This window comes from Streptomyces scopuliridis (assembly GCF_042790125.1).
Classification (GTDB): domain Bacteria; phylum Actinomycetota; class Actinomycetes; order Streptomycetales; family Streptomycetaceae; genus Streptomyces; species Streptomyces scopuliridis_A.
Genome location: NZ_JBHTZS010000026.1, coordinates 1 through 57,671, shown reverse-complemented (window position 1 = coordinate 57,671; position 57,671 = coordinate 1). Strand labels below are relative to the sequence as shown.

General features: G+C 70.1%; 44 protein-coding genes and 1 pseudogene (1 of these 45 running past the window's edge). 20 read left to right on the top strand and 25 right to left on the bottom strand.

Translation table 11 applies throughout. The features are described 5' to 3' along the window. Both ACFRKB_RS29935 and ACFRKB_RS29930 read right to left on the bottom strand, forming a co-directional pair. Nucleotides 1-363, bottom strand: partial view of a hypothetical protein gene (locus ACFRKB_RS29935; protein WP_383109699.1) — the 5' portion only. The gene continues 192 nt to the left of window position 1, outside the view; 363 of the gene's 555 nt are visible here — the first part of the coding sequence; its start codon is at nucleotides 361-363; its stop codon lies off the left edge, out of view. Nucleotides 364-498: 135 nt separating this feature from the next. Further along, on the bottom strand, nucleotides 499-9,258 hold the full coding sequence (locus tag ACFRKB_RS29930) for a golvesin C-terminal-like domain-containing protein (RefSeq protein ID WP_463291766.1): 8,760 nt from the start codon (nucleotides 9,256-9,258) through the stop codon (nucleotides 499-501). 292 nt (nucleotides 9,259-9,550) lie between these two features. Here ACFRKB_RS29930 and ACFRKB_RS29925 point away from each other — a divergent pair, with 292 nt between their 5' ends. The 6 genes from ACFRKB_RS29925 (at nucleotide 9,551) to ACFRKB_RS29900 (ending at nucleotide 17,204) form a co-directional block, all read left to right on the top strand. Beyond that, entirely contained in the window at nucleotides 9,551-10,129 is a 579-nt protein-coding gene (locus tag ACFRKB_RS29925) for an MmpS family transport accessory protein (protein ID WP_383109697.1), read from the top strand. Between the two features lie 125 nt (nucleotides 10,130-10,254). Then, nucleotides 10,255-10,497, top strand: coding sequence for a DUF6296 family protein (locus ACFRKB_RS29920; protein ID WP_383109696.1), 243 nt, complete (start codon nucleotides 10,255-10,257; stop codon nucleotides 10,495-10,497). Between the two features lie 63 nt (nucleotides 10,498-10,560). Further along, complete coding sequence (locus tag ACFRKB_RS29915; RefSeq protein ID WP_383109695.1) at nucleotides 10,561-10,956, top strand: DUF2267 domain-containing protein; 396 nt, start codon at nucleotides 10,561-10,563, stop codon at nucleotides 10,954-10,956. A 245-nt stretch (nucleotides 10,957-11,201) separates the two neighbouring features. Then, nucleotides 11,202-15,311: a Pls/PosA family non-ribosomal peptide synthetase gene (locus ACFRKB_RS29910; RefSeq protein ID WP_383109693.1), complete on the top strand. Its 4,110-nt coding sequence runs from the start codon at nucleotides 11,202-11,204 to the stop codon at nucleotides 15,309-15,311. Then, nucleotides 15,308-15,979, top strand: a complete 672-nt coding sequence (locus tag ACFRKB_RS29905) for a hypothetical protein (protein ID WP_383109692.1) — start codon at nucleotides 15,308-15,310, stop codon at nucleotides 15,977-15,979. The genes ACFRKB_RS29910 and ACFRKB_RS29905 overlap by 4 nt, the downstream gene beginning before the upstream one ends. 166 nt (nucleotides 15,980-16,145) lie before the next feature. Further along, a complete protein-coding gene (locus tag ACFRKB_RS29900) occupies nucleotides 16,146-17,204 on the top strand; it encodes a chitinase (protein ID WP_383109691.1) in 1,059 nt (352 codons plus the stop codon). 27 nt (nucleotides 17,205-17,231) lie between these two features. Here the strand turns inward: ACFRKB_RS29900 and ACFRKB_RS29895 are convergent, their stop codons facing one another. The 7 genes from ACFRKB_RS29895 to ACFRKB_RS29865 all read right to left on the bottom strand — a co-directional run bounded on the left by ACFRKB_RS29895 (nucleotide 17,232) and on the right by ACFRKB_RS29865 (nucleotide 26,209). Then, a complete protein-coding gene (locus ACFRKB_RS29895) occupies nucleotides 17,232-17,849 on the bottom strand; it encodes a DedA family protein (protein WP_383109690.1) in 618 nt (205 codons plus the stop codon). 276 nt (nucleotides 17,850-18,125) lie between these two features. Beyond that, nucleotides 18,126-18,959 carry an ABC transporter ATP-binding protein gene (locus tag ACFRKB_RS29890; RefSeq protein WP_383109688.1) on the bottom strand — a complete coding sequence of 278 codons (834 nt, stop codon included), beginning with the start codon at nucleotides 18,957-18,959 and terminating at the stop codon, nucleotides 18,126-18,128. Further along, complete coding sequence (locus ACFRKB_RS29885; RefSeq protein ID WP_383109687.1) at nucleotides 18,956-20,032, bottom strand: ABC transporter ATP-binding protein; 1,077 nt, start codon at nucleotides 20,030-20,032, stop codon at nucleotides 18,956-18,958. The genes ACFRKB_RS29890 and ACFRKB_RS29885 overlap by 4 nt, the downstream gene beginning before the upstream one ends. Continuing rightward, nucleotides 20,029-21,840, bottom strand: a complete 1,812-nt coding sequence (locus ACFRKB_RS29880; protein WP_383109686.1) for an ABC transporter permease subunit — start codon at nucleotides 21,838-21,840, stop codon at nucleotides 20,029-20,031. The genes ACFRKB_RS29885 and ACFRKB_RS29880 overlap by 4 nt, the downstream gene beginning before the upstream one ends. Continuing rightward, on the bottom strand, nucleotides 21,837-23,339 hold the full coding sequence (locus ACFRKB_RS29875; protein ID WP_383109684.1) for an ABC transporter substrate-binding protein: 1,503 nt from the start codon (nucleotides 23,337-23,339) through the stop codon (nucleotides 21,837-21,839). The genes ACFRKB_RS29880 and ACFRKB_RS29875 overlap by 4 nt, the downstream gene beginning before the upstream one ends. 180 nt (nucleotides 23,340-23,519) lie before the next feature. Then, entirely contained in the window at nucleotides 23,520-24,329 is an 810-nt protein-coding gene (locus ACFRKB_RS29870; protein ID WP_383109683.1) for a pectate lyase, read from the bottom strand. Between the two features lie 44 nt (nucleotides 24,330-24,373). Next, nucleotides 24,374-26,209 (bottom strand): rhamnogalacturonan lyase, encoded by a 1,836-nt coding sequence (locus ACFRKB_RS29865; protein WP_383109682.1) that lies wholly within the window; start codon nucleotides 26,207-26,209, stop codon nucleotides 24,374-24,376. Nucleotides 26,210-26,528: 319 nt separating this feature from the next. Here ACFRKB_RS29865 and ACFRKB_RS29860 point away from each other — a divergent pair, with 319 nt between their 5' ends. Further along, nucleotides 26,529-26,999: an Lrp/AsnC family transcriptional regulator gene (locus tag ACFRKB_RS29860; protein WP_365973359.1), complete on the top strand. Its 471-nt coding sequence runs from the start codon at nucleotides 26,529-26,531 to the stop codon at nucleotides 26,997-26,999. On the opposite strand, the gene ACFRKB_RS29855 is transcribed toward ACFRKB_RS29860, so the two are convergent. Further along, the gene (locus ACFRKB_RS29855) at nucleotides 26,986-27,471 is read right to left on the bottom strand and encodes an Lrp/AsnC family transcriptional regulator (protein WP_206300588.1); all 486 of its coding nucleotides are present in this window, start codon (nucleotides 27,469-27,471) and stop codon (nucleotides 26,986-26,988) included. The two genes, ACFRKB_RS29860 and ACFRKB_RS29855, sit on opposite strands and share 14 nt — an antisense overlap. 283 nt (nucleotides 27,472-27,754) lie before the next feature. On the opposite strand from ACFRKB_RS29855, the gene ACFRKB_RS29850 reads away from it, so the two are divergent. The 9 genes from ACFRKB_RS29850 (at nucleotide 27,755) to ACFRKB_RS29810 (ending at nucleotide 35,883) form a co-directional block, all read left to right on the top strand. Continuing rightward, the gene (locus tag ACFRKB_RS29850) at nucleotides 27,755-28,633 is read left to right on the top strand and encodes an ABC transporter permease (protein WP_383109680.1); all 879 of its coding nucleotides are present in this window, start codon (nucleotides 27,755-27,757) and stop codon (nucleotides 28,631-28,633) included. After that, nucleotides 28,630-29,433: an ABC transporter permease gene (locus tag ACFRKB_RS29845; protein WP_383109679.1), complete on the top strand. Its 804-nt coding sequence runs from the start codon at nucleotides 28,630-28,632 to the stop codon at nucleotides 29,431-29,433. The genes ACFRKB_RS29850 and ACFRKB_RS29845 overlap by 4 nt, the downstream gene beginning before the upstream one ends. 101 nt (nucleotides 29,434-29,534) lie before the next feature. After that, complete coding sequence (locus ACFRKB_RS29840) at nucleotides 29,535-30,638, top strand: ABC transporter substrate-binding protein (RefSeq protein ID WP_383109678.1); 1,104 nt, start codon at nucleotides 29,535-29,537, stop codon at nucleotides 30,636-30,638. 1 nt (nucleotide 30,639) lies between these two features. Then, a complete protein-coding gene (locus ACFRKB_RS29835; RefSeq protein ID WP_383109676.1) occupies nucleotides 30,640-31,752 on the top strand; it encodes an ABC transporter ATP-binding protein in 1,113 nt (370 codons plus the stop codon). A gap of 133 nt (nucleotides 31,753-31,885) precedes the next feature. Beyond that, nucleotides 31,886-32,674: a nitrilase-related carbon-nitrogen hydrolase gene (locus tag ACFRKB_RS29830; protein ID WP_383109675.1), complete on the top strand. Its 789-nt coding sequence runs from the start codon at nucleotides 31,886-31,888 to the stop codon at nucleotides 32,672-32,674. A 7-nt stretch (nucleotides 32,675-32,681) separates the two neighbouring features. Continuing rightward, the gene (locus tag ACFRKB_RS29825) at nucleotides 32,682-33,353 is read left to right on the top strand and encodes an RraA family protein (protein ID WP_383109674.1); all 672 of its coding nucleotides are present in this window, start codon (nucleotides 32,682-32,684) and stop codon (nucleotides 33,351-33,353) included. Nucleotides 33,354-33,446: 93 nt separating this feature from the next. After that, nucleotides 33,447-34,190 carry a 3-keto-5-aminohexanoate cleavage protein gene (locus ACFRKB_RS29820; RefSeq protein ID WP_383109672.1) on the top strand — a complete coding sequence of 248 codons (744 nt, stop codon included), beginning with the start codon at nucleotides 33,447-33,449 and terminating at the stop codon, nucleotides 34,188-34,190. Nucleotides 34,191-34,399: 209 nt separating this feature from the next. Then, complete coding sequence (locus tag ACFRKB_RS29815; RefSeq protein WP_030349781.1) at nucleotides 34,400-34,621, top strand: hypothetical protein; 222 nt, start codon at nucleotides 34,400-34,402, stop codon at nucleotides 34,619-34,621. Nucleotides 34,622-34,668: 47 nt separating this feature from the next. Further along, on the top strand, nucleotides 34,669-35,883 hold the full coding sequence (locus ACFRKB_RS29810) for an SPFH domain-containing protein (RefSeq protein WP_383109671.1): 1,215 nt from the start codon (nucleotides 34,669-34,671) through the stop codon (nucleotides 35,881-35,883). A 63-nt stretch (nucleotides 35,884-35,946) separates the two neighbouring features. Here ACFRKB_RS29810 and ACFRKB_RS29805 read toward each other — a convergent pair whose 3' ends face one another. The 7 genes from ACFRKB_RS29805 to ACFRKB_RS29775 form a co-directional block, all read right to left on the bottom strand. Next, complete coding sequence (locus ACFRKB_RS29805; RefSeq protein ID WP_383109670.1) at nucleotides 35,947-36,324, bottom strand: ArsR/SmtB family transcription factor; 378 nt, start codon at nucleotides 36,322-36,324, stop codon at nucleotides 35,947-35,949. After that, on the bottom strand, nucleotides 36,321-36,782 hold the full coding sequence (locus ACFRKB_RS29800; RefSeq protein ID WP_383109668.1) for an SRPBCC family protein: 462 nt from the start codon (nucleotides 36,780-36,782) through the stop codon (nucleotides 36,321-36,323). The genes ACFRKB_RS29805 and ACFRKB_RS29800 overlap by 4 nt, the downstream gene beginning before the upstream one ends. Before the next feature lie 121 nt (nucleotides 36,783-36,903). Then, nucleotides 36,904-37,062, bottom strand: coding sequence for a hypothetical protein (locus tag ACFRKB_RS29795; RefSeq protein ID WP_030349777.1), 159 nt, complete (start codon nucleotides 37,060-37,062; stop codon nucleotides 36,904-36,906). Between the two features lie 61 nt (nucleotides 37,063-37,123). Further along, nucleotides 37,124-38,074 (bottom strand): cytochrome c oxidase assembly protein, encoded by a 951-nt coding sequence (locus tag ACFRKB_RS29790; RefSeq protein WP_383109667.1) that lies wholly within the window; start codon nucleotides 38,072-38,074, stop codon nucleotides 37,124-37,126. A gap of 109 nt (nucleotides 38,075-38,183) precedes the next feature. Further along, on the bottom strand, nucleotides 38,184-39,209 hold the full coding sequence (locus ACFRKB_RS29785; protein WP_030349775.1) for a 6-phosphofructokinase: 1,026 nt from the start codon (nucleotides 39,207-39,209) through the stop codon (nucleotides 38,184-38,186). Nucleotides 39,210-39,377: 168 nt separating this feature from the next. Further along, nucleotides 39,378-40,106, bottom strand: a complete 729-nt coding sequence (locus tag ACFRKB_RS29780) for a type 1 glutamine amidotransferase (protein WP_365973346.1) — start codon at nucleotides 40,104-40,106, stop codon at nucleotides 39,378-39,380. 49 nt (nucleotides 40,107-40,155) lie between these two features. Then, nucleotides 40,156-41,394 (bottom strand): Mur ligase family protein, encoded by a 1,239-nt coding sequence (locus ACFRKB_RS29775; RefSeq protein ID WP_365973345.1) that lies wholly within the window; start codon nucleotides 41,392-41,394, stop codon nucleotides 40,156-40,158. A 115-nt stretch (nucleotides 41,395-41,509) separates the two neighbouring features. Between ACFRKB_RS29775 and def the strand changes: the two genes are divergently transcribed. Beyond that, nucleotides 41,510-42,055, top strand: a complete 546-nt coding sequence (gene def, locus ACFRKB_RS29770) for a peptide deformylase (protein ID WP_383109666.1) — start codon at nucleotides 41,510-41,512, stop codon at nucleotides 42,053-42,055. A gap of 70 nt (nucleotides 42,056-42,125) precedes the next feature. Here the strand turns inward: def and ACFRKB_RS29765 are convergent, their stop codons facing one another. Beyond that, nucleotides 42,126-42,770 carry a TetR/AcrR family transcriptional regulator gene (locus ACFRKB_RS29765; RefSeq protein WP_383109665.1) on the bottom strand — a complete coding sequence of 215 codons (645 nt, stop codon included), beginning with the start codon at nucleotides 42,768-42,770 and terminating at the stop codon, nucleotides 42,126-42,128. A gap of 176 nt (nucleotides 42,771-42,946) precedes the next feature. Here ACFRKB_RS29765 and ACFRKB_RS29760 point away from each other — a divergent pair, with 176 nt between their 5' ends. Continuing rightward, on the top strand, nucleotides 42,947-44,176 hold the full coding sequence (locus ACFRKB_RS29760) for an acyl-CoA dehydrogenase family protein (RefSeq protein WP_383109664.1): 1,230 nt from the start codon (nucleotides 42,947-42,949) through the stop codon (nucleotides 44,174-44,176). A gap of 103 nt (nucleotides 44,177-44,279) precedes the next feature. Here ACFRKB_RS29760 and ACFRKB_RS29755 read toward each other — a convergent pair whose 3' ends face one another. Both ACFRKB_RS29755 and ACFRKB_RS29750 read right to left on the bottom strand, forming a co-directional pair. Next, nucleotides 44,280-45,143 carry a DUF4352 domain-containing protein gene (locus ACFRKB_RS29755; RefSeq protein ID WP_383109662.1) on the bottom strand — a complete coding sequence of 288 codons (864 nt, stop codon included), beginning with the start codon at nucleotides 45,141-45,143 and terminating at the stop codon, nucleotides 44,280-44,282. Between the two features lie 99 nt (nucleotides 45,144-45,242). Continuing rightward, nucleotides 45,243-45,731: a glutathione peroxidase gene (locus ACFRKB_RS29750; protein WP_365973340.1), complete on the bottom strand. Its 489-nt coding sequence runs from the start codon at nucleotides 45,729-45,731 to the stop codon at nucleotides 45,243-45,245. A gap of 129 nt (nucleotides 45,732-45,860) precedes the next feature. Between ACFRKB_RS29750 and ACFRKB_RS29745 the strand changes: the two genes are divergently transcribed. Together ACFRKB_RS29745 and ACFRKB_RS29740 are read left to right on the top strand one after the other, a co-directional pair. Beyond that, nucleotides 45,861-46,052, top strand: a complete 192-nt coding sequence (locus ACFRKB_RS29745) for a DUF6011 domain-containing protein (protein WP_383109775.1) — start codon at nucleotides 45,861-45,863, stop codon at nucleotides 46,050-46,052. A 175-nt stretch (nucleotides 46,053-46,227) separates the two neighbouring features. Then, on the top strand, nucleotides 46,228-47,271 hold the full coding sequence (locus ACFRKB_RS29740; protein WP_383109661.1) for a beta family protein: 1,044 nt from the start codon (nucleotides 46,228-46,230) through the stop codon (nucleotides 47,269-47,271). Nucleotides 47,272-47,313: 42 nt separating this feature from the next. On the opposite strand, the gene ACFRKB_RS29735 is transcribed toward ACFRKB_RS29740, so the two are convergent. The 5 genes and pseudogenes from ACFRKB_RS29735 to ACFRKB_RS29715 form a co-directional block, all read right to left on the bottom strand. After that, the gene (locus ACFRKB_RS29735) at nucleotides 47,314-49,482 is read right to left on the bottom strand and encodes a DEAD/DEAH box helicase (protein WP_383109659.1); all 2,169 of its coding nucleotides are present in this window, start codon (nucleotides 49,480-49,482) and stop codon (nucleotides 47,314-47,316) included. Further along, nucleotides 49,482-50,807 carry a BREX system ATP-binding protein BrxD gene (brxD, locus tag ACFRKB_RS29730; RefSeq protein ID WP_383109658.1) on the bottom strand — a complete coding sequence of 442 codons (1,326 nt, stop codon included), beginning with the start codon at nucleotides 50,805-50,807 and terminating at the stop codon, nucleotides 49,482-49,484. The genes ACFRKB_RS29735 and brxD overlap by 1 nt, the downstream gene beginning before the upstream one ends. Nucleotides 50,808-50,859: 52 nt before the next feature. Next, entirely contained in the window at nucleotides 50,860-52,608 is a 1,749-nt protein-coding gene (locus ACFRKB_RS29725) for an AIPR family protein (protein ID WP_383109657.1), read from the bottom strand. A 39-nt stretch (nucleotides 52,609-52,647) separates the two neighbouring features. Beyond that, entirely contained in the window at nucleotides 52,648-55,551 is a 2,904-nt protein-coding gene (pglZ, locus tag ACFRKB_RS29720) for a BREX-2 system phosphatase PglZ (RefSeq protein WP_383109656.1), read from the bottom strand. Beyond that, nucleotides 55,548-57,671: pseudogene (locus ACFRKB_RS29715) on the bottom strand (BREX-2 system ATPase PglY); the annotation flags it as partial. The pseudogene ACFRKB_RS29715 and the gene pglZ, both read right to left, overlap by 4 nt.

Here is a 57,671-nt window from a genome sequence, read left to right as displayed (position 1 = left end):
CGCCCGCTCGGCGAGGAACTCCGGCGACCCGTCATCCTCGATCAGCGTTTCCAGGGTCCGCTCAAGGGTGTACAGCTGATCGTGGAATTCCCCGCCGACGAGACGCGAACCGGTGAAGAACGCGCCCACGGTCAGCACATGCTGCTCGGGCTCGGTCGTGGGATCGGACAGATCCAGGGTGACCAGAAGTTCCGTACGGTTCTCGAAGACCGCGAACGTCGCATAGGTGTCGTCGGGCTCGCAGCGCCATCCGCCGGACTCCGCCCGCTCCCGCAGCGTGGCGAGAAACCGCAGACCGTCCTCGGTGGGCTCCAGCTCCGGATCGGCGTCGAACCAGCCGCCGGACGTGTCGTACTCGCTCATCACGTTTCTCTGCCTCGCAGGGCCCGGGAAAAGGCCCGAATCGTTGTGACCGGACGAAGGGCCTGGCCCCCGTGGTCACAGTGCACCGCGGGGGCCAGGATATCGGGGGTGAGTTACCGGAGACTCAGGGGTGAGTCACCAGAGACTGTTGAGGAAATCACCCGCCTTTCTGCCGGCATAGCTCCCGGCGATACCGCCGGCGATACCGCCGGCGATACCGCCGACCACGCCTCCGACGACTCCACCGGCGGCTGTTCCGGCGCCGGGGATGATGGATCCGATTGCCGCGCCGGCCGCTGCGCCGACCTTGGCACCCGCCCAGGCGCCGGCCAGGCCGCCGGCCAGGGTGGAGCCGGCCGACACGGCCGCCTCGCCCTTCTGGCCGTCCGGCGCGGACCAGACCTCGTAGGCGGCGACGCCGACGCCGAGTCCGAGCAGGCCGCGGCCGCCCCACTTGGCCGCCGTGCTCAGCTTGCTCGCGAAACTGGAGCCGCTGGAGGCCGCGCCCGCGGAGGACGTCCGCGCCTCGGCCGCCGCGGCGGCCTGCGTCGACCGGACCGCCACCAGCTCGGTGCTCGCCCGGCTCGGGATGGCCAGCTCACCGGGCGAGGTGTGGATCGCCCGGCCGCTGTCGAACCGGCCGCCCGGCTTCCACTTGGCATCCGCCGGGTACTGGCTGCGCGCCGAGTCGTTCTGGCAGTTCTCGCAGACGCCGATGATGGGCTGCTTGGACGGCCGCTGGTAGGAGATGGCGTTGCCGAACCGCACCTGGTCCATCGGCAGACCGAGCTTCCGCGCGCAGTCCCGCTCGGCACAGCCGAACGGGTTCGACGACATGCCCGCCGCGTAGCGGCCGGTCGCCGGGTCGTAGGCGCCCACGTACGTGCGGCCCTTGACCTTCGTCGTCCGGATGTAGTGGTCGCGGATGGTGTTCATCATCTCGTCGACCAGGTCGGTGACCGTGCCCGCGCTGTCGACGGCGAACGACGGCCGGCCGTTGGAGCTCAGCCAGCTGTGGCCGTCCAGCTCCACGTTCGACAGCGGGTTGCCGCCGGCGAACGCGTACCGGTTGCCGGTGACCGGGTCGGACGCCAGCCGCATGTCGGACAGGGCCCCGTTGTACATGTCACGGGAGAGGAACCGGTTCATCCCCGTGGAGTAGGTCCGGAAACCCATGTTGTAGTTGCCGGAGGCGGTGTCGACCCGGGCGCTGTTGAACCGGTACGCGTTGTACGGCTCGGCGCCCGCGCCGCCGCCCGCGCCCGGCTTGTCGGCGCCGGACATCTGGGTGTCGTCCTGGGCGCCGTACGCGGTGTAGCCGTACGTCGCCTTGGTGTTGCCACGGTCGTCGGTGAGCGCCGCGACGTCCGAGTGCGGGTTGTAGGTGTAGTAGGTGTAGTCCTTGGTGCCGCCCGTGCCGTGCACGATCTGGCTGAGCCGCTCGCCCATCGGCGAGTACTGGTAGGACTTCTTCAGGATGCCGTCGACGGTCTCGCTGACGACCGCGCCGCCCATGGCGAGGTAGTCGAAGACGGTGGTCTTCGCGGACCCCGTCCCGGCGCCCTTGACCTCGGAGACCGTACGGCCGAACGCGTCGTACGTGAAGTCGGTCCTGGTGAGGCCGGTCCCGTTGTTGTTCTGCTGTGACTTGATCCGGTCGTAGCCGTCGTAGGTGAACTTCTCCAGCACCTCGCCGGCGCCGGTCACCGTGTCCATCCGGCCGAACGGGTCGTAGTTGTACTTGATCGTGCCCGAGGGAGTGCTGCTGGACAGCAGCCGGTCCCGCGAGTACGTGTTGGTGATCGGAGAGCCGCCCACGTTCTGCGACGTGATGTTGCCGTTGTCGTCGTAGGCGTAGTCCTGCGGCGAGGAGCCGTCCGAGTTGCGCACCGAGGCGATCTGGTCGCGCGGGGTGTACACGTTCGTACTGGTCCGCGACAGGTACGCGGCGTGGTTGTCGGCGTTCTGCGTGGTCGAGACGTCCTGCGTCCGGTTGCCGTTCGGGTCGTACCTCAGGGAGTGCTCGGCCACCAGGGTGCCGCCCGACGTCCGCTCGGACGACTTCTTCAGCGAGCTGTCCAGGTAGTACTCGAACGTCGCCACGTTGCCGTTGCCCTTGGTCTGCGTGGCGAACTGCCCGGCAGGGGTACGGGTGTAGGACGTTGTCTTCGGGGAGGGGTCGGTCGCGGACTCCTTGTTCACGACCTTCGACAACAGACCGCGCACGTCGTAGTCGAACGTGGCGCTCCGCGCGTCGTGGGTCTGGCTGACGATGTTGGAGTCGGCGTCGTAGCCGAATCCGGTGGTGCGCTTGACGTTGCCGGCCGCCTTCTCCTGGAGCTGGGTCAGCCGGTCCCGCGCGTCGTAGGTGAACGCGTAGGCGTCGTAGCGGGCGCCGGGCGAACCGTCGGTGAGGTCCGTGATGTTGCCGTTCGCGTCGTAGCTGTAGCCGAAGGACTGCGGTGGCAGCTGGGTGTCGGCGGCGTTGTCGCGGACCAGCTTCACGGCGTCGGCGACGACCGTGCCGCCGGCGTTCTGCGCCAGCGAGACGCGCTGCGGCGTGTCGCCGCCGGCCTTGAACGCGTAGCTGCCCAGGGAGACCCAGGCGCCCGCGTTCTTGGTCTGGTCGACCGGCTTGGTCGCCGAGCCGCCGTCGTGCTCCACCTTGTAGGAGGCGGTGGTCGCCGCTCCGGTGACGGCCGGGTACTTCACGTACACCTGGTACGTGCCGTCCTCGGGGATCGTCGTCTCCCAGGTGAACGCGTCCGTGCCCGCGCCGGCGGCGTGAGTGGCGTAGTCGTGTCCGGTGAGCCCCGTGCCGGACGAGGACGAGGCCCACGTGCCGGTCTTCGAGACGTTCTGCGTGTCGGAGTTGTCGACCAGGACGACCTGGAGGCCGACGGGGACGCCGGTGTCGGAGCGGGTCCGCAGCTTGCCGTCGGGGAAGTAGCCCCAGTTCATCGTCCGGGACGACGAACCGCCCGCGCTGGTGAGCGTGCGCCGGGTCTGCTGGCCCAGAGTGTTGTACTCGTAGCTGGCGACGATGTCCCACGGGTCCGTGGACGACTTCACCCAGCCGTTGTCGAAGTAGCTGTAGGTGGTGTCGTTCCGGGTCGTCTCGCCCTTGGAGGGCGGGGCGCTCACCTTGGTCAGCCGGCTGACGGCGTCGTAGGTGTAGTCGGTCTGGACGGGCTTGTTGTAGATCGGGTCGTTCGCGTCGTACGGCGAGAGACGCGCCTTGACCCTCCCCAGCTCGTCGTAGACGGTCTTGGCGGTGAACGCGTCGGCCCGCCCGGAGGAGACGCCGCGCGGGGTGATCACCGCGGTCTGCCGGCCCACCACGTCGTACTCGTACTTCGTGGTGTTGTACGTGATCGTGCCGCCGGGGTTGTCGTGCGGCGCGCGCACCTGGGTGACCTGGCCACGCTCGTCGTACGTGGACTGGACGGTGTTGCCGTTCTCGTCCGTCGCGGACAGTGTGAGGCCGTCCTTGTCGTAGGTCGTCGACCGGGTGTAGCCGGCCGGGTCCTTCGTCGAGACGGGACGGTGGTCCAGGTCGTACGTGTATGAGGCGCTGTAGTCGTCGGCGGCCGCGGTGTTGTTCTTCAGCGGGTCGACGACGGTGCTGACGTTGCCGACGTCGTCGTACGAGGCGGTGGTCCGGTTCCCGAACGCGTCGGTGATCGTGACCGGTCGGTTGAGCTCGTCGTACGTGTACGTCGTGGTGTGCGCGCCCGCGGCCGCTCCGGCCAGGTTGCCCTTGGGCAGCGTCACCGACAGCTGGTTGCCCACCGCGTCGTACGTGTACGTCGTGGTGCGCGCCGGCCCGGTGGGGGTGTCCTTCGGGTCGCTGAACGAGGTCACCTGGTCACCGGCGTCGTACTCGGCCGTGTGGACCGCGCCGTTGGGCGACGTGGACGTGGTGATGTTGTCGTTGGCGTCGTACACCGGCGCCGGGTTGTCGATGTACACCCCGGCGGCCTGGTCCTTCGGCGTCCGGCCGTCCGTCGGGCGGCCGTAGACGTCGTAGTTCTGGGTGACGGTGTGACCGAGCTCGTCGGTCGACGAGGTCACCTCGCCGCGCGGGCCGTAGGCCACCGTCGACGTCTTGTCGAGGGCGTCCTTGGTCGTGCGCGGGTAGCCGGCCGGCCCGTAGTCCGAGTACGTCGTGGTGGTGTTCGCGGCGTCCTTCGCCGTGAGCATCTGGCCGTACTCGTCGTACGTGTACGTCGTGGTGTAGTCGCCGGCCGTGGGCGTCGCGACGCCCTTCGGGTCGGTGACCGCGGTCAGGTTGCCGAAGGTGTCGTAGCCGAACTGCCAGGCGCGGCCCTCCGGGGAGGTCTTGCGGAACAGGTCGGCCGAGTAGCCGTCCACCCGCGTCTGGTACTCGTACTTCTGCGCGTTGGCCGGGTAGACGCCGGGCGCGCAGTCCGAGGACGGCGGGACGCCGGCCTTGTTCTGCTCCGCGGTGCGCTGCCAGAGCGGGTAGCCCGTCTTCTGGTCGTAGCAGTACGCGGCCTTGGCGCCGTTGTTCTCCTCGATGTACGTGACGTTGTTGTCCGCGTCCCAGCTCATCTTGGTGGTCTGGGACTTGGTGTTGGTCGTCTGGACCGGGCGGCCGAAGTCGTCCGTGACGAACGAGGTCGCCTGGGTCCGGGCGTCCGTCACCCGGGTGTCGACGAACTTCGGGTTCGCCGCGTTCTGCGCGTACACGAAGCTCAGGTCACCGCCGGTACGGTCGGTGACCTTCTTGCTCCACCAGTGGTACTTCGGGTCGTCACCGGCGGACGGGGTGTTGTACGTCAGGTTCGTCGGGTTGCCGCGCGGGTCGGTGACGCTCACGAGCTTGACGTTCTTGTTGCCCTGCGTCGCGTCGTACTCGAAGCGGAACACCTTCGGCTGGGTCGAGCCCGCGCCGTCGGTGAGCTTCGTCAGCAGACCCTTGTCCGAGTACTCGAAGGTCAGTTCGCGGCCCGAGACGTCGGTCACCGACTTGACGTGGTCGGCGATCTTCGGGCCGACGCCGTCGGCCTTCGTGAAGTACGTGACCGTCAGCGACTGCCGGTCCGCCGGGTCGGTGATGTACGTGAGGAACTTGGTCGGCTTGTTGTTGGACTTCCGCTCCTCGTACGTGTACGTCTGCGTGTTCCCGTTGTTGTCCACAATCGACGTCATGTAGCCGTCGCAGCCGAACAGGAACCGCGTGCCGTCCGGCCGCATCAGCGTCCAGGCGTCCGGGATCGGGTCCTTCTCCGGCGTGCAGTCCAGGCCGGGCTTGGCCGTGAGCTTGTAGTGGACGCCCGCCGGGGCCTTCCAGGAGCCGTCGGGCTGCTTGCGGAACACGTGGGTGGTGCCGTCGCCGTCCGGGAGACGGATCTCCGTCGGGTTCGGCTTCGGATGGAAGTCCAGCGGCGCGCCGAGCCGGACGGGACCGGCGAGCTGGCCGGACCAGCCGTGACCGAGCACGGTGTCCGAGGTGTCCTGGCTGTTGTACGCGAACCGGGCGAAGGTGCCCAGGCCGCGGCCCGGATTCGCGAACGCGTCGTACGACCACACGGTGTTTCCGGACGACAGGTTGTTCATCACCGAGGACGCGGAGCCGGTGTTGGCGCCGGCGTAGGCGTAGAACTTCTCCATGCCGAGGCTGTTGGAGGTCGGGTCCTCGACGGCCACGTTCTGCTTCAGGCCGGGGATGCCGGTGGTGCCCGAGGCCCAGGTGCCGGTCGTCTTGTTGTAGACGTCCCAGGTCAGGACGTAGTCGGTGCGCTTGTTGCCGTTGTCCGAGTTGATCGGCGTCTTCACCTGCGCCTGCAGGCTGACGCTGTCACCGGGGGCGACGTTCGACGGCAGGGCCGTCTGCGCCTGGTTGCCGCCGTTGGTGACATCGGTGCCGTCCGGGAGGGTCCACTTGTAGCTGAGGACCTGGTCGGCCGCGTTCCATGTCGCCGCGGTGGTGTTGGTGAGGGTGAAGTCGACCGTGTAGTCGGAGTTTGGGGTCATGCGCGCGGGGGTCTGCGGCGCGTAGTACGTCGACTCCGTGGTCGAGTCGATGTACGTGACCACGATGCGCGGGTGGAGCCGCGGCTCCGCGCCCTCCGAGGACAGGAACAGGGTGCGCTCCTGCGAGGCGGCCTCGTCGGCCATCTTGAGGACCACGCCCTGCTGGGAGGCCGGGGTGGTCACCCAGGACTGGGCGAGCGACGTGACGGGCCAGTCGTGACGCGCCGGGTCGTTGGTCTTCGCGCCCGTGTCGGCCGAGACGGCGCCGAAGTCGCCGCCCGCGGTCGTCCAGTTGGTGGTGGCGTCGGCCTTGACCCAGGTGGCGGTGGCCTCGTCGAAGTCACGTGTCAGCGGGCGCAGTTGGTACACCGCGCCGGCGGCGTCCGTGGCGGTCTGCGTGGACCACAGGCGCACCTTGGCGTCCAGGACCCGGGCCGTGGCGGGGATGCCGAGGGCCGGGAACTTCAGCAGGGCGCGGGTGTCGCCGTAGGTGGCGGAGTTGTTGCCGACGCTCAGCCAGTTCTTCGGACCGCCGTCGTCGATCGTGTCGTGCGTGGACGTGGTCCGGGCCGAGGACAGCGTGGTGTCCTGCGTGGCCGCGAGCACCTTCGTCGTCCGGCCGGCCTTGGGAAGGCGGACGAGCTGCGTGGGTGCCGGGACGACCAGCCCGTCCTTCGTCTTGACCGCGACCATGTAGTAGTACGCGCGGCCGTACGGGTCCGGGTCGTCGCCCTTGGTCGGCGTCGCGGAGGTGTCCGTGTAGGACGTCGCCGTGGATGCGACCGGGGAGACGAGCGTCGCCGCGGACGGGGTGAAGGTCTGGCTGACGGAGCGGTGGACCTGGTACTCGGCGAGGTCGTCGCCGGGCGCGGTGGACGGATCGGTGTAGGCAGACCAGTTCAGCTCCGCGCCGGTGTCGTGGATCGTGGTCGGGGCGGCGAGGTCGACGCCCTGACGGCCGTAGGTCAGCACCAGGCGCGGGTAGTTGGCGGTCTCGCCGCCGTACCCGAACTCGCTGCCCTCGTACCGCGGACCGCCCTTGGGACCGTTCGCGGTCTCGTCACCGGCCTTGATCACGAAACCGTTGTTCGTGTACGTCCCGTCGATCCACTGCTGGACCGTCTTGGTCACCGGGAAGGTGTGCCAGGTGTTCAGCTCACCGGGCTGCTTGGTGACGACACCGCCCTTGGTGAACCGCATCGCATCCGCGAGCACCGCGGTGGTCGTCGAGGCCGGGCCGTCACCCAGGACGACCTTGCCGAGCGTTCCCGCCTTGAACGGATGGTTGCCCAGCGTCTTCCACACACCGGCGGTACCGGCCTGCTGGTTCACCGTGTAGTTCTTGGTGCCGCCGTCGTACGTGACGGTGTACGGGGCGTTTGTCGCACGGTCGGAGGCCGGCACGTAATGCGTCTCGACCTGGTACGTACCGTCCTCGGGAAGGCTCGGCTGCCAGGTGTAGGTGTCACCCGCGACCGAGTCCTTGTTGTACATGTACGTCTGGTTCACCGCGTACTGCGTGTACGTGGTGTTCCCCGACGCGGGCCATGCGCCGACCGCGGCCGTACGCCCCGCCTCGCCGTTGTCCACCACGACCGAAGTACCGGACAGCTCACCGGTGAGGGCGTTCGCGCTGTTCCACGTCGCCTGGTCCTCGGTCCACGCCTGGGTGGCGCGGTGGGCCTCCAGCTGCACCTCGGTGTCGCCGGTCGTGTGTGTCTGGTCGTACCAGAGCTTCAGATCGGCCGAGTCCAGCTTCGTCCCGGCGGGGACGCCGGTGATCGGGAAGCGGAGCAGGGCGCGGGACGTGCCGGTGGTCGTGTTGCCGACCGACAGACGCCAGTTGTCCTTGTAGTTCGTCGTCGGACCGTCCGACGAGATCATCACGTCCTGCGCCGTCGTGGGCGTCGGAGCGATCGAGATCGTCGGATCGATCGTCACCGGATACTGCCGCTCAGGCGCGGCCAGCCACTTCGCGTCCGGGGTGACGGTGAGCTTCCAGCCCTTGGCGGCCCGGGTGAGCTTCTGCGTCACGGCCGAGCTGTAGCCCATCCCGTACGCCGACGCGGCGTTCTTCTTCGCGTCCGTCATGAACGGCGCGGGGATCACGAGCAGCGGATCCGCGCCCTCGTCGAAGAACGCGATCGAGCCGTCCTTGTTCGCCTTCGGCGTCAGACCGCCCGCGTCCAGGGAGAACGTGAACGACACCCGACCGGACGGCTTGGCGCCGAGAACGATGTTCTCCTTCACCCGGCCCGGACCCACCTGATAGGTGAGGTCCGCTCCGGCCGCCGCGTCCTTGTACGTGACCGTGTCGCCCTTGGCGACCGGCGACAGCTTTCCCGCCCCCTGCAGGCCCAGGGTCACCACATGGCCCTCGGCCTCGAACCGCAGCAGCCGGTTCGCGTCGGCACCGAACCAACTGCGCGCCGAGTTCGTCGTGTTGGCGAACGGGAAGCCTGCGGCCTCGCTCGGCCTGACCGTCGGGTCGATATCCTTCCAGGACTTCCCCGAACGGTACCCCGTCGGCACCGCCGACACCTCGGCCTGCACCCGGCCGTCGGACAGCTTCCAGTACCGGGCGTTCGCCGTGCGCCGGGAGGTCAGCTCCCCGACGCGCTTCGCCCTCGGGGCCGCCTTGCCCTTCGGCAGCTTCTCCCGGCTCGGGCGCACCGAGGCGTCGCCGACGGGAGGCTTCTCCAGGGCTCGGGTTTCGTCGTCGTCCGAGAACCAGCGCTTGACGGTGTCGACAATCCCCTTGTCGTCATCACTCTTTGCCACTGAAGGCGGTGCCGCGTACGCGACTTGTGGCAGCAGAGTTCCTGCCACAGCCGCTAGCACCAGACAGGAGATATATCTCCCGTACGGAACTTTCACTTCGATGCCTTTCCGCATCGGCACCCAATTCGCCGCACGCGAAATGGGCACGCCGAATGAGCCCGCGCGGAGGGTTCCGGCCGGCTTGACTCAATGCGCCACGACCGAAATCACAAGGTCACGGGCGTGGCGGTGTGGTTTCTAGTCACTTGCCCGGCCTCCCGTCAACGCCCGAGACATAGCGGACAGTTGGCCTCCGAAAGGAGTGCCGATACGCCCGTTTCCTCCGCGCGCTCGCGCCCGGCGGACCGCGTCGTGTATAACCGCCCGGTTCCGCATCGAGTCAACTCACCGAAAGCCGGGGTCCCTTGTGTCGTCCACGGAATCCGCCGCATCCACCTCATCCACCGAATCGGCCCAGTCGGCTGAACCCTCGGACCTGATCGAGGTCGCCGAGCCGGAGAACGCCAAGAAGGGCCGCCGCATGGGCCGGGGCGGTCTTGCCGTCGCGGCCGCCGTGCTGCTCGTGTGCGGCGGGCTCGTCGCCTACGGAATCGTGAGCATCGGCTCCCCTGACAAGCCCACGGACACGTCGGCGGCGGCGCCCGCCGCCGATGTGACGTACGAGGTACTCGGCGAGGGCACCGTCGAGATCTCGTATCGCGGGGCCGGCGAGGCCGAGCAGGCGGAGACCGTCAGTAACGCACAGTTGCCATGGAAGAAGACGGTGCGCGTACCACTCGGCGCCTCGCCGATCGTCAACGTCACCCTCGGCGAGCAGGGCGGCCAGGCGAGCTGCACCCTCGCCGTCCGCGGCAGGCACGTTCAGCGCGCCACCGCGTCGGGCGCCTTCGGACGCAGCACATGCAGCGCGGAGCTTCCCGCAGCCGAAGCACCCGAAGCACCCGGCGCACCCGAAGAGCCCGGAGCGGCCGAAACAGCCCGGTGACGCGCGGCGGCCTCTCCGTTTCGGCGCCGGGCCCCGGCCGGGATGCGGCCGTAGGGTCCGTTTGGTTTGATCGATAGTGGGGCCCGCCGGTGGTGGGGCCCGCTCGCCGTGCCTACGGAGGCCGCATGGGAATGTCGGATACGTACAGGCTGGTCTTCGCGTACCCGGACGCGCCCGCGAGGGTCCCGGAAGACGAGGATGTCGTGACGGTGCACCGTACGGACCGGCTGGGGCCGGGCGGACACGCGCTGTACGCGGACGAGACCGGCATCGTCCTGGCGGAGATCAGCGACCAGGACGAGGTACGGATGGTCGCCAGCGGCGGACACCAGGATCTCAAGGCGTCGGTCCGGGCACACCCGGTCTGAGCCGCGGGCTTGCCGGTGAGGCAGGAGCTTCGGGGCAGGAGCTGAAGAGGAGGTGCGGCCGCCATGGTGATGCGGTGGGACGCGTTCCTGGCCGTGGTCCAGGAGCGTGGTGAGTACCCCGCGCCGCAGGAAGCCGAACGGGCGGTCCGTGTCGTGCTGGCTCTTCTCGGCGCCCATGTGGTCGGGGCCGAGAGGGCCGAACTGGCCGCCAGGCTGCCGGAATCCTGCGCCCTGGTGCTCCTCGACCCGCTCCCGGCCGCCGAGCCGCTCACCCCGGAGCGCTTCCTCCGGGCCACCGCCGCGTGGATCGAGGGAGCGACCGAGGCGACCGCGAAGTGGGACGTGGGAGCCGTGCTGAGCGTCGTGGCCGACGCCGCCGGCGAGGAACTGATGCGCCGGGTCCTCCTCCAGCTCCCGCCGGGGTACGACCTCCTCTTCGGTCACCCCCAGGCGACCTGAGCGCAGACCTGAGCGCAGACCTGGGCGCACCGGCCCCGGCGGTCCACCGGCTCAGGATGCCGAAACGCGTGGATGCCGTTTCACTGGTGAAGCGGCTTGATCGATCGATGGATCGAACGATTCGCCGGACAGAGGCGGGCCCCGTGCCCCCTGTCCGGGTTGGTGGCTCTCCCGTCGTATGACATCCCGGGATTCGGACCTCACCCCCGCAGTCCCGCCGTGCGCCGCGATGAAGGAAAGACGTCATGAGACTGCTCGACTCCGCGCGTGGACTGCCGTCAGGAGGGGCGGACCGGCGCCTGCACTCCGTCTTCGAGGCCGCCTGTGACCGTACCCCGTCGGCCACGGCACTCGAGTGTGCGCACCACGCACTGACCTACGCCGAACTCGACGCGCGCGCCAACCAGCTCGCGCACTTCCTCCGGGGGCTCGGGATAGGCCGGGGGGCCCGGGTCGCGATCCTCATACCTCGGTCGGTGGAGGTGTATGTGTCGCTGCTCGGGGTGGGGAAGGCCGGTGCGGTGTTCGTGCCGGTCGATCCGGCGTCCCCTCCGGACCGGCTCGCCTTCATCACGGAGGACGCCGCCGTGGATCTGGTGCTGACCACCTCCGCTCTCGCGCCGGCCGTGGACGGCCTCGCCTGCCGGGTGGTCGAGCTGGACTCGTACGGCCGCGAACTCGCCGGCCTGCCCACCACCCGGTCGCTCCCGCCCGAGTACGGCTCCGGGCCTGGCCCCGGCCCCGGGCCCGGCCCCGAGGACGGGCACCCCGCCGCGTACATCATGTACACCTCCGGGTCGAGCGGCAGACCCAAGGGGGTGAAGGTCGCCCAGTCGAGCATCTGCAACTTCCTCGATGTCGTGCCCAAGGTCTACGACGTGCGGCCGGACGACCGGGTGTACCAGGGCATGACGATCTCCTTCGACTTCTCCATCGAGGAGATCTGGCCGACCTGGTCGGTCGGCGCCACGCTCGTCGCGGGCCCGGACGGCGCCGGTCATCTCGGCGCGGAACTGGGCGAGTTCCTGCACAGCCGGCGGATCACGATGCTCTACTGCGTGCCGACGCTGCTGGAGACGATCCCGGCGGAGCTGCCGTACATCCGCAGCATCGTCGTCGGCGGGGAGGCCTGCCCCGGACAGCTCGTCGAGCGCTGGAGCACGCCGGGGCGGCGCATGCTCAACACGTACGGCCCGACCGAGGCCACCGTCACCGCGACCTGGGCGGAAATGACGCCGGGCAGGGCGGTGACGATCGGAAAGCCGCTACCGACCTACTCGGTGGTGCTGCTCGACGACCAACTCCGGCCCGTGGCCGACGGCGAGACCGGTGAGATCTGTATCGGCGGCCCCGGGGTCGCCGACGGCTACGTGGGGCGGCCGGAGCTGACGGCCGACCGGTTCATCGAGCACCCACTGGCCCCCCGGGGCAGCCGGCTCTACCGCACCGGGGACCTCGGCCGGATGACCCGGGACGGGGAGGTCGAGTTCCTGGGCCGCGCCGACGACGAGGTGAAGATCCGGGGATACCGGGTGGATCTCGGCGAGATCGACAGCGTCCTGCTGGAGGACCCCGGCGTGGCCGAGGCGGTCACCGCCCTGACGGCTCCTCCGGACTCCGCAGGCGCCGGGGGAGGCGGAGAACTCTGCGCCTACGTGGTGCGCGCCCCCGGCCGCGAGGAGGAGGAAGACACCCTGATCACCCGGGTACACGAAAGTCTGCGGCGCAGACTCCCCGCGTACATGGTGCCGTCCTTCCTGGACATCCTCCCCGGTCTGCCCGCCATGGCCAGCGGCAAGGTGGACCGTAAGCGGCTGCCCGCCCCGACCGGCCGGCGGCTGGTGGGCGGCGGGCGGCTGGTGGCGGCCGAGGGTGAGCTGGAGACGCGGGTACGGGACGCCTGGGCCGAGGTCCTCGGGATCGCGCCCGAGGCGCTGTCGGCGGAGGCGGACTTCTTCACCGACCTCGGCGGGCACTCACTGCTGGCGGCCCGGGTCGTGTCCGTGATGCGCGGCCGGGACATCGGCGCGAACACCGCGCTGCGCGACCTCTACGCGTATCCGACCGTGCGCGGCCTCGCGGCCCGGCTGAGCGCGGCGGAGAAGACCACGCGACTGTCCGCGCCACCCCGCCCCGCACCGATCCGTCACACCAACGGCCGTATCGCGGGCGCGGGGGCGGCCCAGGCGGGTGTGATCTACCTGCTGCTGTTCGTGCTCAGCCTGCCGGTCGCGTACGTGTACAGCCGGCACGGCGGCCGGATCTCGCTCCAGGCGTCGGTGCAGACGACCATCGGTGTGTATCTCAGCTATCTGGTCGTGCGCTGGCTCGTACCGGTCGCGCTCGCACGGCCGCTGTCGGCGGGTATCCGGCCGGGCCGCTACCCGCTGTGGGGCCCGGTCTACGTACGGCTCTGGGCGGTGAATCTGCTGATGAGCTTCGGCCCGCTGCCGGTGCTGAGCGGTTCGCCCATGATGGCGGCCTATCTGCGGCTGCTCGGCGCGCGCATCGGACCTCGTACCACCATCGCCACCAGCACGATCACGTTCCCCGCGATGCTGCGCGTCGGCGGGGACACCTCGATCGGCTACGGCGTCTCGGTGAGTCCGTGGCGGGTGGCGGACGGCTGGGTGACGGTCGCCCCGGTCGAGATCGGGCCACACGCCTTCGTGGGAGCCAACGCGGTCCTCGAACCCGGCTCACGCATGGGAGCGGGGGCCGGCCTCGGCGAACAGTCCGTCATCGGCCAGGACGAGGCGATTCCGGCCGGCGCGCGCGTGGCAGGATCGCCGCCGCGCCCGGTGGACGCGCTCGCCCCCGGCGTCGAGGCCATGATGCGCGCCCACCGTCGTACGGACGGATGGCGCCCGCGCCAACTCGCCGCCGCGCTCGGCGGACTGGTGCTGCTGGAGGCCGCGGCGGTGGCGATGACCGTGCCGGGGATCGCGCTGTTCTGGTGGGCGACGCTGACCTGGGGCCTGGCGGCCGGCATCGTTGCCACCGCGCTGTCCGGTCCGGTGTTCGTGGTCACGGTCTGCTGTGTGGTCGCCGTGGGCAAGCGGCTGATCCTGCCGAGGGTGCCGGTCGGTATCCACCCGGTGCGCTCCTCGCTCGGCGTGCGCAAGTGGGTGTCGGACAAGCTGTTGGAGATCAGCCTCACCTTCACCAACTCGCTGTACGCCACTCTCTACACCGTGCCCTGGCTCAGGCTGCTCGGCGCGCGGATCGGCCGGGGCTCCGAGGTGTCCACCGTCTCGCACATCGACCCGGACCTGCTCACTCTCCGAGACGGCAGCTTCGTCGCGGACCTGGCCAACGTCGGTGGCGCCACCTTCGCGGCCGGGCAGGTCGCGTTCGGCCCCACCGAGGTCGGGGAGCGCGCGTTCATCGGCAACTCCGCGCTCCTGCTCGCCGGAACGCGCACCGGACCGGGGTCGCTCGTCGGAGTGGGTACGGTCCCGCCGCAGGGTGACGTACCCGACGGGAGCACCTGGCTGGGCTCGCCCGCGATCCGGCTGCCCGTGCGCCAGAGCAGCGGATCGTTCCCCGAGGAACTGACGTTCCGGCCGACCCGCAAGGCCGTGCTCCAGCGCCTGGGCATCGAGTTCCTCCGCATCACGATGCCCGCGTCGGTGCTGGCCATGAGCGCCTATCTGTACCTGCTGGCGCTGTCCTGGCTGACCCGCCGCCCCGGCCTGCTGGTGCCCGTGCTCCTGGCGCCGGTCCTCGTGATGATCGCGAGCCTGCTGGTGATCTCGTCCTGCGCGGCGCTCAAGCGGGTGGTGATCGGGGTCTACCGGCCCCGGGTCGAACCACTGTGGAGTCTGTTCGTACGCCGCACCGAGTTCGTCACCGGCCTCTTCGAGGCGGCGGCGGTACCGGCCGGGGTGGGCTTCCTGATCGGAACGCCGTATCTGCCGGTGATCCTGCGGCGGTTCGGCGCGCGTATCGGACGAGGCACCTGGATCGGCACCACGTTCCTCACGGAGTTCGACCTCGTGGACATCGGGGACAACGCCGCGGTCGGTCTGCGCGTCTCCCTGCAAACGCATCTGTTCGAAGACCGCGTCATGAAGATGTCGCTGGTCACGGTCGAGGACGGGGCGAGCGTCGGCACCCGGGCGGTCGTGCTCTACGACTCCGTCGTCGGCGAGGACGTGCAGCTCGGCGCGCTGTCGCTGCTGATGAAGGGCGAGCACCTCACACCGGGCACGAGCTGGCGCGGTATCCCCGCCGAAGGCGTCGCCGAGCGGCGCCCCGTCGCGGAGAGCGGCGCCCTGGCTCGCGAAGCCCCGGCTCCGGGTATCCGGGCTTTCGACATCCCGGCCTTCGACGCCTGGACGAGAGGCTCATGACAGCCGCGGGACCGGACCTGGCCCTCGTCTACCGGGGGCCCGCCGCCAGACCCGGCTGCCCGGAGGCCGTGGCCGGGCTGCTCGCCGCCGGTCCCTGGGGTCTGGACGTCCGCTACACCGGTCCGCACGAGGAACTGCCGCTGTCGGGCGAGTCGTTGGCCCGCGCGCGGGTGTACGCGCAGCCGGGCGGCGGGACGTTGTCGTACGGCTACCGGCAGCTGGCGGGACAGCGCGGCGCCGTCCGCGCGTTTGTCCGGGGCGGCGGGTGCTATCTGGGCTTCTGCCTCGGCGGCTATCTGGCCGGGGCCACGCCGGGGTTCGGTCTGCTGCCGGGCGACACCGACCAGTACATCTCCTCGGCCGGATCGACCGTCCACGACGAGAACGACACACTGGTCGAGGTGCGCTGGCGCGGCCGGCCACGCACCGTCTTCTTCCAGGACGGGCCCCTCTTCCTCCTCGACCGCGGCGCGGACGCCACGGTCCTGGCCACCTACCCCAATGGCACGGTCGCCGCGCTCGTCACACCGTTCGGCGCGGGCCGCGTCGGGGTCGTGGGACCGCACCCCGAGGCCACCGGGGACTGGTACACCGATGTCCACCTCCCGGTGCACCAGACGCGTGACCTCGCTCTCGACCTGGTGAACGAGGTGATGGCGGGGCGATGACGGGAGCGGGGACCGGCCGGCACCGGTGACACGGCGACCTCCGTTGGTCCAGACCTATTGACGGTAGGTCTGGACCACTCTACGGTTCCCCCAACTACCCGCCGTACGTTCCCAGTCCGCCGCACCGACGCGATCGCGGCCGGGCATGGTCGGAAGGGAGCACAGCATGATCCGCCGAATATCGCGCGTGCTGGGGGTCGGCCTCGCCATGGCCTTCGTCATGCAGACACTGGTCGCCGCGGCGGCCCCCGGCGTCGCTCCGGCCGCCGACACCTGCGCGGTCAAGTCGAAACCCACCGGCAAGGTGCTCCAGGGCTACTGGGAGAACTGGGACGGCGCGGCCAACGGCGTACACCCGCCGCTCGGCTGGATTCCGATCACGGATGCCCGTATCCGCGACCACGGTTACAACGTGATCAACGCGGCGTTCCCGGTCATCCGCTCCGACGGCACCGTCCTGTGGGAGGACGGAATGGACGCCACGGTGAAGGTCGCGACCCCGGCCGAGATGTGCCAGGCCAAGGCCTCCGGTCTCACGACCCTGATGTCCATCGGCGGCGCGGCGGCCGGGATCGACCTCAGCTCCAGCGCCGTCGCCGACCGGTTCATCGCGACGGTGGTGCCGATCCTGAAGAAGTACAACTTCGACGGCATCGACATCGACATCGAGACCGGACTCGTGGGCAGCGGCAGCATCACCACACTGTCGGCCTCGCAGGCCAATCTCATCCGCATCATCGACGGCGTACTGGCCCAGATGCCCTCGAACTTCGGCCTGACGATGGCGCCCGAGACGGCCTATGTCACCGGGGGCAGTGTGGCGTACGGCTCGATCTGGGGCGCGTATCTGCCCATCGTGAAGAAGTACGCCGACAACGGCCGGCTCTGGTGGCTCAACATGCAGTACTACAACGGCAGCATGTACGGATGCTCCGGCGACTCGTACTCCGCCGGCACGGTCCAGGGGTTCACCGCGCAGACGGACTGCCTGAACAGGGGACTGGTCGTCCAGGGCACCACGATCAAGGTCCCCTATGACAAGCAGGTGCCGGGACTGCCGGCGCAACCGGGCGCCGGCGGCGGCTACATGGCGCCGAACCTGGTGTCGCAGGCCTGGAACACCTACGGCAACGGGCTGAAGGGCCTGATGACCTGGTCGCTCAACTGGGACGGGTCGAAGGGCTGGACATTCGGGGACAACGTCAAGGCGCTCCAGGGCCGTTGAGGCCGGACGGCCGGGGGCCGGGCCCGGTCAGTGGTGCGGTGGGCGTGGCCGGCGGTGCCGCCGGTACGCCCACACGGCCAGCGCGATCAGGACCACCCCGGCGATCACGGCCCCGGTGATCTGTCCCACCTGTGACTCGATCCTGGTGAACGCGGCCCCGGCGAAGTAGCCGACCGCCGTACAGCTCACGCCCCAGCACAGCCCGCCCACCGCGTTGAACAGCAGGAACCGCCGGTACGGCATGTCGGAGAGCCCCGCCAGCGCCGGCATCAGCGCGCGGAGGAACGCGATGAACCGGGCGACGAACACCGCCGAGGCGCCACGCACCCGGATCATCTCGCGCGCCCGCTCCACCTGGTGCTCTCGCCTGCGCAGGCTCCGGGTCGCCAGGATCCGGTCGCCGAAGTGGTGGCTCACCGCGTAGCCGGTGCTGTCGCCGAGGATCGCGGCGACCACCACGACCACCGTCAGCCACCACACCGACACCTCGCCCTGACTGGCCAGCAGCCCGCCCAGGACGGCGGCGGTCTCGCCGGGCAGCACAAGGCCGAAGAAGAAGGCGTCCTCGCAGAACACGAGCGCGCCGACCACGGCGTAGATCACGGGGCCGGAGAGGCTGCCGAGCCAGTTGGTGATCGTATTCATCCGGCGCGTCCCTCCGTTCCACAGACGCCGGTGCGATACCGGTCTCATAGGCGATGATGACAGCGTGTGCACGGTCACGGGCGCCGATCCTCGTCAGCACCCGGCTGAACATGGGTCTCAATGGCCGATTCCGACAGCACCAGCGGCTCGACACGCCTGCCCCGGGCCCCGGACCCTGGGCCCAGGGCCGTCGGCACGGCCCCTCGGCTGCGCCGAGTGGGAGGCGGCGGACCGCCACAGGTCACACGTTCGAGCGCGACGGCGACCGACGGCGTCCTACGCCCGCGCGGGCATCGCGTACACCTCGTCCACCGTGCCCGACTCCACGATCCTGCCCCGGCGCATCACCGCGACCCGGTGTGCCACATGCCGGACCAGCGCGAGATCGTGGGAGATGAGCAACTGAGCGAGCCCCAGCTCCTCCTGGAGATCCATCAGCAGATTCATCACGCCGGCCCGGACGGACGGGTCCAGCGCGGAGACGGGCTCGTCGAGCACCAGCAGCTTCGGTTCACAGGCGAGCGCGCGGGCGATACCGACACGCTGGCACTGGCCGCCGGACAGCTCGTACGGCAGCCGGGACGCCAACGACGCGTCGAGCCGCACGAGTTCGAGTAGTTCGGCGACGCGGGCGGGCCCGGTCAGCGGGTCCCAGCGGCCCTGGACCCTCAGCGGTTCCGCGAGGGCGTCGCGTACCCGGAGCCGGGGGCTGAGGGATCCGTACGGGTCCTGGAAGACCGGTTGCAGGGCGGGGCGCAGCGTACGCAACTCCGGCTCGTCCAGCGCCGTCAGCTCCCGTCCGAGGAAGCGCACCGAACCGGACTCCGGGCGGCGCAGCATCAGGACGGCCATGGCGGTACTGGTCTTGCCCGACCCGGACTCGCCGACCAGCGCGAGGGTCTCGCTGGGCCGTACCTCGAAGGACACCCGGTCCACGGCGAGCACGGGCAACGCCCGCCGTCCACGCTTTGAGTGACGAACCGTCAGCTCCCGTACGTCGAGGAGAGGCGGCGTGTCGTCCGGGGCCTGTGTACCGCCCGCGGCCTGTGTACCGTCCGGGACCGCCCGGTCGCCCGGGGGCCGCTCATCGCACGGGCGCGGGGCGTTCATCCGGCACACTCCTCGAACAGCCCGGTCACGGGCGAGGGAAGTTCCCGCCACCGATGGCAGGAGACCGTGCGGCCGTCCTCGGTGACCGGCTCGGGCGGGGTCCGGCCGCACACGTCCGTGGCGGCGGGGCAGCGCGGGGCGAAGGCGCAGCCGGGCGGCAGCGCGGAGAGCGAGGGCGGGGCGCCGCCGATCGAGAGCAGCCGCCCGCCCGGCGAGCACGTCCGCGGCAGCGAGGCGATCAGCCCCGCGGTGTACGGGGCGCGCGGCGCCGCGAACACCTCGGCGACCGGGCCCGATTCGACGGCCCGCCCCGCGTACATCACCAGCACCCGGTCCGCGTGGCCCGCGACCACCTCCAGATCGTGGGTGACCAGGACGAGCGCGGCGCCGGTCTCCCGCCGGATGCCGGTCAGCAGCTCCAGGATCCGCGCCTGCGTGGTGGGGTCCAGAGCGGTGGTCGGCTCATCGGCGAGCACCAGCTCGGGTTCGTTGATCACCGCCATCGCGATGACGGCGCGCTGCCGCATCCCGCCGGAGAACTCATGGGGATAGGCACGGGCCCGGCGCGCGGCGTCGGGGATACCGACCCGGTCGAGCGCGGCGACCGCCAGCTCCGCGGAGGCCCGGCGGCTCACGCCGCGCACCGACCGTACGGCCAGGGCCAGTTGCTCGCCGACGGTGTGTACGGGACTCAGCACGGACAGGGCGTCCTGCGGTACGAAGGCCAGCCGGCTGCCGCGCAGCCCCCGGTACCCCGCCGCCCCCGCTCCGACGAGCTGCCGTCCCGCGAACCGCACCCCGCCCCGCACCTCGGCGCCGGTGGGCAGCAGTCCCAGGACGGCCCGCGCGGCCAGTGACTTCCCCGCCCCGGACTCCCCGACGACGGCCAGCGCCTCCCCGGCCCGCACCGCGAACGAGATCCCGCGTACGGCGTGCAGCCCGTCCACGGTGACCCGCAGATCGCGCACGTCGAGCAGCGGTTCACGTACGTCCAGCGGCGCGCCCGCCGGGTCGGGCAAGGGCTCGCGTCCGTCGCGCGGCGCGTCCGCGCGCTCTTCGGTGTCCGCACTCATCGCGCGGTGCTCCTTTCCGGCCGGAGCGCACGGGCTCGTACGCGGGCGATCGGTCCGCGCCCCGCCGCCGGAGCCGGCAGTGTCGACACCGAGACCGCCAGCATGGCCAGCAGCAACAGCATGGCCGCGGGCGTCAGCACGGCCCAGGGCGCGCGTTCGACATAGGGCAGGGATTCGGACAGGGTCAGACCCCACTCAGGGGCGGGCGGCTGGGCGCCGAGGCCGAGGAAGCCGAGAGAGGCGAGGGCCAGGGCGATACCGGGCAGGCGCAGCACCGCGTGCCGGGCGACCGGCCCGGCGACGGCGGGCAGCAGATGGCGGAGCAGGATCCAGCGCGGCGGTGAGCCGATGGCGCGCTGCGCCATGAGATGCCCGGCGGCGCGCGTCTCCTGGACCAGCGCGGCGGCGTGGGCCGCGAGCGCGGGCCAGGACACCAGGGCCACCGCGATCGACGCGCCCAGCGAGCCGGGCCCGAGCACCGCCGCCACCAGCATGCCCGCGATCACCGGCGGTACGGCGTTCGCGGTCTCCGCGGCGCCGGACGCCAGAGCCGGCAGAAATCCGACGGTCATCGCGAGCAGATACGAGCCGAGGCAGACCAGCGCCGCGATGCCCACGGTCGTCGCCGCCCCGTGCCCCACCCGGGCCAGCACATCGCGGCCCAGCGCGTCCGTACCGAGCGGATGGGCCCCGCCCGGCGCCCCGAGCCGCGCGGCGGTGTCCACGTACAGCGGGTCGAGCAGCAGACCCCACCCGATGACGACCACGATCAGCGCCGCGCACACCACGGGCACGGCGACACGCGCCCGTGACGCCCGCGCAGGGCGCCGCGCGGGCAGCGACAGACTCGCGTCCCGCAGCCCCGGTCCGAGCATCCACCGCCGTGCCGTCTGCGCGATCAGCCCGGCCAGCAGGCCGAGGAGCACGAGGGCCAGCACCGAGCCCTGGAGCAGCGGCAGATCCTGCGACTCGGCGGCGCCCAGCGCGGTACGCCCGATGCCGGGCACCGCGAACACCGTCTCGACGGCCACCGCGCCCCCCGTCAGACCGACGGCCACCAGACCGAGCTGCGGCAGTACGGCGGGCAGGGCCCGGCGCAGGGCGGCCCGCCCGATGCGGCCCGCCGTACACCCCGAGGACCGCCACAGCTCCACCCAGCGCTCCGCGAACACCGCGGGCAGCGCGTCCTCGGCCAGCCGCCCGAGCAGCCCGCCCGCCGGAACGCCCAACGCCAGTGCGGGCAGCACCAGATGGCGGGGCTCCTGCCAGCCGTACGGCGGGAACCAGCCCAGCCACACCGACAGCAGCACCATCAGCACCGTGGCGATCAGGAACTCGGGCAGTGCGGCGAGCGCCGCCGCGGGCGCCCCCGTACCGCCACCACTCTCACCCGTGTCGAGCGTCCCGCGCGCTCCGCGAATCACCGTACGCGCGCACAACGCGCAGGCCAGTACGAGGGCGAGGAGCAACGCCGCGCCCATCAGCGCCAGCGAGACACCGAGCCCCGACAGCACGGACGGCAGCACCTCGCTCCCGCTCACCCAGGAGCGTCCGAGGTCGCCGCGCACCGCCGCTCCGAACCAGTCGCCGATCAGTGCCACCGGGCCCGATTCCAGGCCGAGTTGCTCTCGTACCGCGCGCAACGCCTCCTCGGTCGGCTCCTGTTCGGCGGACCGGGCGCGCAGGACGGACAGCGCCGGATCGCGGCCGGAGAGCCAGGGCAGCAGTCCGACCACGGTGACGACGACGATGAGCGCGGCGGCGCGCGAGAGCAGCACGCCGGCGCGTTCCTTGCGGGGGGTGGTCACTTGAAGCGGGTGTCCGAGGTGACGAGGAGCCGCTCGCGCGGGTCCTTCGCCGAGCCGGTCAGCGAGGTCGCGTCGCCCTGGATGACGCGTTCGTGCAGCATCGGGATCGCCGCGTCGGTGCGGAGTACGGCGGCCTCGGCGGCCAGCACCGCCGCGCGCCGCGTGTCACCGGCGGGCGTGGCGGACGCCTTCCGCACGGCCTCGTCGACGTTCTTGTCGCAGAGTTGCGCGAGGTTGAAGGAGCCGTCGCAGGTGAAGTCGCTGCGCAGATACGCCACCGGGTCACCGGAGTCGAGCACGGTGGCGCGCGACAGGATGAACGCGTCGAACTTCCCCGCGAGGGCGTCCTCCTCGATGTGCGCGTACTCGCGCACCACCTGCTTCACCGTGAACCCGGCCTGCTGGAGCTGCTGTTGCAGCACGGACGCGACCTCGGGCAGTTCGGCCCGGTCGGAGAAGGTGGCGAGGGTGATCGTGGTTCCGGCGGGGTCCGCGGCCTTCGTACGGCCGGTCAGTTCCCGGCGTCCTTCGGCGGCCCAGGGCAGCGCGGGCCCCAGCAGCCCTCCCGCGCGGTCGGCGCGTCCCTCGTACACACCCTTGACCAGTTCCGCGGGCTTGACCGCGGCGCGTGCCGCGGCCCGCAGTCCCGCGTCCTCGAAGGGCCCCGAAGCGGTGTTGAGATAGAGCGTGTTGGTGCGCGGCATCGGTACTTCGGTGACCGTCCCGGGATCGAGCAGCGACGCCTGCGAGACGGGCACCGACTCGGCGATGTCCGCCTCGCCGCTCCGGATCGCGGCGGCGCGCGCCGCGCCGTCCGGTACGAAGGAGACATCGATCCCGGCCGCGCGGGCCTTCTTCCCCCAGTAGCCGTCGTAGCGGTCGAGGGCCGCGGTCGTGGTGCCGTTCACCTTCACCAGTTCGTACGGGCCGCTGCCGGCGCCGACCGGATCGATCCGGCCGTCCTTCCCGTACGCGCTCTTCGCGAGGATCGACAGCTGCGGGGAGGAGAGCCGCTGGGGGACCAGCGGATCGGTCTCGTCCGTGGTGACGACGACCTTGCCGCCCCTGGCCTCGGCCGTCAGCTCGACACCGTCGAGGATCCTCGGCTTGGGCGAGGCCGTGGCGGCCCGGGCCAGGGAGTGCGCGGCGACCTCCGCGGTCAGCTCGCTGCCGTCGTGGAAGGTCACGCCCTCCCGGACGGTGAACTCCCAGGTCCGGTCGGAGGTCCGCGTCCACCGGGTGGCGAGCCCCGGACGCGCGTCGCCCAGCGGGTCGAGGGTGACGAGGGTCTCCGCGGTGCTCCAGCGCGAGAGCTTGAACGCGTCGTCGCTGAGCGGGGAGAGCCCGGAACGCGGCGGCTGCATCATCGCGAGCCGGATACGGCGGTCGTCGCCGGATCCCTGGTTCGCGGAGTCCCCGGAGGGGGCGAGGCAGCCGGTCAGGAGCAGTGCGGAGACGGTGACGAGACCTGCGGCGGGCAGGGGTATGCGGAGGTGCACGGGTTCTCTTCCGGGCGGAGCGGTAGCTGGGAGTGAGAAGCTAGCACATGACAATCATTGCCAAAAAGGCGCCAGGGGTCACCCGCCCGGACCGCGTCGGACAGGGCTACGACGCGAAGGGGCGCGCGCCGCGCCCGCACCGCCGATGACGGGCGGAGGCGGGCACGGCGCGCGCTCGGCTCACCGGTAGGTGAGGTCGGAGGCGCTGTACTTGCAGTACGTACCGTCCGCGTCGGAGCCGTTCTTCGTCGGCTCGGCTCCGGTGTTGTTGCCGATGTACTTCTGGCACGGCACGATCTTCTTGCTGCTGTCCCCGACGATGGTGATACCGCGCAGGGTCAGTGAGTCGCCGTAGTTGGTGTTGATGCCGCCGATGACACTGCCGGGGGCGGTGATCTCGGTGTTGGTCACATTGATCGTGCGCTTGTACTGACTTGAGCAGTTGCCGCAGGAGCGGACGAACGTCTTGAAGTCCTGGCCGGCGAAGTTGGAGATGTTCAGTGTGCCGCCGCCGTTGAACTGGAAGATCTTGTCCGCGGCCTTGCGGGCGCCGCCGCCGTTGACCGTGAACGTCTTGCCGGTGCCGCGGAAGGTGGCCGCGTCCTCGCCGACATCCTCCCACCACACGTTCTGCAGTGTGCAGTTGCCGGAGCAGTGGATGCCGTCGGCGGCGGGGGCGCCGATGATGACGTTCTTCAGCGTGGCGCCGTCGGCGAGCTGGAAGATCGGGTCCTGGTCCTCGTTCTGGCCGCCGCTGCCCAGGTCACCGGTGCCGTAGTAGCGCTTCATACCGCCGTCCACGGAACCACTGATGGGCTTGGTGGCGCCCACCGCCTCGCTGCCGTTGGCCGACGGCCAGGTGGCGGCCTCGGCGGTGGGCAGGGTGAGTCCGGAGCTGAGTGTGGTGAGGATGAGGGCGGCGGCGCCGAGGCCGCCGGCGATCACCCGCCGTTTCCCGGTGCTCAGGGGCGTGCCGTGCTGTGGTGTCATGGTGGGGCGCTCCTTGTGTCGAGTGAATGGTGTGGACGGCGGGTTCACGGGGTGGTGATGGCCGGCCGGGGAGGCGTCGGCATCTTGTCGCCGATGAGGAAACTGGGGTGCGGCGGCTGGTTGTAGGCGGTGTTCTGCCAGGCCAGCGCCGTCCGGTACATCCGGTCGTGCAGCAGTGTGGTGATCTTCCGGTCGGTCGGATGCGGTGTGGAGTAGATACGCAGCGCCGTGTTGTCGGTGGTGGGCCAGACGACCTCCTCCCGCCAGTCGCCGAGGATGTCGCCGGAGAGCGACGGGGTCGCCTTGGTGCCGTTGTTGGAGTGCACCCCCGAGCCGGTCAGCAGCCGGGTGTCGGACGACGGGCCGTACTTGTCGATGCGGGTGCCGTCGAGCAGTTCGCGCACCGGATCGCCGTCCCACCACGACAGGAAGTTGGCCGAGGACGGCTTACGGCCCTTGGTGGCGCCGGCCTCGTCACGGATCGAACCGTCGGCCGCCGACCACATCTCCGCGCCGTCGTTGCCCGCCCAGATGTCCCCGGCCACACCGCGGCCGTTGTCACCGCCCGGCGCGGTCTGCCACAGCACCTGGCCGGTCCTGGCGTCCGCGAAGTACGACGAGGGCTTGGACGCGTCCTCGTCCACCTTGAAGTACTCGAGTCCCGGGCGGGACGGGTCGAGATCGCCGAGATGGGCCGCGTCGCCGTGGCCGTTGCGCGTCGTCCACAGACCGGAGCCGTTGTCGTCCACGGCCATCGAGCCGTACACGATCTCGTCCCTGCCGTCGCCGTCCACATCGCCGACCGTCAGGGCGTGGTTGCCCTGACCGTCGTAGCCCTTGCCGCTGTTGGTGGAGCTGTTGGTGTCGAACGTCCATCTGCGGGTGAGCTGACCGCCGTTGACGTCCCAGGCGGAGATCACCGTACGGGTGTAGTAACCCCGCGCCATGATCAGGGAGGGGTTGGTTCCGTCCAGATAGGCGGTCCCGGCCAGGAAGCGGTCCACGCGGTTGCCGTACGTATCGCCCCAGGAGGCCACGGAGCCGCGTGGCGGGACATGGTCGACCGTGCTCCGCGCGGCCCCCGTCCGCCCGTCGAACACCGTCAGGAACTCGGGCCCTTCGAGCACATATCCGCTGGAATTACGGTAGTCGGCGGAGGCGTTGCCGATCACCTTTCCGGTGCCGTCGACCGTACCGTCGGCGGTCTTCATCGCGACCTCGGCCCGGCCGTCGCCGTCGTAGTCGAAGACCTGGAACTGCGTGTAGTGCGCGCCGGAGCGGATGTTGCGGCCCAGATCGATGCGCCACAGCCGCTGGCCCTGGATCGTGTAGCCGTCCAGGATCGTGTTGCCCGTGACCCCGGACTGGGAGTTGTCCTTGGCGTTGGTGGGCTGCCACTTCAGGACGAGATCGAGGTCGCCGTCCCCGTCGAGATCACCGACCGAGGCGTCGTTGGCCTCGTACGTGTAGTCCGCTCCCGCCGCCGGGACGGAGAGCGGTACGTCGAGATAGCCGGAGCGGAACTGGACCGCGCTGGGCGAGGCGGGCTGCTCCGCGCCGTTCACCAGCGCGCGCACCGTGTAGTCCGCGGAGTTGGGGGCGTCCTTGTGCAGATAGTTCGTGGTGGTGATCGGCTCGGTGTTGACCTTGACGGAACCCCGGTAGAGGTTGAAGGTCACGTTGTCCGCGTCGGTCGCCAGCCAGCGCCAGCTGACCAGGTTGTCATTGCCCGTGTGCACACTGACCAGGCCGCGGTCGAGCCGCTCCAGCCGCGCCGCGGCCGCCACCGCTCGCTCACCGGGCTGTGCCGCGCTCGGTGTCGGCGCCACCATCAGTCCGGCGAGGACCGCGCCGGACACCGCGAGCACGCCCAGCGGCATCCCTCCGCGGACAGGGCCCAGGGAGCGTGATGGTCGTGGTGGGGATCCCGAACGTGCTGTGTACGTGCCGGCTCTGAACCGCACGAGTCCTCCAGAGGGGTGGGGGGTGTCTGTCCCTGTGTCCCCTGGTCGCCGCCCGCGCGCGAAAGGTTGCCGCCCCCCGGAGCCCCTCACCGTCCCTGCTGTCTCCCCGCCGTCCCCCTGTCGTCCACCGGCTTCGGGATCCTGTCTCCGGCTCCCCGCCGGGAGACACACGCACCCGCGCCGGTACCCTGACATAAGGGTTTCGGGTGGGTATGGGAGGCCGGGAGGTGCCGGGGTGATCGATGACCTCGACCGCGGGATCATGCGGATCCTCACGCGGAACGGCCGTACGCCCTACACCACGGTCGCCCGGGAGCTGGGCACCTCGGAGGCCACGGTGCGCCAGCGCGTCACCCGGCTCCAGGAGAGCGGCGCGCTGCGGATCGTGGCGCTGTGCAATCCGCTGACCCTCGGCCATCAGTCCGTACGGCTGATGATCAGGGTGCGCGATCTGACGCCCCGCGCGGTGGCGAAGAGCCTGGCGGATCTGCCGATGATCAACCATGTCGCGCTGTGCGCCGGCAGCCAGGACATCTTCCTGGAGGGGACCTGCCGCGACCAGGCGCAGCTCGTGCAGCTGCTGGACGACATCCGGATGCTGCCCGGCGTCTCCGAGGTACAGGTCCTGCTGCTGCTCGAACTCTTCAAGGACTACTCGTGGAGCGGACTCGCCAGCGCGGTGGGGCAGGGCGTCACGGCGGAATGATCCGCTCTCCCGGAGCCGCGGGCAGCTCACGGAAACCCGCCCACAGATAGCTGTCCTTGATGACCTCCAGCACGGTCAGCGCCTCGGCGTGGGCGACGCCGTTGACGCGCCGTACCCGCTCGGTGAGCAGCTCGGCGAGGTGCCCGAGGTCCCGGCAGCGCACGTCGGCGATCAGATCGTACGGACCGACGCAGGAGGCGACATAGCGCACCTCCGGCATCCGGGACAGCTCACGGGCGACCAGCGCGACGGGCATGTGGTGCACCCGGACGGCGAGGTGCACCTCCATCTCGCCGAGCTTCACCGAGTCCGTCATCCCGACGACCTGCACCACCCCCTGGCGCTGCAACCGGCCGAAGCGGGCCCGTACGGACGCCTCGGACAGGCCGATCGAACGGCCGATCTCACCGAAGGACCGGCGCCCGTCGACCCGTAGCTGGTCGATGATCTGCCGGTCCAAGTCGTCGATCATCAGAACTCGGCTCCTGTCCTCGGGCGGGTACGGGTGCTCCGGGCGGGTACCGGGGCCCGCCCCGTCACCCCATCATCTCCCCGCTCACGTTGCGCGGAGATGTCCGTTCCGTCACTACGGATCACCACGGACGGCCGGCTGCGAGATTCGTGGAATCAACCGCCGGTTTCCACTCGATCCGATGTCGTCCCACCTGTTCAGAGGGGTGCCCCCGGCCCGAGGCTGTTCCCCACCCGGGCGCCTGACAACCCGGACAAGCCGAGTACGTCCGGGAGGCCAGCGCATGACCGCACCACCCCCCGCCGGCGCGGGAGCCCGCCGAGGATTCCTCACCGCGGCCCTGCTGGCACCCGCCGGACTGACCGTGGCGGGCCTGGTACTCGTACCGCTGCTCCTGGTGGTCCGGGACAGCTTCGCGACGCCGGACCTCTACGGCGGGACCAAGGGCGGCTTCACCCTCGCGAACTACCGGAGCCTGTTCGACCCGGTCTATCTGAAGGTCTTCGGCTACAGCCTCGGCATGGCGGCCCTCAACGCGACGGTCTGTCTGCTGCTCGGCTATGTGGTCGCGTACTACCTGGTCAGCAGGGCGCCCCAGCGCCAGATGCTGCTGCTTCTGCTGATCATCGTGCCGTTCTGGACCGACTTCCTGGTCCGCACCTTCGCCTGGATCAATCTGCTGAGCCCCGGCGGCCCGGTGAACAGCCTCACGGACGCGGCCGGACTCACCCACGGGCCCGCCCAGTGGATCCCCGGCCAGGGAGCCTCGTTCGTGGGCCTCGTCTACGCCTTCCTGCCGACCGCGGTCTTCCCCGTCTACGCGTCGCTGCGCGGGGTCGATCCGGCGCTCGGCGAGGCCGCCAGGGATCTCGGCTGCGGCTGGTGGCGGGTGCACACCAAGGTGCTGCTGCCCATCGCCAGGCCGGGGCTGCTGGCCGCCGCGCTGCTGACCTTCATCCCGACGCTCGGTGTCTTCGTCATTCCGGTGCTGCTCGGCGGCGGCAAGAACCAGCTCGTCGGCAATTTGATCGTGACGCTCTACACCGAGTTCCGCAACCAGCCGATGGGCGCCGCCGCCTCCGTCGTCCTGCTGGTCCTGATGCTGGTCTCCCTCGCGGTGTTCGGTACGGCCGCCAGGCGCCTGAGGAGGAAGACGGCATGAAGTCCGCTCTCGACACCGTCACCGCCTGGCTGGCACGGGGCGTCATCGCCTTCCTCTACGTCCCGATCGTGGTCGTCGTCGTCCTGTCCTTCAACGACTCCGACATCACCTACAAGTGGGCCGGTTTCACCACCCGTTGGTACGGGGAGCTGGCCCGGGACACCGAACTGCTGGACGCCCTCCGGGTCAGTGCCGAGGTGGCCCTGCTCTCGGCGACGCTGGCCACCGCCTGCGGACTGCTGGCGGCCATGGGGATGGCCCGGCTGCGTCCCCGGTGGCGCGCGGTGTTCTCCGGCGGGCTCTTCCTGCCGCTGGTCATCCCCGAGATCGTGCTGGGGGTCGCGCTGCTGTCGGTCTTCGGCGGTCTCCATGCCGGCCTGGGCCTGACCACGCTGGTGATGGGCCATCTCGTGGTGACCCTCCCGTACGCGGCGCTGATCATCCTCGGCGCGCACGGCGCCCTCGATCCCGCTCTGGAGGAGGCCGCGACGGACCTGGGCTGCGGCGCCTGGCAGGCATTCCGCCGGGTGACACTGCCACTGCTGCGGCAGGCGCTGCTGGCCGCCTGGCTGCTCTGCTTCACCATCTCCTTCGGCAACATCGTGATGTCGACCTTCACCAACGGCGTCGGCACCACCACACTCCCGCTGCGCGTCTACTCCCTGCTCAAGGTCGGACTCACGCCCGAGATCAACGCGCTGGGCACCCTGCTCGTCCTGTTCACCTTCCTGATCATCCTGGGCGTCGGACTCCGCCAGATGCGCCGTGTGCTCCTCGGCGGCGACCGTACGCAGCGGTGACCGCCTCTATCCCCCGCGCCCCTCGCCCCCCCTCGTATCCCTCGCCCCCTCCTACCGCCGAAGTCCCGTACCCCGCAGGTCCGTTCTCCGAAAGGCCCGTCATGCGCAGAAGCACCGCCTCCGGCCGCATCGCCTCCAGAGCCCTCCTGACGACCGCCGTCCTCACCGCCACCGCACTGCTCGCCACCGCCTGCGGCGGCTCGGCCGACACCGCCGCCGGTTCCTCCTCCTCCGGCGGCGGCAAGACCCTCAGCATCTACGCCTGGGCCGGTGAGATCCCCGACACCGTGGTCAAGGGCTTCGAGAGGGAGACGGGCATCAAGGTCACCGTCGACACCTTCGACAGCAACGAGACGATGACCGCCAAGCTCAGCTCCGGCGCCTCCGCGTACGACCTCGTCGAGCCCAGCCAGTACACCGTCCAGCAACTCATCGGCCAGCAGCTCATCCAGAAGCTCGACCACTCGAAGATCAAGGGTCTGTCCAACCTCGCGCCCAAGTTCCGCGACCCCGGCTACGACAAGGGCAACCAGTACAGCGTCCCGTGGATCTGGGGCACCACCGGCTTCGCGTACAACGACACATGCGTCCCGTCCGCGACGAGCTGGAAGACCCTCTTCGACCCGAAATACAAGGGCAAGCTGTACATGCTCGACAACATGCTGGCCTCCTACATCGCCGGACTCCAGGTCAGCGGCCACCGGGCGACCAGCACCGACAAGGACGAGATCGCCACCGCCACCGCCGCCCTCCAGAAGCAGAAGAAGATCCTCGCGGGCTACAACTCCACCAACTACGCCCAGTTGCTCTCCACCGGCCAGGCATGCGCGGCCGAGGCGTGGAGCGGTACCGCCATGGCGAAGGTCGTGCAGTCCAACCCGCATGTGCACTACGTGATCCCGTCCGAGGGCGGCTCCATCTGGACCGACGGTATCGCCGTCACCAAGAACGCCAGGAACACCGCCTCCGCGTACGCGTTCATCAACTACCTGCTCCGCCCCGAGGTGGCGGCGCTGGCGACCGACGACGGCTCCTCGGCCAGCACCAACCAGGCGGCCCGCACGCACATCAAGGACACCGCGGCCCTGGAGAACCCGGCCGTCTACGCCCCGGACGCGGCCATAGCGAAGTCGGACTTCCTGCTCGACCCCGGCACCGCCATGCAGTACTTCCAGCAGGGCTGGACGAAGATCAAGGCGTCCTGACATGACATCAGCTCCCGCCCCCGCCTCCGTGCCGGCTTCCGCCACGGCCCCCGCCCCCGCCGTCCGGCTGACCGGGATCGGCAAGGCGTTCGGCCCGGCGTACGCCGTCAAGGACGTCACCCTGGACATCCGGCAGAACGAGTTCTTCTCGATCCTCGGTCCCTCCGGCTGCGGCAAGACCACCCTGATGCGGATGATCACCGGCTTCGAGACGCCCAGTGAGGGCACCGTCGAGCTGGGCGGCGTCCCCGCCACCGGCGTCCCCCCGCACAAACGGGACCTCAACATGCTCTTCCAGAGCTACGCGCTCTTCCCGCATCTGAGCGTGTACGACAACGTCGCCTTCGAACTGAAGGTCCGAAAACACCCCCGGTCCGCCATCCCGGACGCCGTGCGCGACGCCCTGGCGCTGGTACGTCTCGACGGTTACGGCGACCGCGCCGTCGCCGGGCTGTCGGGCGGCCAGAAGCAGCGCGTCGCGATCGCCAGGGCGCTGATCGGACGGCCCTCGCTGCTGCTGCTCGACGAACCGCTCGGCGCGCTCGACCAGAAGCTGCGCGCCGAGATGCAGTTGGAGCTGAAGAAGCTGCAACGCGAGGTCGGGGTCACGTTCGTGACGGTCACCCACGATCAGGAGGAGGCCCTGACGATGTCCGACCGCATCGCGGTGATGGACGGTGGACGGGTACTCCAGGTGGACACCCCCGAGGCGGTCTACGAGCGTCCCGCCACCCGCTTCGTCGCCGACTTCATCGGTACGTCCACCTTCCTCACCGGCCGGCTCGGTACGGACGGGCTGGCCGTGGCGGGCCTGGGCACCGTCCCGGTCCCCGGGCACGCGCTGCCCGACGGGGCACCGGCCCATCTCGCCGTACGGCCCGAGAACGTGACGGTCGCGCGTACCGCGGAGGCGCTGCCACCCGGCGGTGCGGCCCTTCCCGCGACCCTCCAGCAGACCGTCTATCTGGGCAACGCCACCCGCTACCACCTCACCCTGGCCGACGGCAGCGAGCTGCTGGCCGAGGCGGGCGGCGCCGGCCGCGCGGAGCTGCCCGTCGGTGAGCCGGTGTGGGCCGGCTGGGACCCGGAGCGTTCGCGGGTGCTGGCCGAATGAACACCCTCTTGAGCGGCCCGGCCGGCAGCCCGTCGAACGACCCGTCGAGCGGTCGGACGAGCAGCCCGTCGAACGGCCCGTCCCGCGCGCGGAAGTCCACCCCCACGTACCAGCACAGCGAGGAGACACGGCCGTGAAGGTCGCCGTAGCCCAGTTCGCCCCGACCGCCGACGCCGCCGGCAATCTCGTGGTCATCGAGGAGATGGTCCGCGAGGCCGCGGCGGCGGGCGCCGAACTCGCCGTATTCCCCGAGGAGTCCATGCTTCCCTCGGAGGCCGTGGCGTCCCTGCGGGAAGCCGCCGCCGCGCACTGGCCGCGCTTCCTGGACACACTGTCCGGCCTCGCCGCCGCGCACGGTATCGCCATCATCGCCGGCGGCTACGAGGACAGCGGCGAGTCCCTGCCGTACAACACCCTCGTCGCCCTGGACTCCGGCGGCCAACCGCTCGGCAGCTACCGGAAGATGCATCTCTACGACGCCTTCGACTACAAGGAGTCCCGCGAGGTCCAGCGCGGCGAGCACGGGCCCTGCGTCGTCCGTATCGGCGCGTTCAATGTCGGCCTGGTCAACTGCTACGACCTGCGCTTCCCCGAATTCACCCGGTCCCTGGTGGAGATGGGGGCCGATCTGCTGTCGGTGTCGGCGGCCTGGGTCCGGGGCCCGCTGAAGGAGGACCACTGGACCACACTGCTGCGCGGCCGGGCCATCGAGAACACCTGCTGGGTCGTGGCCTCCTCCCTCACCACCCCCGACTGCATCGGGATGAGCATGGCCGTCGACCCGCTCGGCGTGGTCAGGGCCGCGCTCGGCGAGGAGCGCAGGGCGCTGTTCGTCGTCGACGTCGACAAGGACCGGATCGACACCGCTCGCACCGTGCTCCCCGTCCTGCGCAACCGCCGCATCATCATCGGACCGAGGTGAATCCACCGTGCCCGTCACCCTGCACGACTTTCCCGCCCCCGTGGACCCCGTACTGCTCGAACGGCTGGCGCGGCTCGATTTCCCCACCCTGGGCCACTACTTGGAGGAGGGCTTCTGCGATCCGCGGCTGCACCGCGTCGCCGGTGAGCGCAAGCTGATCGGCCGCGCGGTCACCGTACGGATCACCGCCACCGACTCCACCCTGCTGCACCACGCCGCAGGGCTCGTGGGGCCCGGCGATGTCGTGGTGATCGACTGCGGAGGCGACCGCAGACACGCGCCGCTCGGCGAGGTGGTCGCCAACGCACTGGCCGCGCGCGGCGCGGTGGGCGCGGTGGTGGACGGGGTCTGTACCGACATCGACGCGCTGCGCGCGGTCGGCCTGCCCGTCTACGCGTACGGCCTGTCGATGCTCACCACCAAGCTGCACGGCATCGCCGACGGCGCGCTGAACACCCCTGTCACCTGCGGCGGAGTCTCCGTGCGCGCGGGTGACCTCGTCCTCGGGGACGGGAACGGGCTGCTCGTGGCCCCGGCCGGGCGGCTCGCCGCCGTACTGGACGAGGCGCTCGCCGACGACGCGGAGGAGCCGGAGCTGATCGCGGACCTGTGGCGTGGCAGGCCGCTCGGTGCGCTGACCGGCGCGACGGAGGTCGTCGAGAGACTGTCGGCCCGCTGACACACCCCGCGCCCACCGCCCACACCGCCCACCGCCCACACCACCCATCGAGCACCGCACCCGTCGCGCACCACACTCTCCGAAAGGACCACCGTGTTCCTGAAAGCCGCCGTCAACGGTGGACGCAGCACGTCCGAGCACCCCGGCGTCCCGATCACGGCCGCGGAGATAGCCGCCGACACCGCCGCGGTCCTCGCCGCCGGAGCCGATGTGGTCCATCTCCACGTCAGGGACGAGCGGGGCGGCCAGACCATCCGCCCCGACGCCCTCGCCGAGGTCCTGCGCGAGGCGCGCGCGGCGGCCCCGGGCGCGGTCCTCGGCACGACCACGGGACTGTGGACCTGCTCCTCGCCCGACGAGCGGTTCGCCCTGGTCAAGGCGTGGGAGGTACTGCCGGACTTCGCCTCCGTCGCCTTCAGCGAGGAGGGCGCCGCCGAAACGGCCGCTCTCGTGGTGGCGCGCGGTATGCGCCTGGAGAGCGCCGTATGGAGCATGGCCGATGTCCCCGCGCTGCTGGCCTCCCCGACGCTCCACCGGAACGAACGGATCCTGATCGAGCCGATGGACCCGGACCCGGACACGGCGGTGGCCCATGCCAGGGCCATGGCCGCCGCCGTCCGGGCCGCGGGTGTCGGCTGCCCGCTGCTCTACCACGGCGAGGACGCCACGGTCTGGCCGGTGCTCCGCGCCGCCCTGGCCGACGGCCACCAGATCCGGATCGGATTCGAGGACGGTACGGCCCTCCCGGACGGCACCACGGCCCCCGACAACCGCGCGCTGGTGCTGGCCGCTCTCGCTGCCGGCCATGCTCCCGGGACCCCCTCCGGAGTACTGTGAAGAGATCGAGGGTATGTCGCCGTCGGCCGCTTTGCCGGGGGCGTCCTCGATGAGGGACGAGGTCGGAGGCGCGGCCCTCCAGGAGCGTGATCGCCATGGTCGCGACTGTCGCGGGACCGTACGGACGCGGGCCCGCCGAGACCGTGGAGCGACTCCGTCCGCCGGGGCCCGGCGCGCCGCCACGAGGGAGACGGGTGGAGCAACGACGTATGTCCGTGGCAGATGACTCCGCGCAGAGCCCTGTCGGCGCGATCGGCAGGGTCACCGTTCCGATCCCGGCCGACGGTCCCGGCGAGGTGCTGGTGTCCGTACGGGGCGGATCCGAGGCCTACGCGGCCTGGGCGGACCACCCGATCGGCAGAAACCTCCGGGTGATCGTCGTCGAGTCGATCTCGGCGCGTTCGGTGATCGTGGAGCCCTTTCCGTCCTGAACCCCTTCCTGAACACAGCGAAGCAGGCAGTTCGACAGGAGTTCCCCATGCTCTTCTGGCATGTTCCCGCGCCCAACGAGGCGATGCTCATATCCGGTTCCAAACGGCAGGCACAGGACACGCAGTTCCGGATCGTCACCGGGCACGGCAGTTTCGTCATGCCCATCAAACAGAAGGCCCGCATGCTGTCACTCGCGCTGCGCGAGGCGGAGATCGTCGAGGACTGTGTGACCCAGCAGGGCATCCGGCTCAAGGTCCGCGCGGTATCCGTGTTCAAGGTCGGCGACGACGCGGTGTCGATCGCCAACGCGGCCCGGCGCTTCCTGACGGAACAGGAACACATGGAAGAGCTGGTCGGCCGGATCTTCGCCGGTCACCTGCGTTCCATCGTCGGCGGACTGACCGTGGAGCAGATCATCCGCGAGCGCGACCGGGTGGCCCAGGAGGTCAAGCAGGGCAGCCACAGCGAGATGGAGAAGCTCGGCATCGTCGTGGACGCCCTCCAGATCCAGGAGATCGAGGACACGACCGGCTACATCAACAACCTCGCGGCCCCGCACGCCGCCGCCGTCGCGAGCCAGGCGCGTATCGCCCAGGCCAAGGCGGACCAGGAGGCCTCGGAACGCGAGCAGCAGGCCGCCGCGCTCAAGGCCGAGTACGAACGCGACACCGCGATCAAGCGGGCCGGCTTCCTCGCCGAGACGGAGCAGGTCAAGGCGCGCGCCGCGCAGGCGGGACCGCTGGCCGAGGCCAGGGCCTCGCAGGACACCATCGAGCAGCAGACCGCCCTGGCGGAGCGTCAGGCGCGACTGGCCGCACAGCGGCTGGAGGCCGAGGTCCGGCGTCCGGCGGACGCCGAGGCGTACCGGCAGCGGACGCTCGCGGAAGCGGGCCGTGACCGGGCGAAGTTCGAGGCGGACGGCAACGCGTACAGCGAGCGCGCGCTCGCCCAGGCGCAGGCCGACGCGAACACCGCCCGCGCGGCCTCCCTGAAGGACGGCAACCAGGAACTCATCGCGGCCAACCGCATCGTGGAGAATCTGCCGGCACTGGCCGACGCGGCCGCCCGGGGCATGTCGGGTGCGAACCTGACCGTCCTGAACGGCACCGACGGTGTCAACGGCATGGCGGCGGGCCTGGTGGGCCAGGGCATGGCCATCCTGAACTCGCTCAAGGGCTCCACGGACGGAGCCGAGGAGGCGGCGGGCGCGACCCCCGGCGTGAACCGGAAGCCGGCGCTCCGCGTCACCGAATCCACGTAGCGGCGGAATCCACGCAACGGCACGCTGCCGCGGCGGGCGCCGCCCACAGGCCCCGGACAGGTCCTAAGACCGGTCCGGGGCTTCTGTACCGGACGCGGTTCCGGCGTCGGACGCGTCCTCGGCGAGGCGCTTGATCGCCGAGAGCCGGGAGTCCCAGTCCGCGGCGACCCGGTCCATCCACCGGGCGGTGACACTGAGCCGCGCGGGCCGCACCGCGTACCGCGCCTCGCGGCCCGCCCGGTGCGCGGCGACCAGACCCGCCCGGTCGAGGACCGCGAGGTGTTTGACGATCGCCTGGCGGCTGACCGGCAGTTCCCCGGCCAGGACCGTGGCCGTCGCCTCGCCGTGCGCGGCGAGCGCGTCGAGTATCCGGCGCCGGGTCGGATCCGCCAGCGCGGTCAGGACCTCCGCCACGGTGTCCCGGTCGGCTTCTGCCGTCATGCGTCGAGTCGCTCCACGTAATCCCGGATGTTGACGACCATCTCCGTCCAGCCACCCGTGTGGCTCTCCTTCGAGGCGACGTCCTTCCTGTCCTCCGGGATCACGATATCGGCGAAGCCGGTCTCGACCACACGCAGCCTGGTTCCGTCGCCCTCCGGGGTGAGAGTGAACTCCACGAGGGTCGAGTTGCCCTCGTCGGCCACCTGGCCGGGGTACGCGCTCGCCCAGCGGTACGAGAAGTAGTGCGGCGGATCGACCTTCACGATCGTCGTCGGGAACTGGCCGTACTGGCCGTGGTCCAGGTGCATGATGCCGCCCGGCCGCAGATCGATGGGGGCGGGCGGCCCCTGGCCGAACCACTTCCCGACATGCTCGGGTTCTGTCAGCACCGCCCAGACGCGTTCCCTGGGCGCCGCGATGGTGATCTCCCGTTCGATGCGGTCATCTGAGGTGGACATGAGGGCAACCTTCCGCAGGTCGGAACTAACGTGCAACCCCATGGTTGCACTACCCCCTCGATGGTGCAACCCAAAGGTTGCACAAAGCGGCTCAGTAGGGCTCAGTACGGATCAGTGCGGCTCAGTGCCCCCGCGAGGCGGCCATACCGATCGTGATCAGCGCCAGCACCACCCAGCCGAACCACAGCCAGCCGTTGCTGCCCAGCGCCGCGGTGTAGCCCGTCACGACGACCAGCGCGCCGACGGTCACCACACCCATGGTCTTGGTGGATCCGGACATGTGCGCCCTCCTCCTGGCCGGGGCCATGACGCCCATCGTCGCCCGGGACCAAGGGTTCGCGCTACTGCCCCCGCGCCTGGAGTGAGGCCAGATAGGCGTTGTACGCGGCGAGTTCCTTGTCACCGTCCCGGTCGGCGGCCCGGTCCGAGCGCTTCGCCTGCCGCTGCTCCGAGCGGTACCACTGGAAGACCAGCGCGATCAGGACCAGCACCGACGGGATCTCGCTGAACGCCCAGGCGATCCCGCCCGCCGCGTTCTGGTCGGTCAGCGCGTCGATCCCGAGCGAGGCCGGGGGGGTGCGGTACGCGTCGACCATCGGCTCGCTCGCCATCATCAGCGCGATCCCGAAGAACGCGTGGAACGGCATCCCCGCGAAGAGCTCCAGCATCCGCATCACATACCCGGGCCGGTGCGGACCCGGGTCGACGCCCATGATCGGCCAGAAGAACACCAGCCCGACCGTGAGGAAGTGCACCATCATCGTGATGTGCCCGGTCTTGGACTCCATCAGGAAGTCGAAGAGGGGCGTGAAGTACAGCCCGTACAGGCTCGCGATGAAGAGCGGGATGGTGAAGGCGGGGTGCGTGACGATCCGTACGTAGCGGCTGTGCAGCAGGGCCAGCAGCAGCTCGCGCGGGCCCTTGCGGCCGCGCCCCGCGACCGGCAGCGCGCGCAGCGCCAGCGTCACCGGCGCGCCGAGCAGCAGCAGGATCGGCGAGACCATGCTGATGATCATGTGCTGGACCATGTGCACGCTGAACATGACCATGCCGTAGTCGTTCAGCTTGGTGCACATCACCAGCGCGACGGTCAGCACACCGAGGACGAACGCGACGGTGCGGCCCACCGGCCAGCTGTCGCCGCGCCTCCGCAGCCGCAGGACGCCCCCGCCGTACAGGGCCAGTGCCAGCAGACAGCCGATCAGGAAGAAGAGGTCCGGGGAGAACTCCAGCGCCCGGCTCAGCGTGAACGGCGGCAGATCCATGGTCATGCCGTGCCCGCTGTGATCCATCCGTCCGCTCCCGGATTCGTATCGATTGTCCGCACCAGACTAGAACCGCCCCCGGTCGCGGCTGCGACCGGGGGCGGTTCTTCGCGGATCACCGCGGTTCCTCACGATCTCAGAGCACGCACTCCGCCTCGGCGTACCGCTCGGCGGGCACCGTCTTGAGCGTCTCGACGGCCTCGCCCAGCGGCACCATCACGATGTCCGTGCCGCGCAGCGCCGTCAGCATCCCGAACTCGCCGCGGTGCGCGGCCTCGACGGCGTGCCAGCCGAAGCGGGTGGCCAGGACCCGGTCGTACGCCGTGGGGGTGCCACCGCGCTGGACATGGCCGAGTATGACCGGCCTGGCCTCCTTGCCGAGCCGCTCCTCCAGCTCGATGGAGAGCTGCCGGGCCACGCCCGCGAAGCGCTCGTGGCCGTAGATGTCCTTGCCGCCCACATCGAACTCCATCGAGCCCTCGCGCGGCTTCGCGCCCTCCGCGACCACCACGATCGCGAACCGCTTGCCCGCCGAGAAGCGCTTGCCGACCAGCTCGGTCAACTCGCCGATGTCGAAGGGCCGCTCGGGCACGACGATGGCGTGGGCGCCCGCGGCCATCCCGGAGTGCAGGGCGATCCAGCCGGTGTGCCGGCCCATGACCTCGACGATCAGCACGCGCTGGTGGGACTCGGCGGTGGTCTTCAGCCGGTCCAGCGCCTCGGTGGCGACCCCGACGGCCGTGTCGAAGCCGAAGGTCACATCGGTCGAGGCGATGTCGTTGTCGATGGTCTTCGGTACGCCGACGATCGGCAGCCCGGCCTCGGAGAGCAGATGGGCGGCCTTGAGGGTGCCCTCACCGCCGATCGGGATGATCGCGTCGATCCCCAGGTCGGCCACATGACCCCGGGCCCGCTCCACCCCGTCCCGCAGATGCGCGGGCTGCACCCGGGACGAGCCCAGGATCGTGCCGCCGCGGGCGAGGATGCCGGCGACGGCGTCCAGATCGAGCTTGCGGTAGTCGCACTCCAGGAGGCCCTTCCAGCCGTCATGGAAGCCGATCACCTCGTCGCCGTGGTCGACGACGGCGCGGTGTACGACGGACCTGATCACGGCGTTGAGGCCGGGGCAGTCGCCGCCTGAGGTGAGCACACCAATTCGCATTGCCCGCAATACCTTCGCTTCGTGGGCCGACGGCCGGACCCCATCGTCCGGCCAGGTCGCCGCCACCCTACCGGCGGCCGGTGGCGGGACCGAAACCCGGCGTCCGCCTGCTGGACAGGCCCCGCCGGACAGCCACGTCGCCGGACAGCCACGCCGGCGACTCGGGCGTCAGGCGGGCTGGGTCGCCGCGGCGACCCGCTCGGCGCGCAGCGCCTCGTACCAGCGGTCGTCGGTCGGCGGCAGCGCGTTCACATCGAGGGCCAGCTTCAGCAGCAGGTCCGCGATCTGCGGATTGCGCGCCATCACCGGACCGTGCATGTACGTACCGAAGACGGTCCCGTTGTACGCGCCCTCCGTGCCGTCGCCCGTGCCGTTGCCGCGCCCGAGCCGTACCCGCGCGAACGGCCGGGCCGTCGGGCCCAGGTGCGTGATGCCCTGGTGGTTCTCGAACCCCGTCAGCTGCGGCAGGTTCAGCTGCGGATCGATGTCGGCCAGTACGTCACCGACACACCGCTCGCCCTCACCACGGGTGGAGACCACGTCGAGCAGCCCGAGGCCGGCCTCGCGCTCGCCCAGATCGTTGACGAACTCGTGCCCGAGGATCTGGTAGCCGGCGCAGACCGAGAACACGATCGCGCCGTTCGAGACGGCCCGGCTGAGCCCGCCGTCGCGGCGCAGCCGCTCCGCGGCCAGCCGCTGCGGCCGGTCCTCACCGCCGCCGATCAGATAGATGTCGCCCGAGGTCGGCACCGGCTGGTCGCTGCGTACATCGACGCGGGTGACGTTCAGACGGCGCTGGTGGGCCCGGCGCTCCACCACCAGGGCGTTGCCCTGGTCCCCGTAGGTGCTCAGCAGGTCGGGGTAGATCCACACCAGGCGCAGGCTGTTTTCGCTCATTCTCGCTCGTCCTTCAGGGTTCCGAGGGGTCTGGTTGGCCGGCACCGGGTCAGTTGCCCACGCGGCGGCGCAGGTCCTGGAACGAGGTGTAGTTGGCGATCGCCTCGATCCGTCCGGGCGGCGCCATCTGCACGGCCTCGTCCGGGGTCTCACAGACCCGGAAGTCGAGACCGGCGACTTCGAGGCGTACCGCGAGGTCCAGCTTCCGGTCGCCGATGACGAAGATCGGATGGCCCCTCAGCCGGGTGTAGTCGACGTCCCAGAGCCAGGAGGTGTCCGTGCCGTCCGCGCCACGGGCGTTGACGGCGAGGATGACCGGGGTCGGCGGCGGATCGATGAGGGAGAAGGTCTCCAGCCAGCCCGCCGGGTTCTTCGCGAGCAGCAGCCGCAGATCGCGGCCGAGGAACGACACCACGTCGTACCGGCCGGCCACGGCCTGCACCTGGTACATCCGCTCCAGCGCCACCTGCGGCGGCACCCCGAAGGTCGCCGCGACGGCGGCGGAGGTGGCGGCGTTCGCCTTGTTCGCGCGGCCGGGCAGCTGGAGGTGGATCGGCCAGGCCGAGCCGTGCGGGTCGAGGACATGGTCGCCGTGCAGCGCCCAGCTCGGGGGCGGTCTGCGGAATCCGCACTCACCGCAGAACCAGTCGTCGCCGGGGCGCTGCATCACACCGCCGCAGGCGGGGCACGACCAGGCGTCGTCCTTCCACTCCTGTCCCGCCGCGACCCAGACCACATTGGGCGAGGAGGAGGCGGCCCAGACGATCAGCGGGTCGTCGGCGTTGGCGATGACGACGGACTTCGTACCGGCCAGGCCCTCGCGCCACTTCTCGGCGAGCATCCGGGTCTCGGCGGCGCGGTCGAGCTGGTCGCGGGAGAGATTGAGCAGCGCGATCGCCTTGGGCGTCGTGTCCCGGGCCACCCCGGCGAGATACTTCTCGTCGACCTCGATCACGCCGTACTTGGCGTCGGAACCGCCCGCGAGGGCCGAGGTGATACCGGCCGGCATATTGGCGCCGAGCGCGTTGGAGACGACGGGCCCCGCGGCCCGCAGCGCCTCCGCGATCAGCCGCGTCGTGGTGGTCTTGCCGTTGGTCGCCGACACGAGGATGACGTCGAGATGCTGCGCCAGCCGTCCGAGCAGATCGGGGTCGAGTCTGAGCGCGACCTTCCCGCCGATCACCGATCCGCTGCCGCGGCCCGCGGCGCGCGACACCGCCGCCGCGGCCTTGCCCGCCGTCACGGCCAGCTTGGCCCGCGGCGTCAGCGGGTCCGTGTTGCCTGACATCGCCTTGATCCTCCTTGCGTCGGTCCGTGGGTCAGCCTATCGAGATCCGGCCAGGGGCCCGAACCGCGGCACCGGGCAGAAGGCGGGGGTTACCACGGACCGTACCCTGACCGTCATGCGAAACCGTCCGATCCCCGGCAGTACCGGGCGAGTACGAGCCATGCGAATGCTCGGTGATCCCGTGCTGCACACCCCCTGTGAACCCGTCACCGACTTCGGTCCCGCGCTCGCGGAACTGATCGAGGATCTCTTCGCGACGATGTACGCCGCCCGGGGGGTCGGGCTCGCCGCGAACCAGATCGGCGTACCGCTCCGGGTGTTCGTCTTCGACTGCCCGGACGACGAGGACGTCCGCCATCTCGGACACCTCGTCAATCCGCGGCTGACCGAGGCGGACGGGATCGTGCTGCGCGGCCCGGAGGGCTGCCTCTCGCTGCCCGGCCTTGAGGCCGGTACGGAGCGCTACGACCGCGCCGTGGCCGAGGGTGTCACGCGGGACGGCGCTCCGGCGCGGATCGAGGGGACGGGGTTCTTCGCGCGCTGTCTCCAGCACGAGAGCGACCATCTGGAGGGGCTGGTCTATCCCGACCGGCTCTCCGGATGGCGGCGCGCCAGGGCGCTGCGGGCCGCGCGCAAGGCGCCCTGGGCGAACGGCTCGTAGCACCCGGCGGGTGGCGCCCGGCGCGTACGCGCTGCGTACGCGGCCCGCGGCGCGCTCCCGCGGCGGTCGCTCAGAAGCCGGGGCCGCCCGCGCGGTCGCTCACATCGGCCAGCCGCCCCCACAGCAGATCCGCCAGGCTGCGCACCAACTGCTCCCGCGAGCAGGGCCGTTCCCCGAGCCACCAGTCCCCGGCGCCATGCATCATGCCGACGATGCCATGGCCCCAGACCCGGGAGAGCTGCTCGCTGTCGGGGCCGAGGTCGACCCGCTCCTCTATGACCTTGGCGAGTTCCTCGCCGAGCCGGCGCAGCAGCGGCGCGGAGTGGCGGCCGACGTCGAAGCCCTGCTCGGGCAGTTGCGCGTCCTCGGCCGGATGCATCAGGAACCGGTAGACCTGGGGACGTGCCTCGATCGCGGCGAGGTAGGTGTCGAGCGTGGCCTCGACGCGCCGGCGCCGCTCGGCCGGGGCGTCCAGCGCGGTCCGCAGGGCGTCCAGCAGCGCGTCGGTGTGGCGCTTGGCGAGCGCGCGGTAGAGCCCGCCCTTGTCGCCGAAGTGACGGTAGAGAATGGGTTTGGTGATGCCCGCCTCGGCGGCGATGGCGTTCATGGACGCTTGGGGCCCGTCCCTGAGCACGACGCGGTCCGCGGCCTCCAGGAGCTGGCGCCGCCGCGCCCGCGCCGACCGCTGCTGCTCGGTCTGCTGTGTGGTCTCCATAGGTCTGTCTCCCCGCCCCTGCGATTGCCTGACGCCCCGGCAACGTAACACCCTGCCCGCCATCGACGCTGATCAGGCCATGACCCGTTGACATTTCCTACTTACGGGTAACAGGCTAGGGTTACCGCAGGTAACAACGGTGACGGCTCAGCGGTCGCGCAGTGCTGGAGGGGAACATGGCCGAGTTCACGCTCGATCTCAATGACGACCAGAAGCAGATACGCGACTGGCTCCACGGCTTCGCCGCGGATGTCATCCGCCCGGCCGCCGCGGAGTGGGACGAGCGTGAGGAGACGCCCTGGCCGGTCATCCAGGAGGCCGCCAAGGTCGGCATCTACTCCCTGGATTTCTACGCCCAGCAGTTCTTCGACCCCACGGGACTCGGTATCCCGATGGCGATGGAGGAGCTGTTCTGGGGTGACGCGGGCATCGCCCTGTCGATCGTCGGTACGGGCCTGGCGGCCGTCGGCGTCCTCGCGAACGGCACCGAGGAGCAGATCGGCACCTGGATTCCGCAGATGTACGGAGACGCGGACGAGGTGAAGGTCGCGGCCTTCTGCTCCTCCGAACCCGACGCGGGCTCCGACGTGGGCGCGATGCGCACCCGCGCGGTGTACGACGGGGCGAAGGACGAGTGGGTGCTCAACGGCACCAAGACCTGGGCGACCAACGGCGGCATCGCCAACGTCCATGTGGTGGTCGCCGTCGTCGACAGCGAGCTGGGCTCCAAGGGCCACGCCTCCTTCATCGTTCCGCCGGGCACCCCCGGCCTCTCCCAGGGCCAGAAGTTCAGGAAGCACGGCATCCGCGCCTCCCACACCGCCGAGGTGGTCCTGGAGGACGTCAGGATCCCCGGCCACTGCCTGCTCGGCGGCAAGGAGAAGCTCGACGAACGGCTGGCGCGGGCCCGGGAGCGGGCCGAGGCCCCGGGCGGCGAGCGGCTGAAGAACGCGGCCATGGCCACCTTCGAGGCATCCCGCCCGGCCGTCGGCGCGATGGCGGTGGGCACCGCGCGCGCGGCGTACGAGGTCGCCCTCGACTACGCCAAGACCCGCAGTCAGTTCGGCCGCCCGATCATCGACAACCAGGGCATAGCCTTCCAGTTGGCCGACATGCGCACCCGGATCGACGCCTCGCGGCTGCTGGTGTGGCGGGCCTCCTGGATGGCGACCACGGGCAAGCCGTTCACCTCGGCCGAGGGCTCCATGTCCAAGCTGTACGCGAGCGAGACGGCGAAGCAGGTCACGGCGCAGGCGGTACAGATCCTCGGCGGCAACGGCTTCACCCGCGAGTACCCGGTGGAGCGGATGCACCGGGACGCCGCGATCTACACGATCTTCGAGGGGACGAGCGAGATCCAGCGCCTGGTGATCGCCCGCACGCTGTCGGGGATGCCGATCCGCTGATTCCACGCAGCGGGGACGCGCAGAGATCAACTGGACGAAACGGCGCGGAGCCCCCGCCCCTGCTTCGGCAGGCGGCGGGAGCTCGTCTTCGTTCCGCGTGCGGTCAGGAGACGTTGCCTCGGACGCCGTCACCGAACAGGCCGTCGGTGTAGGTGACGTACTTCGGGGTGAAGGTCCCCTTGCCCGTAACGGTGCCGGTGATGTTTTCGCCGGGGGCGAGCTCGACCGTGTCGATCTGATCCTCGTCCGCACCGAGTTCGGCGGTGTGCTTGCCGCCGTTGGTGTCGGTGATCGTGAAGTACAGAGGGTTCACATCGAGATCCTTGTCGCCGCCGTTGGCGATGGTGATCTGCACGCTGGTGTAGTCGCTGCCGTCGGCGAGGATGCTCTTCTTGAAGCCGACCTTCTTCGCCGTGACGGTCACCGGTGCGTCCTTGGCCGGCTCTTCCTTGACCTCTTCGGCTTTCGCGTCTTCGGCTTTCGCGCCTTCCGACGTGCCGGATTCTGCGGCGTCCTGGGTGACGGCGGGGTTGCTGCCGGATGCCGAACCCTCGTCGGTTCCGCCGAAGAGTGCGGCGATGACACCGATGACGACGAAGACTCCGATGACCCCGAGGCAGCTCAAGCCGACGATCTTTCCCGCACCCGCCTTCTTCGGCGCGGGCGGCTGCGGCTGGCCCCAACCGGGATGCTGCGGCTGCTGATACGACATATGTCCCCCCTGGGTGGTTCGTGGAGCGACGACCGTAACGGGAGACTCGTGCAGCAGGTGGCGGATGTGCGGAATCAGTAGCCGAGTTGTGACCATGGAGTGGAGGGTTCGTGGTGGCGGCTGGTGATAGGTGCGCGGGATCGTCTCTGACGAAGAGTCCGGCAAGAACGCTGAACGGGAAGAACGCTGGAAAGCTCTGGGCCGCGCGCCCCGGCGGCGGGGATCGCCACTGCCGCCGGTCGCGTTCGGCGCCACGCGGAAGAGTGGCCCTCTCGGCAGAGTCCCGGCACTGAGCGGGCCCCTCCGAATGCCGGAGGGGCCCGCGCTATGCCTCGCCCGCTCGGCGATGACGGTTCAGGCCGGCAGCTGCGCCTCGATCGCCGCGACGACCTCCGGCGCCTCCGGCTCCGTACGCGGCCGGATACGGCTGACGACCTCGCCCCTGGGGGAGATCAGGAACTTCTCGAAGTTCCACTGCACATCGCCGGCCGCGCCCTCGGAGTCGGCCGTCTTCGTCAGCTCCGTGTACAGCGCGTGCCGGGTCTCCCCGTTCACATCCGTCTTCTCCAGCAGCGGGAACGTGACCCCGTACGTCGCCGAGCAGAACGTCCCGATCTCCTCCGCGGTGCCGGGCTCCTGGCCCGCGAACTGGTTGCAGGGGACGCCGAGGACCGTGAAGCCCCGGTCGCCGTACTGCTGCTGGAGCCGCTCCAGACCCGCGTACTGCGGAGTGAGACCGCACTTGGAGGCGACGTTCACCACCAGCACGGCCCTGCCCTCGTACGCGGCCAGCGAGGTGGGCTCACCGGTCAGAGTGGTCAGCGGAATGTCGTACAGCGTCATCGGGATCTCCTCGGTATCCGGCGTTCTCCGCTCATTGTGGACCCGCGGATGACCACCCCGGCGGGCAGGGCTGGTACAGCTGGGACCGTGCAGGAATCACCACGCCCCGCGGAACTCCCCGACGACCGGCTGCCCGGCACGGAACCGGACGGCCCCAGGCACCGGCTGGTCCGGTGCGGGATGTGCGGCAGGCCGCTCACCGGCACGGCCTCGCGCCGTACCGGCCTCGGTCCCACCTGCGACGCCAAACTCCATCCGCCCGCACCGGACATCAGGACCCGGCGGCGCGAGGCCGATCAGGACCCGCTCCCGGGGATCTGAGCCGGGCGCGCTCCCGCGCTCAGGCGCGGCTTCAAAACAACCATGGCAATGCGCAACGACCATGCTGTGCATTCTTTTCTGCCACTCCGGCCGGAACGGCGTCCTTTCTCGCCACATCAACTTCGCGCACCCTGAACCAAGGGTGGAAGCGTGAAGACAGTGCCAGGGGGCCGCCATGTCTGGACCGCTGTACGTACCTGTGTTACCGACCCGACCTCACGCGGCCGATGCGTATCGGCGTCTCAGGCCGGACATCCAGAATGCGGTTGCACCGCTGTGGACCCTTCCGCCGCGTCATGGTGTGCCGCGTGCGGCGGTTACTGCCGATATCCGCGGGGATCTGGCATTGGTTGTCAAGTCTCAGCGCTACTGCCCGGCGTGGATTGATGCCCCTTTCGCGGATGAAACAGAAGCATCCGTATTCGCTGAACTTCTGCCAGAGGTCTGTTCGCTCGGACCCCTGCGCCCTGTGACAGGACCGAGTCGGCCCGAGGCTCAGCAAACCGCGGTGCTGACCACCGCTCGCCTTTCCGGTAATCCGCTGGGCATCCGCGTCCAGGTGCCGGGGGAATGGGAGAGCGGCATGGCTGATTCCGTCAGCGACCTGCTCACGAGAGTCGGGTCGGCTGTCCGAGTGGACCTCCTTCTCGATCTGGCTGCCGTACGGGCCGATCGGCCCGATGCCGGAAAGGAGACACTGCGGGCCCTCGACGCTCTGGTTCCCCTCGGGCACTGGCGGACGGTGGCCGTCCTGGCAGGTGGGTTTCCTCAGGTCACCGCCGACATGTTGGAAGACGGTCCGTACGAAGAGTCCCGTATGGACTGGCAGGTGTGGAACGAGGTCAGGGCAGGTGGCCGGGGATATGCGCGGGCACTCAGCTACGGCGACTACGGGATTCAGCCCGTTGCTGCCATTTCCCATACCCCGCGCCCCCGGAAAGGGGGGCCACCCTGGGGAGTTCTGCGGTACACCACGGACAGCTCCTTCATTCTGGGCAAGATGCTCGCCCGAGGAGCCGACCGTGTGGCGTACAACCGTTCCGTCGCGCGGCAAATCGTCGATCATCATGGCTTCCGCGGGGCGGCAGCGGGTAGTGCCGAAGCCTGGATTCGTGCCTGCGCGGATGACCTCTGTGCTGGTACGGGCAACTTCACCACGTGGCTCTGGGTCGGCAACGCACAGCACATGACATACGTCGTGCACAGTTTGCGCCGCTGATTTCCCGGCCCGACAGGACGCGCACAGGGCAGAAAACAGAGCTCAAGCTGTCGGCCCGGTGGAGAAGCGCTTCGGTTCGGACAGAACCGTGCGTGCGCCTTCGAAGTCGGCGAGTCTGGCCGAGAGTGTGGCCACGGCCAGTCGGTGCGGGAGTGCTGCCGAGAACTTGAGCCCGCGCACTGCTCGCCGGTCGACGTCCGGGAGGACAAGTGCCGGTCCGTCCTGTGCGGCTTCGAGCGCGGTGCGCCACATGTCCGGGCTCAGATCCTCTCGCAGACGCAGGTAGCAGTCCGTCGGGCGCTGAACCGGATCGGCGATCGACGACAGCGTCGCGCCCAATGTGGCATTGGCGCGGTAACCCGCCCATGTCCACCAGCGAACGTCGTTTCCGCGCCGAGCCACCAACGTTCCACCGGGATAAACCTGATGGGGAGCCTCCTCGTCACGCCATTCCTGGAGGCAGACCTCGGCACGTCGGGTCAGGGAGACTTCCGGGTCGGCGCCCAGGAGGACATCCCGCATCGCGCGCGCCAGCGCGTACGACAGTCCGACGAGGGTGCCTCCCGACCACTTGGCGACCCCGCCGCTCTCGACCGGCTCAACGAAGACCCGTTTCCGTCCCCAGTCGATGAACGTCACCTGCCAGCTGCGGCCGGCCAGCAGCAGGCGTCGTGGGCCCGGACGGTCCTCGGTGAGTACGGACGGATCCATCCGGCCGATCTCGGTGCGCCCGGACAGCACGGTGAACTGGGGCGGCGCGGTGAAGGAGGCGGTCAGCTCGATGAAGTGCCGTCGTCCGAAGCGGTGTTCGGCTTCGGGGCCGATGAACAGCATGCCGCCGTCGGTGTTGAGGAAGCCCTGCTCGGTCAGATGACGCAGGATGGGAGCGGCGGAACGGTCGAAGGGTACGAGGCCGTTCCACTGTTCGGGCCAGAGCTGGTCGCCCAGCTTGTGTTCCTGGAGTGTGGCGGCGAGCAACTGCTGGGCGACGAGGTGGCGTGGCTCGGGCGGTGGAACGACCGGTTCCACCCAGCCGCGGCCCCAGAGGAGCAGGAGCCCGGCGGCTTGCAGCAGGGAGTCTTTGTGCGTGGCCAGGAACAGGCAGTTGCGGGTACTTCCCGCCCGGCGCCCGGTGCGGCCGACGCGTTGGAGGAACGAGGCGACGGTGCCGGGTGAATCCATTTGAACGACCCGGTCCAGGTCGCCGACGTCGATGCCCAGTTCCAGGGTCGAAGTGGCGACGATGACACAGTCGCGCGCCTCGGCGAAAGCCTGCTCGGACCGGGCTCGCTCGTCCGCGGAGAGGGATGCGTGTGACAGGAACACCGTGACGTCGCGCGCCCGGAGCGCGGCACCCAGTTCCTCGACCTGCCGTCGGGAGTCGCAGAACACCAGTCGTTTCTCGCCCTTGTGCAGAACTGAGAGAACCTTGGCCGCGTTGGAAAGGGAACCCACGTAGTCGAGTTCGATGTCTCCTGGTGGGGGCGCGGTCATCCCGGCCGTCGGCACTCGGCCCGACGAGGGCCCAGGCGGACCGGTGAGTCCAGGAGCGACGACCCGGCCCGGGCGTCGGCCGGAGCCCGACCCCTGGAGCCAGGTGAGCAGCTCGTGCGGATTCCCGACGGTCGCGGACAACCCGATCCGCTGAATCCGGCGCCCCGAGACGCGCTGCAGACGCTCGAGGACTGCCAGGAGATGCCAGCCTCGGTCGTCGCCGGCGAACGCGTGCACCTCGTCGACGACGACGGCGCGGATTCCGCCCAGCAGGTGTGCGTGGTCGGTCTTCACACCGATCAACATGGCTTCCAGCGACTCGGGCGTCGTCAGAAGGATGTCGGGTCTCTCGGTACGGATGCGTTGGCGCTGTGACTCCTTCGTGTCCCCGTGCCAGAGGGCCGCGCTGCGTCCGAGCCACTGCGCGTATCCGTCGATGCGGGTGACCAGATTGTTGAGAAGTGCCTTGAGCGGGCAGAGGTAGAGGACCGAGGTGCCGGTCCAGCCCTGGGCGGACATGGCCGAAAGGACCGGAAGGCAGGCTGCCTCGGTCTTGCCTCCTGCGGTGGGCGCGAGCAGCACGGCGTCGTCGCCGTCCATCACCGGGTCGATCGCGGCCCGTTGCAGTGGGCGCAGATCCGGCCAGCCGAGCGTGTTGACCACGTGGTGCAGGATGACGGGGTCCAGTCGGTCGACGGGGTCCGCTGCCGGAGTCATCACAGCTCCAGGTCGATGTCGTCGGCGGACGATGATGCGGCCAGGTTCCGTTCGACGTCGGTGAGTTCGCTGCTGCCCACCGTGAGCCGGTAGTGCTGCCGTGGGTCGAAGTCCCTGAACTGATCAATACGGTCCAGGACGTCGCCGACCAGCTTTTTGAGGAAGAGCCTGGGTGCCACGCCCACCTTGCCGCCCAGGGCCCCGCCTACCGCGCGGGCGAGATCGGCGATGTACGCGTCGTCTGCCAGCGTCTTGATCCGGTCGTGTGAGTCGGCCCCGGACGCGTAGAGATCACGGATGGTCACCCCGAGGCCGGTCAGCGACTCCAGGGTGAATCCGGACAGGCGCAGCTGGACCGCCCGGGGGTTGTCGAACCGCGGATCGGTCGTGAAGTCCGTGGCGAGCCGCTGAGCGAGCGGCGGGAGCCGTTGTACCCCTTGCTGACCGTCGTAGAAGGCGGGTGTGCCGGTGATGACCAGATAGAGGCCGGGGAACCGTCCGGAGTGGACTTCGTCGATCAGCTGCCGCAGCGCGTTGAGTGCCTTGTCGCGGGCGTCCGACCGCACGCGCTGCAGGGTCTCCACCTCGTCCAGTACGACGAACAGCCCTCGGTGGCCGGAGTCCCGCAGGACGGTGAGCAGCCCTTGCAGGAAGCCCAGGGCCCCGAAGTGGTCGAGGTCGCCTCGTACCCCCGCGGACCGGCGGGCCGCCGCCGCAACGTGGGGCTGGCCGCCGAGCCAGGCGAGGACGGCGGCCGCTGTCGACTCGTCGCCTTCGGCGAGCGCGGACCGGTACCCGCGCAGCGCGGCCGCGAAGGACGGCGCATGCCGTGACACCTCGGTCAGCCGGGCGGCCAGCAACTGGTCCACCGCGCCGCTCAGATCGTGCTCGTCCGCCCCCGCGGCGAGGGCGTCCTCCTCCAGGGCGTAGAACCAGGCGTCCACCACGGGACGGAGCGCGCTGGGCGGGAAGCTCGTGGTGGACAGCCGCTCGGTGAGGCGTCGGTAGACGGTCTCCAGCTTGTGCAGCGGGGTTTCCGTCTCCGAGACCTGGATCTCGGAGACGGCGAAGTTGCGCTGCTTGGCCCGCTCCCCGAGCCAGCGGGTGAAGAACGTCTTGCCGGAACCGTACTCACCTCGCACGGCTTTGAAGACCGAGGCCCCCGAGGCGACCGCGTCGAGTTCCGCGTCGAGCGCGGACTCGAAACGGTCGAGCCCGGTGGCCAGGAGATCCAGACCGCTCTCTGGCACCGCACCGCGCCGGAGTGCGTCGAGGGCGGCGCGCCGCCGGGCGGCGGAGACGGGAGAAGGGCGAGGATCGATCACCCGCTCATTGTCCCATCCGCGCCGGCGCCGTGCCCCGGACCGTGCTCCGAGATCACCTGCGGCGGAGACTGCCGTATTCGAGGTTGGCCGTGAGGTAGGCGACGAAGTCGCTGCTCTTCGCGGTCTTGTCGGGCCCGAAGCGCTTCTCCCGCTGGAACGTGTCGAACTGTTCCTGGAGTGACGTCCACAGCGACTCAAGGCGCGTAGAGGTCGGGAAGACGTCCTCTCGGGCGGCGTTGTTGAGGGTCTCCGGCTTGCTGAACACGCGCCCTATGAGGTCTACCGCACCGAGCATGGCGAGGTGGAAGCGAAGGTTGGTGTGCAGTGAACGGGAGATGGGATCCGAGGACGACTGCAGGAACTCGTCCACCTGGCGTTGCACCTTGGCCAGCCACAGGTAGACGGGGAGTTCTGTCTTGTCGGAGAAGACGCGGCGGTAGTCCGTGTCCGACTTGAGCAGGCTCGAAGGCCGGGCGCGGGCGTAGTCGGGCTGTCCCAGTGCCATGGCCATCACGGATTGCGCGAGCAGGGGGATGCTGACGATACGGTCGGCAGACTTGCCCTGGTTCCGGTAGAAGTTCTTGCGCCGGTCGTAGAACCAGTCGTGTTCGAGGAAGTACGACTCGATCTGCCGCTGGATGTCGTCCGTGGCCCGGAGAGAAGCTACGGGCACGCTCGTCTGCCGGTTGGTGGCGCGGATGACGGAGTCACGGGCCGCCTGGTCCACCGTGACGAGGATGCGCACCTGGACCAGCCGGTCGAAGACGGCATCGGTGGGATCGCCGGTGTAGAGGGCGCTGAGCGTCTCGTGGAGCGTGTACGACGTCTGGAGACCGTTGACGATCTGCACGTCGGAGAGGCTGAGGCGTTTTCCGACGGAGGTCGCCTGCGAGCACACGATGGTGATGCCGTTGTTGAGCCACCAGAATTCCGGAGCCTCAGGATTCTGCAGGGACGCCGTGATCTCGCGGTTCACCTCGACGTTTCCCTGGTAGTCACGGACGTTCCAGTCGAAGATGTGGGACTTGACCGCCCCCGTCTCGTCGCTGAGGAAGTCGATGTACTCGCCCAGGGAGACGAGAGCGATATGGCTCGTGCCGTGGGTGATGCTCTCCCGGTAGGGAAGCTCCAGGGTGTAGGAGGGGAGGGTGCTGGCTCGTTTCCAGAGTTCCGCGGGGCCCAGGAACTCGACTTCGCCGGTGGAGATGGCGAAGGCGTTGGAGAACTGCGCCTCAAGGATCTTGGCCTTCGCCTGGACCTTGGGATGCACCTCGCTCGCGTCGCCGCGTGTCACGTACGAGAACTTGATCAGCACGGTCGGATGACGGGTGAGAAGCCGGGTCAACGCCGTCCTGAACAGTCTGAAGCGGGCAAGGAGGTCGTCGGCGTACAGCACGCCGACGGTGGCCTCGTCGACCTCCATGTTCAGGAGGTTCGTGCAGGTGGACGCCGCCTTGTCCAGGGCCACCTCCGAGAAGCCGGCGCTGGTCTTGGCCTGGATGAGCCAGAGCGTCAGCTGGGTGCCCTGTTCGATGTTCGATACGGCCGACTGCTGCTGGAAGATCTCGCTGTCCTCGTGCAGGAGCCGGCCGCCGAGAAAGACGTACGCCCCGTCGATGCCGCCGTCGTCGGCGCCACCGATCACACCGTCTTCGATCTCCTCTTCCGAGAGACCGAAGCCGTGCAGCGCGTGTTCGCTGGCGAACCGCTCGAAGGCCGCGTCGAACGAGAGAGGGACAGCGCGGGTGTTGCGGCGCTCCTCGATCATCTGATTGATCAACACACGGTCGTTGGCGCTCATGGCTCCCGGCTCAGTGGTGGGCAGTAGGGCGGAAGAACGTCAGGCTAGATCGAACTGCAAGCGGAGCAAGGAGAGATCGAGACGGACTGTCCGGCCGTCCGGCAGTGTCTCCAGGACCTGCACTCCGTCGTAGTTGAGCAGTTGGCGCAGGATAGCCGCGAACCCGTCGGCGCGGGTGGCGGGATAGGACACACGTTGGGCGAGCGCGGTCACCGGAAGCGTGCCTCCGGCGTCCAGCAGCGCTCGGATCGCTCCTTCCACCTTGTCCATCGGCGGCTTGCGCGCGAGCAGACCGACCTGCCCTCGGAACGCCTCCGAAGCGAAGAGGGCCGAGACGAGGGTGTCGTCGGGACTTACGACGGTCGCGGTCACCAGAGTCTCCTCATCGTCGGATGCCGGGACCACGGCGACCTCGAACAACGAGTCGTGCGTACGCGCCAGTTGCGCCTGCACCTTTGTCGGCTTCTGCCTCGGTGATCGCTTCGCGGCGGCGGCGGCGGACGGGACGGGGGGGACGTTGGCGGGGTGAGGCGCGGGCTCCCCCAGGAGCCACCAGGTCGGTCGCTGATCCCCCAACTCCCGCCAGGCCGGGGGCGGCTGCGCTCCGAAAGGCAGGAAGGCCAGGACCGGAATGGTGAACTCGGCGAGGGACGCCCCGCCGTGATAGCCGGCCTTACGAGCCGTGTACCGCGAGTCGGCGTCCCACAGGGCGATGATCGAGCCTCCCGGCTGTGCCGTCACCACTCGGGTGCCATGCAGCGCGACCTCGGTGGGGCCCACCTCGCCGTCCGGGGCCCGGTGGCGGGCGGACAGTGCCGAGTCGGTCTCCACCTTCACACCGTGCCGGTCGACGACGTGCCCGTGGTCGCTGGTGACGATCACCGCCATCCCCTGCGAGGCGGCGATCCGCAGCAGATCGGGAAGACCTGGGATGTGCCCGGCCCGCCAGGCGCCGTCCCCCAGCTTCTGTTCCTTGGCGAGCCGGTCGTCGATCGCGTTGAGGACGACCGCGACATGCGTACGGCCGTCCATGAGCGCATCGGTGAGAGCGGACCCGAACGTGTCTCCCGCGTTGTCGGCCCGCAGGTCGTCCTTGTGGAACACAGCTGCCGGAGCCCCGCCCCAGAGCGGAAGGGCCGGGAACAGCTGTGCCTCGTCCTTCTGCGATCCCCGCGTCAGCCGGCCTGCGAACAGTGAAGTGCGGGACACGGAAGTGAGAGTGGGAAGAGCCGCTGCCATGGCATGGCGGCGCGGGGCACCGTCGGCGGCCACCGGATCGAACTCCGCCCAGGAGGCGCGCAGCTCCTCGCCGAGTTCGGTGGCGATCGCGGCGCTCATCCCGTCCAGGACGATCAGCAGCACGCGTCGGTCGGTGCCCCGCACCACCGGCTTCACCACCCGCTCCAGGAATGTCTCCACCGTCAGCATCCCGCCGGGATCGGTGCCCATCGCGGTCCACGTCGCCAGGACGCGGGCGAATTCGTGGTCGATCTCGTGGCGTCGTTCGCGTACGCGCCCGGCCAGCGCGTCGTAAGCGGCCCTCAGCCGGTCGTCGGAGTCCCCGCCGGCCTCGATGTGTTCCAGGGCACGGTCCACCCATCCGGTCTCTTTGAGATGGCGCTCTATGGCTCCGTGTACGTGGGAGGTCTCGCCCCCCGGTCCACCGGCCAGCCACCGGACCAGCCGCTGGGCCATGCGAGTTCGTTCGATCCGGGCTCGGACCTCCGATCCTTCTGCCCGCCGGTGCCGGCTCAGCGAACGCACGGCCACGTTGAGCGGTCCCGGCTCACCGGCCGCGAGGGCCACCCCGACGGCCGTGAACCTGGCCTCCAGGCCGGCCGGCAGCAGAGGGCTGGCTCTGGCGGCGGTTTCCGCGCCGAACTGGCGTGCCAGGGCCGAGGCACGCTCCAGCACCGTGTCGCTGGTCCGCCGCGCCTCGCGGGCATCCTCCGAGCCCGTGACACCGCTCCTGGTGGCTCCGACGAGCAGTGTGCCGACGTATTCCTCCGCGGCCCGGCCGAAGGCGGTCGCCATGGCGTCGAGCTGTTCGCCCTGTGCCGGGGGACGTTCTCCGAACCAACGCTCCGCGCGACCGCGTGCCGTGTAGACGGCCGCGTCCGGTTCGGCATGGCACCACAGTGCGGCACATACGAGGCCGAAGGCCACCGCCTCCGGCCCGTGGTCGGCCTCGACCAGGGCCAGAAGAGCGCGCCCGGCCAGTCCCGCCCGGTCCTTCTCGCCGAGGAACTCCTCCAGGCCGGCGCGCTCGGCGCCGCGCAGCGCCAGGTAGCGCTCCGGACGCCCGGGTAGCAGAGACCAGCCCAGCAAGGTGTGGGTGTCCAGGCGGTCGGCGGCCGCGGTGTGGTCCTGACGGGCAGCCTCGTCCCGGTAGCTGCCCAGCCTCATGCGTCGCAGCGCGAGTGCGGACAGTGCCGTGCCGCGTGACAGGATGCCGCCCCCCAGCCGGGGCCAGCCTCCCCTCGGCGGTGCTGCCTCAAGCAGGGCCTCCGCGGCCCACTTGTCATTCCTGAGCCGCTGGTCGACCTGGTGTGCTCCGAACGCGTCCCGCACCACGTCCCAGCTGTCCACCGTGTCGATGCGCTTCTTGTGGGCGCGGGCAAGGATGGCGGGGTCCAGTTCGTTCTGTTCGCGGTCGGTCAGGACGACGAGCAGGGCGGGGCCGCTCGCCGTGCCCGACAGATGGCCGAGCAGCAGTTCATGCACGGCGAGCGGGGAGGGCGCCGCCGCGATCCGGGCCGAAAGTCCGTCGCCCCACATGTGTTGGGCGGGGCCGTCCCACTGCGGCGCTGAGCGCAGCAGCACGGCTCGTCGCTGGTCCCGGTCCGCGAGCGCGTCGGCGAGCGAGTTCTGCGCGGACAGGTACTGAGTGATCGTCGCGAGATTCAGCCGCACCGCCACCGTGCCGGTCGTCTCCGTACTCACCCTTCGACGACCCGCCAGCTGATCTCGACCGTGGCACCGGGCTCACGCGCCGCCAGTTCCGCGATCTCGGCCTGCAGCTCCGCCACCGCTCTGGCCGCGGTTGTCCTGCCGCCGCCGGAGCGACTGATCCGTCCCGTGGTGGACGGGCCCGTGCTCGGCGGCTGTTCGGGAACGGGCGGGTGACTCGTCGGGGTGTCGAGAGGAACGTCCCCGGGGCGCGGAGCCGGGGGAGCGGGCGGTGGAGTCGGCGTCGCGCGGTTGCGCTTCACCAGCGCCAGCACCTCGCGCTGCGTACGGGCCAGCGCCTCCTTGAGGTCATTCGTCCGCTGGTCGCTCTGCGCGGTGTTGCGCAGCGACTCCAGCAGCGCTTCCCCCTCCGGGCCCTCCGAGGTAGCGAGGTCAAGGGTGGTCCAGGACGCCGAGTCCAGCGCCTGCGCCACCGCACGGGCCTGCTTGACCGAGGTCCCGAACCGGTCCGCGCCGGCCTCGCCGAAGTCGAAGGCGGCCAGGGCCTCGACGGTCTTCCGGGCTCCGGCGGCGCCCTGGCCGGCCGAGCGCGTGAGCTCCTGAAGCAGGTCGGCGGCCCGCCGTGCGACAGCGAGGCGCCCGCCCTCGGCGGTTTCGTCGAGCTGGAGGAAACCGGTGTGTCGCTCCAACTGGGTCACCAGTTCACGGGCCGCCTCCAGGTGAGCGCCCGCCTGCTGGGCGATCTGCCGGGCGAGCTGGTTGACCATGCGGCCACGTCGCAGCGTGGGAGCCGGATCGCCGAAGACCGCCGTGAACCGCTGCCGGGCGGCCGACCAGTCATCCTCCGAGGGAAGCGGCTGGCTGCGCAGCGCGTCGTGGTCCTTGATCTCGTTCAGCGCGGGCGCCGGGTCGAGCGGCGTGCCCGCGCGCACCCACACCCGGTCGTCCATCTCGGCGAACGACGCCACGACGAGCCGGGAGAGGAAGCCCGGCAGACCGCGCGGCGCCGGCCGGTCCGTCCAGTCGGTGAGAGTGATCAGACTGAGATCACCGGTCACGCCCTGCTCGCGGGCGAGCTGCCGGAAGTGGTCCGCCCAGTACTGCGACAGCTCGAAGTAGGCCTCCTTCTGCTGCCCCAGCCGCAGCGGGACGGCCACCCGCCGCATCAGGCCACGGTCGGGGGCGGGGACTTCGGCACGCCCGTCGCGGGCCTCCGCGGCGGCCCGTACGTGGGCGAACACCTTCTTGGCGTCGGCGGATTTGACGGCGTTGCCGTTGCCATTGCCGTCGGGGTCGAGGTTCGGGTGGTCCGGGTACTGGTTCGCGAGCAGCTTGCCCGCGACGTGCCGGATGCCGTCCCGCAGCGACTGGCCGATGGAGAAGCTCAGCCCCTCGACCTCGCGCAGCGACTCCAGATGGTCACCGAAGCCGAGTTCCACATCGGTGGCCTTCTTGCCGGCGAGGCCGTACGCCTGTTTGAAAGCCGCCTTCACGTTCTTGAGCAGTGACTCCCGCTGGGTCTCCAGGAGCCCCTTGGCGCGGGCACGGTTGTCGGGGCTCAGGTGGCTCGCGTACTGGCCGTCGAACCGCTGGCTGTCGGACAGGGCCTTGTCGATGACGACGAGGCGACGGAAGTCGGCGTACCGCTGGCTGGAGAGGTGGGTGGGCAGCCAGGCGACGCTACGGGATGGCTCGCCCTGCCGCTCACGCAGCCGCCGCATGCGGTTGGCGTCCTCACGCGGGCCCCATTCGCTCTCGTCGAAGGGGAGATCGATCACGATCCGCCAGTGCCCGTCCTGCTGGGGCATGAGGTCGTGGTCCGGCAGCTCGTCCTCGTCGGCGACATTGCCGAACACCACCTCGACACTGCGCTCCGTGCCACGCCACACGAAGTGCAGCTCGTTGATCAACTTTTCCTGGTCGATGTCGAGTTCCTCCACGAGCAGCCGCTTGGCGAGGGCCTCACGGTTGCCGGGGTTGTCGTTGACGTTGGCGTTGGCGATCACCGAGTCGACATCGACGCCGGACAGTTCGAGCCGGACACCGGGGTTGGCCTCGGTGCCGGTCTCCTTGATCTCAGGGAAGCGGCCCGCCCACTCGGCCACCTTGTTCTTCAGGATGCCGTACTCGCGGCCCGGGATCGGGGCGACCAC

What these genes read in the sequence shown, in the direction of transcription:
- ACFRKB_RS29845 (WP_383109679.1), top strand. Translation starts at nt 28,630, where the DNA reads ATGAAGTCCGCTCTCGACACCGTCACCGCCTGGCTGGCACGGGGCGTC.
- ACFRKB_RS29835 (WP_383109676.1), top strand. Translation starts at nt 30,640, where the DNA reads ATGACATCAGCTCCCGCCCCCGCCTCCGTGCCGGCTTCCGCCACGGCC.
- ACFRKB_RS29795 (WP_030349777.1), bottom strand. Translation starts at nt 37,062, where the DNA reads ATGTCCGGATCCACCAAGACCATGGGTGTGGTGACCGTCGGCGCGCTG.
- ACFRKB_RS29885 (WP_383109687.1), bottom strand. Translation starts at nt 20,032, where the DNA reads ATGAGTGCGGACACCGAAGAGCGCGCGGACGCGCCGCGCGACGGACGC.
- ACFRKB_RS29905 (WP_383109692.1), top strand. Translation starts at nt 15,308, where the DNA reads ATGACAGCCGCGGGACCGGACCTGGCCCTCGTCTACCGGGGGCCCGCC.
- ACFRKB_RS29865 (WP_383109682.1), bottom strand. Translation starts at nt 26,209, where the DNA reads ATGCCGCTGGGCGTGCTCGCGGTGTCCGGCGCGGTCCTCGCCGGACTG.
- ACFRKB_RS29870 (WP_383109683.1), bottom strand. Translation starts at nt 24,329, where the DNA reads ATGACACCACAGCACGGCACGCCCCTGAGCACCGGGAAACGGCGGGTG.
- ACFRKB_RS29810 (WP_383109671.1), top strand. Translation starts at nt 34,669, where the DNA reads ATGCTCTTCTGGCATGTTCCCGCGCCCAACGAGGCGATGCTCATATCC.
- ACFRKB_RS29725 (WP_383109657.1), bottom strand. Translation starts at nt 52,608, where the DNA reads ATGAGCGCCAACGACCGTGTGTTGATCAATCAGATGATCGAGGAGCGC.
- ACFRKB_RS29850 (WP_383109680.1), top strand. Translation starts at nt 27,755, where the DNA reads ATGACCGCACCACCCCCCGCCGGCGCGGGAGCCCGCCGAGGATTCCTC.
- ACFRKB_RS29765 (WP_383109665.1), bottom strand. Translation starts at nt 42,770, where the DNA reads ATGGAGACCACACAGCAGACCGAGCAGCAGCGGTCGGCGCGGGCGCGG.
- ACFRKB_RS29815 (WP_030349781.1), top strand. Translation starts at nt 34,400, where the DNA reads ATGTCCGTGGCAGATGACTCCGCGCAGAGCCCTGTCGGCGCGATCGGC.
- ACFRKB_RS29735 (WP_383109659.1), bottom strand. Translation starts at nt 49,482, where the DNA reads ATGACTCCGGCAGCGGACCCCGTCGACCGACTGGACCCCGTCATCCTG.
- ACFRKB_RS29805 (WP_383109670.1), bottom strand. Translation starts at nt 36,324, where the DNA reads ATGACGGCAGAAGCCGACCGGGACACCGTGGCGGAGGTCCTGACCGCG.
- def (WP_383109666.1), top strand. Translation starts at nt 41,510, where the DNA reads ATGCGAAACCGTCCGATCCCCGGCAGTACCGGGCGAGTACGAGCCATG.
- ACFRKB_RS29890 (WP_383109688.1), bottom strand. Translation starts at nt 18,959, where the DNA reads ATGAACGCCCCGCGCCCGTGCGATGAGCGGCCCCCGGGCGACCGGGCG.
- ACFRKB_RS29800 (WP_383109668.1), bottom strand. Translation starts at nt 36,782, where the DNA reads ATGTCCACCTCAGATGACCGCATCGAACGGGAGATCACCATCGCGGCG.
- ACFRKB_RS29760 (WP_383109664.1), top strand. Translation starts at nt 42,947, where the DNA reads ATGGCCGAGTTCACGCTCGATCTCAATGACGACCAGAAGCAGATACGC.
- ACFRKB_RS29930 (WP_463291766.1), bottom strand. Translation starts at nt 9,258, where the DNA reads ATGCGGAAAGGCATCGAAGTGAAAGTTCCGTACGGGAGATATATCTCC.
- ACFRKB_RS29895 (WP_383109690.1), bottom strand. Translation starts at nt 17,849, where the DNA reads ATGAATACGATCACCAACTGGCTCGGCAGCCTCTCCGGCCCCGTGATC.
- ACFRKB_RS29915 (WP_383109695.1), top strand. Translation starts at nt 10,561, where the DNA reads ATGGTGATGCGGTGGGACGCGTTCCTGGCCGTGGTCCAGGAGCGTGGT.
- ACFRKB_RS29780 (WP_365973346.1), bottom strand. Translation starts at nt 40,106, where the DNA reads ATGAGCGAAAACAGCCTGCGCCTGGTGTGGATCTACCCCGACCTGCTG.
- ACFRKB_RS29900 (WP_383109691.1), top strand. Translation starts at nt 16,146, where the DNA reads ATGATCCGCCGAATATCGCGCGTGCTGGGGGTCGGCCTCGCCATGGCC.
- ACFRKB_RS29920 (WP_383109696.1), top strand. Translation starts at nt 10,255, where the DNA reads ATGGGAATGTCGGATACGTACAGGCTGGTCTTCGCGTACCCGGACGCG.
- ACFRKB_RS29855 (WP_206300588.1), bottom strand. Translation starts at nt 27,471, where the DNA reads ATGATCGACGACTTGGACCGGCAGATCATCGACCAGCTACGGGTCGAC.
- ACFRKB_RS29790 (WP_383109667.1), bottom strand. Translation starts at nt 38,074, where the DNA reads ATGGATCACAGCGGGCACGGCATGACCATGGATCTGCCGCCGTTCACG.
- ACFRKB_RS29775 (WP_365973345.1), bottom strand. Translation starts at nt 41,394, where the DNA reads ATGTCAGGCAACACGGACCCGCTGACGCCGCGGGCCAAGCTGGCCGTG.
- ACFRKB_RS29910 (WP_383109693.1), top strand. Translation starts at nt 11,202, where the DNA reads ATGAGACTGCTCGACTCCGCGCGTGGACTGCCGTCAGGAGGGGCGGAC.
- ACFRKB_RS29740 (WP_383109661.1), top strand. Translation starts at nt 46,228, where the DNA reads ATGTCTGGACCGCTGTACGTACCTGTGTTACCGACCCGACCTCACGCG.
- ACFRKB_RS29785 (WP_030349775.1), bottom strand. Translation starts at nt 39,209, where the DNA reads ATGCGAATTGGTGTGCTCACCTCAGGCGGCGACTGCCCCGGCCTCAAC.
- ACFRKB_RS29840 (WP_383109678.1), top strand. Translation starts at nt 29,535, where the DNA reads ATGCGCAGAAGCACCGCCTCCGGCCGCATCGCCTCCAGAGCCCTCCTG.
- ACFRKB_RS29750 (WP_365973340.1), bottom strand. Translation starts at nt 45,731, where the DNA reads ATGACGCTGTACGACATTCCGCTGACCACTCTGACCGGTGAGCCCACC.